Source organism: Marinibaculum pumilum (assembly GCF_042646425.1).
Lineage (GTDB): Bacteria > Pseudomonadota > Alphaproteobacteria > Ferrovibrionales > Ferrovibrionaceae > Marinibaculum > Marinibaculum pumilum.
Genome location: NZ_JBHRTR010000034.1, coordinates 151,870 through 209,043, shown reverse-complemented (window position 1 = coordinate 209,043; position 57,174 = coordinate 151,870). Strand labels below are relative to the sequence as shown.

The window sequence follows — 57,174 nt, the reverse complement described above, 5'->3', positions numbered from 1 at the left end:
CGGCATGCCGCCATAGACCGGCAGCAGCAGCAGCCCGCCGACATCCAGGAACGAAGCCCGGTCGATCAGGCGTGCCGTCACCTCTTCCGGCGTGCCCCAGACCTGCAGGTCCGCCAGGAAGCCGTTGAACTTCTCCAGCCCGTGCTTGGCGATGTTGCGCGACAGCCCGCCGTAATACTCGTAGCCCTCGATCTCGGCGAACTTCGCATTGTCGAACTCGTAGTTCACCACGGTGGAGCGGGCATAGGCCTGCAGGTAGGTCTCGCGCATCCGCTGCGCCTCGGCTGCGTCTTCGTGGCAGGCGACGAACATCGCCAGGATCGGCTTCGGCGCCTCCTCCCCGTTCACCTCGCGATAAGTGTCGCGATAGCCGTCCAGGTCCGCCTTGACCGTGTCCCAGGGCTTCTGCGCGATCACCATCAGGCCGATCCCCAGCCGCGCCATCAGGGTGACGGAGTCCGGCGAGATTGCGGAGGCGTAGGTCCGGCCGCGGAAGCTGGCATAGGGCGCGGGCCGGATCGGCATCCGCGGCTGCTTGTAGAAGGCGCCGTCATATTCCATGACGCCGCTTTCCAGCCCCGCCACGATCGCCTCGGTATATTCGGTGAAGCGGCGCCGGCTCTCGCCCATCTCGGCGCGGAAGCCGTCGAACTCCAGCCGGCCCAGGCCGCGGCCGATGCCCAGGATCGCCCGGCCTTCCGACAGCTGGTCCAGCAGCGCGAAATTCTCCGCCACCCGCATCGGGTCGTGCCAGGGCAGCACGGTGACCATACTGCCCAGCCGGATGCGGCTCGTCCGGCCGGCCACCCAGGACAGGAACTGGGTGACGTTCGGCGTCATCATGTAGTCGGTGAAGTGATGCTCCGGCGTCCAGATGGAATCGTAGCCCAGCGGTTCCGCCTCGGCGGCGAGCTGCAGTTCCTCGCGATAGACGTCGGTGTCGCTGCGCCCCGCGATCAGGTTCTGGAATGTGAGTCCCAGGCCGACATGCATGCCTTGTCCCTCCCCGAGGCGGGCCTGCCATGCGCCCGCTTTATTTTCTACAGACTATTAGATTTCAAAGCGACCGGCAACGCAGCAAGCGATACTTCCAGACCATTCCTGCGTCGCATTGACACTAAAATCGAACGAAGATTATAAAAATGCAAACGCCGGCAAAACGGCGAAGCCGAGGGAGGCGCTCCATGTCCCAGTCCGAAGGAAGTGCAGACACCGTCGCAGCCGCACCACGACCGAGCCTGGCGGAACGACGAAAGCTGCTCGCCGCGCGGCACCCGCGCTGGCAGCAGGAGACCCTGGACCGCAGCATCGCCCGCACGGCGGCGGCGTTCCCGGACCGCGCCTACGTCATCGGCGACGACGCGACCCTGAGCTATGCGGAGGTGCAGGCACAGGCGGAGGCCTATGCGAAGGGCCTGCGCGCGCGGGGTGTCGGCCAGGGCGACCGGGTCGCGCTGGTGATGGCGAACTATCCCGCCTTCGTGCCGCTGGCACTGGCGGTCTGGCGCCTCGGCGCGGCGCTGATCCCGGTGAACTACGCCTTCCGGGCCAAAGAACTCGGCTATGTCCTGGAACAGTCGCACTGCAAGGTGCTGATCACCATGGCCGCGTTCCGGGGCCTGGACTACCTGGCCATGCTGGACGAACTGGCGCCCGGCTGGGAACGCGATGCCCATGCCCGCTTCCCCGGCCTGGACGCGGTGATCCGCTTCGGCGGCGACCGGGCCGGGGTCGCGACGGTGGACGAGCTGCTGGCGGAGGGCCGGGCGGATGCGGCGCCGCTGGCGGAGAATCCCGCCGGGCCCGACGATCCGGCTGTGGTGATGTACACCTCCGGCACCACCGGCCTGCCGAAAGGCGTGCTGCAAAGCCACGACAACCTGCTGCGCTGCAGCTACGCCTCCGCCCTGCACCGCGGCTTCGAGGATGGCAGGCGGGTGATCTTCGCGCTGCCGCTCTACCACGCCTTCGGCCTGGTGATGGGCGTCCTGTCGGTGATCTGGGTCGGCGGCGCCGTCGTGCCGCAACTCGCCTTCGACCCGCTGGAGACCCTGAAGGCGGTCGAGCGCCACCGGGTGCATGACGCGATGTTCGTGCCGACCATGGCGATGGCGGTGATCGAGCATCCGGAGGTCGGGCGCTACGACCTCTCCTCCCTCTATGCCTGCCTGTCCGGCGCCGCCGCGACACCGGCCTGGGTCTGGCGGCGCATGGCCGAGGGGCTGGGCCTGACCGAGCTGATCACCGGCTACGGCATGACGGAGCTGTCCGCCGCCACCTGCCTGACGGATCCGGACGGCCCGCTCGACTTCATGGAGCAGGTCGTCGGCCGGGTGGTCGATGGCGGCGTCGCCGGCATCGCCGAACTGGGCGGCCTGGTCGCAGAGTACCGAACCTGCGACCCCTTTACCGGCGCGCTGCTGCCCGACGGCGAGGAGGGCGAGCTGATCTGCCGCAGCCCGCTGGCCACCAGCGGCTATTTCGCGCTGCCGGAGCGCACCGCGGAACTGTTCCTGGCCGACGGCTGGCTGCGCTCCGGCGATCTGGGCCGGGTGCGCGCCGACGGCTTCGTGCAGGTCACCGGCCGGTCGAAGGAGCTCTACAAGACCGGCGGCGAGCTGGTGGCGCCGAAGGAGGTGGAGGAGGTGCTGCTCGCCCACGAAGGGGTCGCCCAGGCCTATGTGATCGGCCTGCCGGACGACCGCTGGGGCGAGATCGGCGCCGCCTGGATCGTGCCGTCGGGCAAGAGGCCGGTCAGCGAGGCGGACCTGATCGAATGGAGCCAGGCGCGGCTGGCGAAGTTCAAATGGCCCCGCCACGTGCTGTTCACGACCGCCGAGGAATTGCCGAAGACGCCCACCGGCAAGGTGCAGAAGTTCGAGCTGATCCGCCAGGCGCAGGCGCGGCTCGGCCGCGACGCGGCGTAGCGGGCGCCGAAGCTCGGGAAACCGGGAGGGCCGGCGATGCGGAATGACCGGCCCCCAGAAGAAGCGGAAGCAGGAGGAGACCGGCCTGGGAGGCATCGGGTTCTTGGAACATTGCATGCTGAAGGACTGTGTCGTGAAGGACATGTTGATAAAAGACCCGGCTGCCGTGACCGGAAGCGCGGAGGCCCGGCGATGAAGGGCTGGCTGGTGCGGGAGAAGGGCCATCCCTCGACGGCACTCGCGCTGGAAGACGGCCTGCCGTCACCCGAACCGGGCCCGGGCGAGGCGCTGGTGCGGGTCCGCGCCGGCACGGTCAATTTCGCCGACATCCTGCTCTGCCAGGGGATCTACCAGGACCGGCCGCCCCTGCCCTTCACCCCCGGGCTGGAGACAGCCGGCGTGGTCGAGGCGGTCGGCCCCGGCGTCACGCTGGCGATCGGCGACCATGCCGCGGGCATGTCGGCGCTGCCGGCCGGCGGCTATGCGGAACTGGCGCTGATCCGGGCCAATTCCGCTCTGGTCTTTCCGCCGGAGATCCCCTTCCCGCAGGTCACCCTGCTCTACACCACCTACCAGACGGCCCATGTCGGCCTGCATCATTCCGGGCGGCTCGCCGCCGGCGACTGGCTGCTGGTGCTGGGCGGCGCCGGCGGCGTCGGCTCCGCGGCGATCCAGCTGGGGCGCGCGGCCGGGGCGAAGGTGATCGCCACCGCCGGGTCGCCGGAAAAGATCGCATTCTGCCGCCAGATGGGCGCGGACGTGGTGATCGACCATCGCAACGAGGATCTTGCCGCACGTCTGGCCGAGATCACGGACGGTCATGGCGTCGACGTCGCCTTCGACCCCGTCGGCGGTGCCGCCGCGGACATCGTCCGCCGGCGCATGGCCTGGGAGGGCCGCTACCTGGTGATCGGCTTCGCCGACGGCGAGATCCCCAGCTTTCCGGCGAACCACATCCTGGTGAAGAACTATTCGGTGATCGGCGTGCACTGGTCGCAATACTCCCGGCACATGCCCGAGGTCATTGCCGACGCGCACAAGGATCTGCTGCGGCTCTATGCCGAAGGCGCGATCCGCCCGGCGCTCAACCGGACCCTCGGCCTGGCGGAGATCCCCGACGCGCTCGCCGCGCTGGAGGACCGAAAGGTGGCGGGGCGCCTGGTGCTGGTGCCGTAGCCCCAAGTGGCAGGCGGCGGGCGGCGAGCGTCCACAAACAATAACCGGGGCGCCCGCCCCCGCAGAGCGAGACAGAGGGAGGTCGGCGATGCGCCACGAGCGACAGGTGGAACTGCTGAAACGGCTGCAGGGCTTCGACCGGCGCCAGCCTGGGCCGGTGGCGCCGGCCAGCATGCGCAACCCGGCCGCCGCCTATACCGACCCGGCCCGCTACGAGCGCGAGCGCGAGCGGCTGTTCCGCCGTCGGCCGGTGCTGGTCTGCCTGAGCGGCGACCTGGCCGCGCCGGGCGACTATGTCACCGCCGAGCCGGGCGGCGTGCCGATCGTCGTGCTGCGCGCCCGGGACGGGGCCTTGCGCGGCTTCGTCAATGCCTGCCGGCACCGCGCCGCGCCGCTGCTGGCCGGACGGGGCGCCGGCATGCAGACGATCCAGTGCGGCTATCACGCCTGGACCTACGACCAGGACGGCGCGCTGATTGCCCGGCCGGGCACCGGCACCGCCTTCGACGACGTGCCGATGCGCGACTGCAGCCTGCACCGGGTGGCGGTGGCGGAGGCCTACGGCATGGTCTTCGCCCGCCTGGTCGGCGAGGACGCGATCGACGTCGACGACGCCCTGCAGGGCGCGCAGACGGAGCTGTCGGACTACGGCCTGGGCGGCTACAGCCATTTCGAGACCCGCAGCCATGTCTGGAACTGCAACTGGAAACTGATCCTCGACACCTTTACCGAGGCCTATCACATCCCCTGGCTGCACAAGGACACGATCGCCCCGGACTTCGTCTTCCGGCACATGATCAACGACCGGTTCGGGCTGAACCCGCGCACCATCGGCCTGCGCAAGACCGTCTATGCGGAGTTCGACAAGCCGGCGGAAGCGGACTGGACCCTGCTGCCGCATGCCACGATCCAGTATTTCATCCTGCCCAACGCGCTGCTGGTGCATCAGCTGGACCATGTCCAGATGTGGCGGGTGGAACCGCTGTCGGTCGACCGCACCCGGGTGCATACCAGCCTCTACGCCCCCACCCCGCCGGAGACGGAGAAGGCCCGCAACCGATGGAGCCGCAGCCTGGACATCCTGCTCAACGTGACCGGGACGGAGGATTTCCCGACCATGGAGCGGATCCATGCCAATCTCGCCTCCGGCCTGGTGCCGGAGGTGGTCTATGGCGCCATGGAAACGGGCCTGATCGACCTGCACCAGTGCATCGACCGGCTGCTGGCCGAGGACTGACGGCAGCAGAGCCGGGATCGGACCGGACATGGACCTCGGACTGACGGGCGCGCGGGTCGCGGTGACCGGCGGCGCCTCGCATATCGGGCGGGCGATCGTGCTGGCCCTGGCGGCCGAGGGCGCCGGTCTCGCCATCCTCGACAGGGACGCGGCGCAGGCCGAACGCACGGCGGCCGAGGCGATGGACCGTGGCGCTGCCATGGCCGCGGTCATTCCCGCCGACCTTGCCGACCATGCGGCCGCCGCGACCGCCTGCGCCACCGCGCTGGAGCGGCTGGGCGGGATCGACGTCCTGGTGGCCAATGTCGGTTGGAACCGCCCGGCCTTCTTCCTGGACACGCCGCCGGAAGACTGGGACCAGCTGCTGCACGTGAACCTGACAGCCTGCATGTCGGCCGTGCGCGCGGTGCTGCCGGAAATGGTCGATCAGGGCCATGGCGCGATCATCGCCACCGCCTCCACCGCCGCCTTCGGCGAACCGCGGCAGGGTGTCTATGCCGCCGCCAAGGCCGGCGTCGTCGCCTTCATCCGGACGATCGCGCAGGAATATGGCCGCCACGGCGTCCGCGCCAACCTGGTGGCACCGGGCCTGACATTGCCCGAGGAGCCGGACACGATGGGCGCCAACTCCCTGTGGCAGGACCGGGCGGCGATCATGAACGACGCGCAGGTCGACTATGTCGCCCGCAAGACCCCGCTGCGCCGGCTGACAAAGGCGGAGGATATCGCCAATGCGGTGCTGTTCCTCGCCTCCGACCGCGCCGCCCGTCAGGTCACCGGGCAGCTGATCACCGTCTCCGGCGGTTTCGCCATGCGCTAGGCGCTGCGGCCGGCCGGGTCAGTACGGCGGGGCCTGCCGTTCGCGCTGCGCCTTTGCGGCCTCGGTCCACCAGGCCAGGTCGTCGGCGAACCGCTCGAACGCCCGCTCCAGGGCCGCCCCGGCATCCCCGGTCGGCGCGCCCTCTTTGTCCAGAGTCTTCGCGATCGGGCCGACGGCAAGGGTCGAGGAGATCACCGCCAAGCCCATTTCCGACAGGATGCCGTGCCAGACGGTGGCAGACCGCACGCCGGACAGGCGGCCGGCGGAATAGCTGGCGATGGCGGCAGGCCGCCAGAACCATTCCTCCAGGTAGTGGTCGGTCAGGTTCTTCAGGCCCGGCTGCGGGCCCCAGTTGTATTCGCCGGTGACGAAGACGAAGGCATCGGCGCCGCGGATCTTCGCGGCCAGCCGCTCCATCGCCGCCGGCGCCTCGCCGGCCGCGTATTCCTTGTACATACGGTCGAGCATCGGCAGGTCGACGGCCTTCGCGTCGACCAGTTCCGCCGCCGCGCCGCGGGCCGCCATCCCCTTCACGATGAAGTCCGCCAGCCGGATCCCCATCCGGTCGCGGCGGTAGGAGCCGTAGAAGACCAGGATGCTGTCGCTCATTGTCGCCGCTCCGTTGCGTCGGATGCCCGCCTGCCGGGCCGTTCCATCATGCCCCAGACCGCGCCCAGGCAGGCCAGCACCAGCAGGCCGGTCAGCAGGAAGACCGGCGGGAAGCTGCCGGTCGCCGCCAGGATCGAGGTACAGAGCGCCAGGCCCAGGGTGCCGCCCATCATCTGCACCGTCAGGTTGACCCCGCTGGCCTGCCCCTGATGGTCCGGCGGCACCGCGCTCATCAGCGCCCGCCGGCTTGGCACCGCGATCACCGGCAGCACGGCGCCCCAGAGCAGCAGCGCGGCAACGATCAGCGGCAGGCTGTCCAGCGCGGTGGCCAGGCCGACCAGCAGCAGCGCGACGCCGTTCGCGGCCAGACCGATCGTCGCCGGCAGGCGCGATCCCAGCCGGTCGGCGGCGCGGCCGGCCAGCAGCGAGGTGACCAGGCTGGGCAGCACCGCGGCCAGGATCGGCAGGCCGGCATCGACCGGCGACAGGCCCAGCACCTGCTGCAGGTAGAGCGGCACGAAGATGAAGACGGTGATCTTGTCGAACTGGAACATGAAGAAGACGATCACGCCGCCGGCGAAGGTCGGGATCCGCAGCAGGTCGACATGCAGCAGCGGCTGCCGGCGGCGCACCTCGAGCCAGAGGAAGGCCGCCAGGCTTGCCGCGCCGGCAGCGAGAAGCAGCAATACGGGCAGGGAGCCCCAGCCCCAGGATCCGCTTTCCATCAAGCCGAGGGTCAGTGCGGTGAGGCCCGCCAGCAGCAAGGCCAGGCCCGGCCAGTCGATTCGCGGGCCGGCCCCCTGCCCTCCGCCGCCGGCAGGCTTCGGACCGGTCGCTGCGACCAGCGGCCAGGCGACCAGGAAGGCCGCCAGGATCGCCGCCAGCAGCGGCAGGTTCAGCCAGAAGATCCAGCGCCAGGACAGATGCTCCGCCAGCGCCCCGCCCAGCAGCGGGCCGGAGGCCATGAACAGCCCGCCGACGGTGGTCTGCAGGCCCAGCGCGGCGCCGCGCCGGTCCGGCGGGAAGATCGCGGTCAGGACGGCGAAGCCGGCCGGGAACAGGATCGCCGCGCCGCAGCCCTGCAGCGCCCGCGCGGCGATCAGCATGGTGCCGTCCGCCGCGAGCGCCGCCGCCAGCGAGCCGCCGGCGAACAGGGCCAGCCCGGCCAGGAAGGACGGGCCGCGGCCGACCAGGTCCGCCACCCGTCCCGCCAGGGCGACGAAGCAGGTAAAGGTCAACAGGTAGGCATTGACGACCCAGTGCGCGGCGGTCGGGGTGAAGCCCAGCTCCGCCTGGATCCGCGGCAGGGCGACGCCGACTACCGTCTCGTCCAGGACCACGAGACCCAGCACCAGGCTCATCGCGGCGAGGGCCCAGCGGGCCTGTCCCACCGGGTCGCTCACACCACCCGCCCCGTCCCTGACTTCATCACACCGACCTCCCCGGCAACAGGATCCCATGTCGTGCGGTGGATCGCGGGCAGCAGAGTAGCCGGGGATATCCCGGCCGGACCATGAACGGCCGCGGCGCTACCACAGGCGGCGGCGCGCGAAGGTCTGGCCGGAGCCCGACTTCAGATAGCGTTCAAATGCCAGGGCCTTTTCTTGCGTGTCAAAGGCCAGATAGGTAACGAGCCGCCATGGACGGTACTTCGCCGTATGCGGCGACCGCCCTGCGTTGTGGGAATCCATGCGCCGCTTAAGGTCGGCTGTTTGGCCGACATAGCTTTGATCCGGATGGCTCACGCTTCGGAGTAGATAGACATAGTGCATCCGCTGCCCGTCCAAGGTGACCCTGACGAACAGTGTTGCCACGGCAGCCCCCCTTCGCCAAGGCTTCGGGCGGCACTCCTTCGCCCCCAGAGGCAGCCTCTCTGGCCGGTTCCGGGTGGCCTGCCACCCGAAGCCCGGAGGGCGAAACCCATCCGAGAGTGATTTTGCGGCAGCCCCCCTTCGCCAAGGCTTCGGGCGGCACTCCTTCGCCCAAGGTCCGGTTCCGGGTGGCCTGCCACCCGAAGCCCGGAGGGCGAAGGGTGGTGGGCCCGGCAGGGCTCGAACCTGCAACCAGACCGTTATGAGCGGCCGGCTCTAACCAATTGAGCTACAGGCCCGCAATGGCCGGCGCTGGGCGCGCCGGCGCGGGAGGGAAGCGGCGAGGATAGCGCAGCGGGGTCAGTTGTCGAGGAAGGAGCGCAGCTTCCGCGAGCGGCTGGGATGCTTCAGCTTGCGCAGCGCCTTCGCCTCGATCTGGCGGATGCGCTCGCGGGTGACGGAGAACTGCTGGCCGACCTCCTCCAGGGTGTGATCGGTGTTCATGCCGATGCCGAAGCGCATCCGCAGCACCCGCTCCTCGCGCGGGGTCAGGGTCGCCAGCACCCGGGTCGTCGTCTCCCGCAGGTTGGAGTTGATCGCGGCGTCCAGCGGCAGGACGGCGTTCTTGTCCTCGATGAAGTCGCCCAGATGGCTGTCTTCCTCGTCGCCGATCGGCGTCTCCAGGCTGATCGGCTCCTTGGCGATCTTCATCACCTTGCGCACCTTCTCCAGCGGCATGCCGAGCTTCGCGGCAAGCTCCTCCGGGGTCGGCTCGCGGCCGATCTCGTGCAGCATCTGGCGGCCGGTGCGGACCAGCTTGTTGATCGTCTCGATCATATGCACCGGGATGCGGATGGTGCGCGCCTGGTCGGCGATCGAGCGGGTGATCGCCTGCCGGATCCACCAGGTGGCGTAGGTGGAGAACTTGTAGCCGCGGCGATACTCGAACTTATCCACCGCCTTCATCAGGCCGATATTGCCCTCCTGGATCAGGTCCAGGAACTGCAGGCCGCGGTTGGTGTATTTCTTCGCGATGGAGATCACCAGGCGGAGGTTGGCCTCCACCATCTCCTTCTTGGCGACGGCGGCTTCCTTCTCGCCCTCCTTCACCAGCTGGCAGATCCGCTTGAACTCGGTGATCGGCTGGCCGACCTCGGTGGCGACCGCACCGATCCGCTCGCGGATCAGCAGCGCCTCGTCGCGGCCGTCGGCGGAGAACTTCGCCCAGCCCTTCGCCTTCGACTGGCCCATCCGTTCCAGCCAGTCCGGCGACAGTTCCTGGCCCAGATAGTTCTTCAGGAAGTCGTCGCGCTCGACCTTGTGCTTCTCCGCCAGCCGCAGGAGCTGGCCTTCATGGCCCAGCAGCTCCTTGTGGACGGCGTAGAGATCCTCCATCAGCCCCTCGATCCGGGCATTGTTGAGGAGGATGCCGGTCATCAGCTGGCGCTGCTCGCCCTGCAGCTTCTGATAGCGCTTGTCGGCGCTCATGCTGACAGCCTCGCCCGCCATGGCGGCATTCAGACGGGCATCCTGGGCGCGGCGCATCTTCTTGTTCTGCTTGGCCAGCTCGTCGAGGATATCCAGGACCCGCGGCTTCAGCTGGGCTTCCATGGCGGCGAGCGACAGGTTGTTCTCGTAATCGTCGTCGTCGCTGTCGCTGTCGTCGTCGCTTTCCTCTTCCTCGCCCCGCGCTGCGGCACCGTTGCCGCCGGACGCGGCGGTGCCGCCGGCGGCGCCGTTGCCGCCCGCGCCGGTGCTGCCGGCGCCGTTGCCACCCGAAGCGCCGGCGCTGCTGTCGCTGTCGCCGCTGTCATCGGCGTTCAACACCGCCATCGTGGCTTCCAGGTCGATGAAGTCGCGCAGCAGCATGCGGCCGTCGACCAGCGCGTCGCGCCATTCCAGGATCGCCTTGATGGTCAGCGGGCTTTCGCATATCGCGCCGATCATCTTCTCGCGGCCGGCCTCGATCCGCTTCGCGATGGCGATCTCGCCCTCGCGGGACAGCAGCTCCACCGAGCCCATCTCCCGCAGGTACATGCGGACCGGATCGTCCGTGCGGTCGAGTTCCGGCGCGGCCTGGGTGGTGGTCGCGGCCTGCTCGGTCTCCGCCTGCTCGCCCTGGCTGTCGTCGGACTGCTCTTCCTGCTCGTCCGCCTCGACCACGGTGATGCCCATCTCCGACAGGAGGGTCATCGTGTCCTCGATCTGCTCGGAGGACATCTGGTCGGGGGGCAGGACCGCATTCAGTTCGTCATAGGTGACGAAGCCGCGCTCCTTGGCGCGGGCCAGCATCTTCTTGACCGCAGCCTGCGAGGCGTCGATCAGCGGTCCGTCGGCATTCTCTTCGGACTTGTCGCTGCTTTCGACGGCTTCGGCTGTCTCTTGCTTGGCCATGCGGACCGACCCTTCCTCATTTGTCACCCGCCGGGGCGCTGACTGCCCGGCCGACCCGGTCGTACTCGGCGACCCGGTCCGATCTGTTACCCGGCTGCCGCCGGTCGGCGCATCCGGGGGATGCGCTCCTGGCGCGCCGCTACCGGCAAGGCAGACATCCTGGCCGGCATGCCGGCGGTACCGCCATCGATGCCTTCATCGGCCGGCGGCCGGCCCCTGCCTTCCCCGCACGGGACGCCCAGGCGTCTATGATCTTTGCCTACAATATGTGTCATCCCCCCGGCGGACACATGCAGCACGGTCCCGGCCGGCTGTCTTCAGCTGGCAACGTGCCGGTTTCCGATCGCGTCACGACCCGGCGCCAGCCGGCCGCCGCAGCGCGGCGACCTGTTCGGGCACGGCCCGCGCCGCCGAGCGCGACGACAGGCGCGCCAGAATCTCCTGCCAGTCCCTCTCGACATCGTGCCTTTCAGCATCGCTCGAGACTCCCGGTCCCCAGATCTTCATCTCGTCGAGTCGGCAGAGAACGGCGTTGTGACCTGCTGCGCTCAGGTGGGCGCGCAGCGCCCCAGAGTCAAGCACCGCATCAGGCGCCGCCTGCCGGCTTGTCGCATCTATGAGGGCTGACTTCAAGCTGTCAAGTTCCCTGTCGCTGAACTCCGCGGCCGCCAGCCGCTCGAGGTCGCGCAGGACAAGCTCCGGATGCGCCAGGCCGAGCGCCAGCAACCGTGCCTCCGGCCGGGCCCGATTCGCCGCGGCCATCGGGATCTGCGGCAGGCCGACACCGCCGCGGCCTGCCGGCAGCCCTGCCCCCTTGCCGCCGCGGCGACCGCCACCGCGCTGGCTGCGTCGCGCCGCCCGCTCCTCGCGGATCCGTTCCCAGATCGCGTCGCGCAGGCTGCGCTGCAGCACCTGGTCGCCGATCCGGCCGACCATCGACAGCGCCGCCTCGTCGCGCCGGGCCGCATCCTCGGGCGTCTGGGGCGGATGCTCGCTGCAGGTCAGCCGCCAGATCATCTCGCTGCTGCCCAGGGCGCGGTCCAGCAGCCGCTCCATCGCCTCCCGCCCTTCGGCCGCGATCAGGTCGTCGGGATCCTGTCCTTCCGGCAGCGCCACGAAGCCCAGGGTGCGCTGTGGCGTCATCAGCGGCAGCGCGCGCTCCAGCGCACGGGCGGCAGCGCGCTCGCCGGCCGCATCGCCGTCGAAACAGAGCAGCGGGTTCGGCGCGGAGCGCCACAGGAGCTGCATCTGCTCCTCGGTCAGGGCGGTGCCCAGCGGCGCCACCGCTTCCGGGAAGCCGGCCTGGGCCAGGGCAATGACATCCATATAGCCTTCGACCACGATCACCCGACCGCCCTCGCCCGCCGCCTGGCGGGCATTGGCGAAGTTGTAGAGGGTGGCGCCCTTGTGAAAGAGCGACGTCTCCGGCGAGTTCAGGTACTTGGCCCGTGCCTCCCCCAGCGCCCGGCCGCCGAACGCGATCGGCCGGCCGCGCCGGTCGCCGATCGGGAAGATCAGCCGGTTGCGGAAGCGGTCGTAGGGGGCGCTGCCATCCTCCGGCCGGATCAGCAGCCCCGCCTCCACCAGCAGCGATTCCGGCAGGTCGCGGGCGATCAGCGCGTCCCGCAGGGCGGTGCGGCTGTCGGGCGCCAGGCCCAGGCGGAACCGCGCCGCCGTCTCCGGGGTCACGCCGCGGCGCTCCAGATAGGCACGCGCCGCGGTACCGCCGCCACCCTGCAGCTGGGCGGTGAACCAGCTGGCAGCCGCCTCCACCGCCTCCTGCAGGCCGGCCCGCTTCCGCTCCGCCCGGGCGGCGCCCGGGTCGGGTGTCGGCATGCGCAGCCCCGCCTCGGCGGCCAGCCGCTCGACCGCCTCGGGGAAGGACAGGTTCTCCGTCGCCATCACGAAGTCGACCGCGCTGCCATGCGCGCCGCAGCCGAAGCAGTGGTAGAAGCCCTTCTGCTCGTTGACTGTGAAGGATGGCGACTTCTCGGTATGGAAGGGGCAGAGGCCGGTATGCTCGCGGCCACGCTTCACCAGGCGCACCCGGCGGCCGATCAGGTCGGGCAGGGAAACCCGGTCCTTCAGGGTCTGCAGAAACGCCGCGTCGATCATGGCGGGCAGGCCTCGGCTGCGCGCCCGGCCAGGGCGGGAACACCCGGTCGGGGCGGCGGGGGAACGCTACGGCGGTGGCACCGGCCTCGCGGAAACCGGATCAGGTCATGATGCCCGCGCGGACAGCGGCGGCCAAGCGCGCCGGCCCGCTAGGTCAGCAGGCCCTTCACGACGCAGGCAGCCCGGCCGAAATCCATGCGGCCGGCATAGCGTTCCTTCATCGCGGACATCATCCGGCCCATATCCTTGATGCCGTTGGCGCCAAGCTCGTTCATGACCGACTCGGAGGCCTCCCGGATCTCAGCCTCGCTCATCGGCTCCGGCAGGAAGGCGCGCACGATCGCCATCTCCTCCTGCTCACGCTCGACGAGGTCGATCCGGCCGGCCTCCTCGTACATCCTGATCGAGTCCTGACGCTGACGGACCATCTTCTGAAGCATCGCCTGGATCTCCTCCTCGGAGATCGCCGGCTTGCCCTCGCCGCGCGCGGCGATGTCCCGGTCCTTCAGGGCTGCCAGGATCAGCCTGAGCGTGTCCACCTTGCACGACTGCTTGGCGCGCATCGCGTCCTTAAGCGCGTCACGGAGGCTTTCACGAAGCATTCTGTCACCTTCTCCAGTGCCAAAGCGGCCGGCCGTATAGCGGACCTTCGCAGGCCCGGCAATGCGCACGATTGCACATTTCTGTCGCGGTTCCGACGCAATAAATCTAAGCCTTTGATTCCCCGGACCGTTCACCGTCATGCGGCTTGACGGCCGGTTGCCTTTTGCTATGGTCCCGGCCGTTTCGGCCGCCGGGCCGACTGTATCCGTTCACCTTCGCAGCGCAGGTTCGTCGCCGATTGCCGCCGGTCGGCCGCAGTCCGATGACACGCGCCGCGCCCGGACGGCGCCCCGATCCGGCAGGCCCAGTCTTCATAACCCGGTCTTCACAACCGGTGCGCCCCGCGCCATTGCCGGCCGCATCGCGACACGATGACCGGCCGCCGGCGCGAGCGCGCCGGCCCGACCCGTCCGGGTCGACGGCCACAGCCAAGCGGGAACGGTGCTGCCGCGGCATCGGGACGGCCTGCGCTCCGGCCGGGACCGGGCGCCGCCACGCCAAACGCCACAGGAACCATCAGATGCCAGTCCAGCCCACCGCCACCAAGACCAGGGAACCGGATGGCATCCTGGTCCTTGCCGATGGCACGGTCTTTCGCGGCTACGGCGTCGGCGCCGAGGGCGAAGCCGTCGGCGAGATCGTCTTCAACACCGCCATGACCGGCTATCAGGAGATCCTCACGGACCCCTCCTATGCGGGACAGATCATCACCTTCACCTTCCCGCATATCGGCAATGTGGGGACGAACGAAGAGGATATCGAGACCGCCACCCCGGCGGCGCGCGGCCTTGTGATCCGCGCCGACATCACCGAGCCGGCGAACTACCGCGCCAGCCGCCATCTGGATGCCTGGCTGCGAAGCTACAACCTGGTCGGCATCAGCGGCCTGGACACCCGCGCCCTGACCCGGCGGATCCGCGACGCCGGCGCACCCAACGGCGTCATCGCCCATCGCGCCGACGGCGCCTTCGACGTCGAGGCGCTGCGCCGCAAGGCGGCGGACTGGCCGGGCCTGGTCGGCATGGACCTGGCGAAGGAGGTCACCTGCCGGCAGTCCTATGGCTGGGAGGAAGGCGTCTGGCGCCCCGGCCAGCCGAACGGACAGGGCTATGGCGGCCGCCCGCAGACGGATGCGCCCGCCTTCCGGGTCGTCGCCATGGATTTCGGCATCAAGCGCAACATCCTGCGCAACCTGACCAACCTGAACTGCGCGGTGACGGTGGTGCCGGCCGATGCCTCGGCGGAGGATATCCTGCGCCACGAGCCGGACGGGGTGTTCCTGTCCAACGGCCCGGGCGATCCGGAGGCCACCGGGGCCTACGCCATCCCCACCCTGAAGGCGCTGCTGGACAAGCCCGACCTGCCGCTGTTCGGCATCTGCCTGGGCCACCAGATGCTGGCGCTCGCGCTGGGCGCCCGGACGGCCAAGATGCATCACGGCCATCACGGCGCGAACCATCCGGTGAAGGACCTGCTCACCGGCCGGGTGGAAATCACCAGCCAGAACCACGGCTTCGTGGTGGACGAGAAGAGCCTGCCGGCGGGGATCGTGCCCAGCCATGTCTCGCTGTTCGACGGCAGCAACGAGGGGCTGCGGGTGGAGGGCCGGCCGGTCTTCTCCGTGCAGTACCACCCCGAAGCATCCCCGGGTCCGCGGGACAGCCACTACCTGTTCGAGCGTTTCGTCGACGCGATGAGCGAAAGAAAGAAGAAGGGCGGAGCCTGAGCCGATGCCGCGTCGTACCGATATCAAGTCGATCATGGTGATCGGCGCAGGCCCGATCGTCATCGGCCAGGCCTGCGAGTTCGATTATTCCGGCACCCAGGCCTGCAAGGCGCTGCGGGAGGAGGGCTACCGGATCATCCTGGTGAACTCCAACCCGGCGACGATCATGACCGACCCGGAGATCGCCGACGCCACCTATATCGAGCCGATCACGCCGGAGATCGTCACCCGCATCCTGGAGAAGGAGCGCCCCGACGCGCTGCTGCCGACGATGGGCGGGCAGACCGCGCTGAACACCGCGATGGCGCTGCACAATGACGGCGTGCTGCAGCGGCTGGGGGTGGAACTGATCGGCGCCAGCAAGGCGGCGATCGAGATGGCGGAGGACCGCGACCTGTTCCGCCAGGCGATGGAGCGGATCGGCCTCGCCATGCCGCGCGCCACCATCGTCCATTCGATGGAGGAGGCGCGCGAGGCGCTGGACTTCGTCGGCCTGCCGGCGGTGATCCGGCCGTCCTACACCCTGGGCGGCACCGGCGGCGGCATCGCCTATAACCGCGAGGAATTCGACGCCACCGTCGCCCGCGGCCTGGAAGCCTCCCCCGTCAACGAGGTGCTCCTGGACCAGTCCGTGCTGGGCTGGAAGGAGTACGAGATGGAGGTGGTGCGCGACAAAAACGACAACTGCATCATCATCTGCTCGATCGAGAACGTGGACCCGATGGGCGTCCATACCGGCGATTCCGTGACGGTCGCCCCGGCGCTGACCCTGACCGACAAGGAATACCAGGTGATGCGCGACGCCTCGATCGCGGTGCTGCGCGAGATCGGGGTGGAGACCGGCGGCTCCAACGTGCAGTTCGCGGTGAACCCGGAAGACGGCCAGCTGGTGGTCATCGAGATGAACCCGCGGGTGTCGCGCTCCTCCGCCCTGGCGTCGAAGGCGACCGGCTTCCCGATCGCCAAGGTCGCCGCCCGGCTGGCGGTCGGCTACACCCTGGACGAGCTGCAGAACGACATCACCGGGGTCACGCCGGCCTCCTTCGAGCCGACGATCGACTATGTCGTCACCAAGATCCCGCGCTTCACCTTCGAGAAGTTTCCCGGCGCCGAGCCGCTGCTGACCACCGCGATGAAGTCGGTGGGCGAGGCGATGTCGATCGGCCGCACCTTCGCTGAGAGCCTGCAGAAGGCGCTGCGGTCGATGGAGACCGGCCTGTCCGGCCTCGACGAGGTCGAGATCCCCGGCGTGGTGAACGCCGACCCTGCGGCGCCGCTGACCGATGACGACCGCGAGGCGGTGATCGCCGCCCTGGCGCGGCCGACCCCGGACCGCATCCTCACCATCGCGCAGGCCCTGCGCCTGGGCCTGCCGGAGGACCAGGTGGCGGCGGCCTGCAAGTACGAGCCCTGGTTCATCCGCCAGATCGCCGCGATCGTGGAGGTGGAGACCGGGCTGCGCGCCGACGGCCTGCCGACCGAGCCGGGGGCGCTGCGCGCGATCAAGGCGATGGGCTTTTCCGACGCCCGCCTGGCGAAACTGACCGGTTCCGACGAAGCACGGATTGCCGCCGACCGCCGGGCGCTGGGCGTGCGGCCGGTGTTCAAGCGCATCGACACCTGCGCCGCGGAGTTCGCGTCCGACACCCCTTATCTCTATTCCTGCTACGAGAACGCGATCTCCGGCCCGCCGGAATCGGAGGCGGAGGTCAGCGACCGCAGGAAGATCATCATCCTGGGCGGCGGCCCGAACCGGATCGGCCAGGGCATCGAGTTCGACTATTGCTGTGTCCATGCCGTCTATGCGCTGCGCGATGCCGGCTATGAGACGATCATGGTCAACTGCAATCCGGAGACCGTCTCCACAGACTACGACACCTCCGACCGGCTGTATTTCGAGCCGCTGACCCTGGAGGATGTGCTGGAGATCGTCGCCGAGGAGCAGAAGGCCGGCACCCTGCTGGGCCTGATCGTGCAGTTCGGCGGCCAGACGCCGCTGAAGATCGCGCGCGGCCTGGCGGAGGCCGGCGTGCCGATCCTGGGCACCAGCCCGGATGCCATCGACCTGGCGGAGGACCGCGAGCGATTCCAGCGCCTGCTGGCGGAACTGGACCTGAAGCAGCCGCCGAACGGCATCGCGCGCTCGCAGGAAGAGGCCTACCGGGTGGCGGAGCGGATCGGCTATCCGCTGGTGATCCGGCCGTCCTACGTGCTGGGCGGCCGCGCCATGGAGATCGTCCGCGACCCCGCCCATCTGGAGCGCTACATGACCCAGGCGGTGCTGGTCTCCGGCACCTCGCCGGTGCTGCTGGACGGCTATCTCTCCGACGCCATCGAGGTCGATGTCGACTGCCTGGCCGACGGTACCGACACCATCGTCGCCGGCGTGATGGAGCATATCGAGGAGGCGGGCATCCATTCCGGCGACAGCGCCTGCTCCCTGCCGCCCTATTCGCTGCCCGAGCATGTCGTCGCCGGCATCGTCGAGCAGTCCGAGGCGCTGGCGAAGGCGCTGCAGGTCTGCGGCCTGATGAACGTGCAGTACGCGGTGCAGGGCGAGGATATCTACATCCTGGAGGTCAATCCCCGGGCCTCCCGCACGGTACCGTTCGTGGCGAAGGCGGTCGGCCAGCCGATCGCCAAGATCGCCGCCCGCGTGATGGCCGGCGAGCGGCTGACCGAGCTGGCGCCGGACATCCGCAAGCCCGACCATGTGGCGGTGAAGGAGGCAGTCTTCCCCTTCGCCCGCTTTCCCGGGGTCGACATCATCCTGGGGCCGGAGATGAAGTCGACCGGCGAGGTGATGGGCCTGGACCGCGACTTCGCACGGGCCTTCGCCAAGGCACAGCTGGCGGCCGGCACGATCCTGCCGCGGGCCCCGGAAGGCGGCGGCCGGCCGCGCAAGGTCTTCATCTCGGTGAAGGACGCCGACAAGCGGGCGATCGCCGACTCGGCCGCAACCTTGGTGGAGCTTGGCTTCGCGGTGGTCGCCACCGGCGGCACGGCACGCTTCCTGCGCCAGCAGGGCCTGCAGATCGAGCAGGTCAACAAGGTGATGGAGGGACGCCCCCATATCGTCGACCTGATGAAGAACGAGGATGTGGTGCTGGTGATCAACACCTCCGAGGGTGCGCAGGCGATCGCGGACAGCTTCACCCTGCGCCGCACGGCGCTGATGAACCGCATTCCCTACTTCACCACGGTGGCGGGTGCACGGGCCGCGGTGCAGGCCATTGCGGCGACCAACGAGAGCCAGCTTGAAGTCAACCCGCTGCAATCCTATTTTTGAAGCTTCGTGAGCGGCGCTTCCGCGCCGTAACCTGTGTTCAGCCGGGAGCACGTGCGGACGGCGGGGGAAACCCTTCCGGACGGTCGGGCACCGGCGGCCGTCCCCGGCTCGGCCTTCCGGGTCGTTCCCCCGAAGCCTTTGCAGCATGCCGGACCCATGGCCCGGACAGCCTGTATCAGCCGGCGCCGGTACGATTTGTCTACGCAGTTGGTGGACCGATGGAAAAGATCCCGATGACCGCGAGCGGGTACGAGCGGCTACAGAGCGAATTGAAGACCCTGAAGTCGGTCGAGCGACCGGCCGTGATCCAGGCGATCTCCGAGGCCCGCGAACATGGCGACCTGTCGGAGAATGCCGAGTATCACGCCGCCAAGGAGCGGCAGGGCTGGATCGAGACGCGGGTCGTGGAGCTTGAGGACAAGCTCGCCCGTGCCGACGTCATCGACGTCAGCGTGCTGTCCGGCGATTCCGTGAAGTTCGGCGCCACCGTGCTGCTGGCGGACGAGGATACCGACGAGGAGAGCGAGTACCAGATCGTCGGCGCCGACGAGTCCGACATCAAGTCGGGCCGGCTGTCGATCACCGCGCCCCTGGCCCGTGCCCTGATCGGCAAGACCGTCGGCGATTCCGTCGAGGTGAACACCCCCGGCGGGACCAAGGCCTACGAGATCGTCTCGGTCAGCTACAGGTAGCGGGCCGACGGTCAGCATTGCCGTCGCCCTCGGGCTAGCCCCTACGCGATTCACATATCTCTTCTCTTCGACGCGCCTCCCTGCTGCCGTCGCCCTCGGGCTTGACCCGAGGGGCATGACGGGACAGGGACGCTGCGCAACTTCGCCGTCTTGCCACGATCCTCGGCTCGGGGGCCGAGGATGACGGCAATAAGGTAGGACCGCAGGGCTGATCTGGTTCCGCTGACGAGATGTGTGAATGCCGAGGGGCCTGACCCGAGCGCCGCGACCGGGACCGTGCCGCCGCGCGCCTTCGCCGTACCGTTACGGTCCTTGGGTCAGGCCCAAGAACGACGGCGGCAGTGAGGGCGCGTCGACGAATGTGCGGTAACGACGGCGAAGCTGTCCGGTCCCGGCCGCCTGCCCTCACGCCCCTTCCGCGTCGTCCTCCGGCATCGGCACGCCGGGATCGGCCTTGCTGGTGCGGATCGCCAGCGAGGTGCGGACATGCGCCACGTTCGGCGCCGCGGTCAGGGACTTGGTCAGGAAGGTCTGGTAGGCGTCCCAGTCCTCGGCCACGATCTTCAGGATGAAGTCGACCTCGCCGGCGAGCATGTAGCATTCCCGCACCAGCGGCCAACCGGCGACCCGCTTCTCGAACGCCACCAGGTCCTGTTCCGCCTGGCTGGTCAGGCCGACCATGGCGAACACGGTAACGCCATAGCCCAGCATCTCCGCGTTCAGGTCAGCATGATAGCCGCGGATGAAGCCGGCCTCCTCCAGCGCCCGCACCCGGCGCAGGCAGGGCGGCGCGGAGATGCCGACCCGGCGAGCCAGTTCGACATTGGTCATCCGCCCGTCCGCCTGCAGATGGGCCAGGATCTGCCTGTCGATATCGTCAAGCTTCACGCGCTGCATGGATCGTCCTGAAGCTCCCTGCCGCTGCACCGCCGCCCGGCAACTGTGAAATATAATTTCGCCTTTGAATAATATTATGTCGCGGGATGGTCCAGGGAAATGATGATTGCATCCGAGGCGAGGTGTGGCATCGGCCAGGGCATCGCTTGGATACCGGAGGCTGGATGATCGGCATGGGCATTGCAGTCGGGCGGGTGATCGCCGGTCTGGTGATCACGGCCGGCCTGGCGGCGGCCCTCCCCGCAATCGCGCAGGACGCAATCACGCAGGACACCGGCGCGCGGGATGCCGGCAACCCGGATGCGCGGATCGCGGCCTGCCCGGCCTGGCGTCCCCTGCCGATGACGCCCACGGATCCTGAACTGTGCCGCCGGCTGGGGGTGACGGCGCGCCGCCCCGGCGACCTGCCGCCGCTGGAGGCGCAGGAGGCGATCGCAGGCTTCATCCGCAATTTCTGCCACCGCGACACGGATGCCGGTTGGGTGCGCGACAAGACAGTGCGATACCGGTCCCTTCTTCACCACCCTGGACGGCCTGTCGTGGACCAGCCACGACCTCAGCACCCATGCGCCGGTGGTGATCTGGTACTCGCCGGAAGCGGCGGAATGGGTGCGCGGCCATCGCGGCATGGCAGAAGAGGAATCGGACATCCCCTCGCCGCCGGTTCCCGACGGCGCCATGCTGGTGAAGGAGATGTATCCCGCGCCGGCCGTGCGCTGCGCCGGCAACGACCCGCTTCACCTGATGCCGCTCGGCGGTAGCGCATTGATGGTGCGCGACAACTCCGCGGTGCAAGACGGCTGGTACTGGGGCTGGTTCGGCTGGGACGGCTGGTCGCCCGACTACCCGGCCGACCAGGCCACCAACCCGCCGCAGAACATGGGCTTCGGGCCGTACTGCCTGAACTGCCACGCTTCGGCCCGTGACAACATGACCTTTGCGGCCCGCCGCAACATGCAGGGCGAGAAGGGGCGGCTGCAGAGCTACCTGATCCAGTATGTCGAGGCGTCGCAGCAGCAGGTCCCGGACGTCCGCCATGCCCTGCCCGCCCTGCCGAAGGAGCGCGAGTAGCGCCTGGGCATGCCGCACACGGGCTATTCCGGTGCCTTCCTCGATGCCTTCCCGCACAGCCTGCTGGGCGGTGCGGCGCCGGGCTGGGACAATGTGCCCCGCATGCCGTCCAGCAGCTACGACAATGTCTGGATGCCGGCCGGCCCACCGGACGGCCATGGCCAGTTCCTGACCTCCACGCAGTGCCTGGGCTGCCATTCCGGCGGCGCCACCTGGCGGCAATACGCCATGACCCTGCCGTCGGGAGAGGGATCGCGCTTCATCGACATCTCCCCCTACGGCACCTGGGTTTCCTCCCCCATGGGCCTGGCCGGGCGCGACCCGTTCTTCTTCGCCCAGCTGGCCAGCGAAACGCAGAGCTTCCACCCGGAAGAGGCGGCGCTGGTGGCAGACACCTGCCTGGGCTGCCACGGGGTGATGGGACAGCGCCAGCATGCCATCGACCGGATGCTGCGGGGCGAGGATTGCGGCAGCTTCGGCCGCCACCTTGTGGACGCCGCCCCCTGGCCTGCCGACAACCCGCTGGCCGCGATGGCGGAAGCCCAGGCGGACGCCCCGCGCAATGCCTGCGTGCAGGCGCGGCGGGCGCAGCTCAATCCCGGCATGACCGGCTTCGCCGCCACCTTCACCGGCAGCTTCCTGCTGGGCCCGGCCGACCGCCTGGCCGGCCCCTACGCGGCGCCGAAGACCTGGCCGATGCAGAAGGCGCTGGGCATCACCCCGGTGCACGACCCCAATATCCGGGAATCCGAGGTCTGCGGCACCTGCCACACCATCCACCTGCCGGTGCTGCATGAAGGCAGGACCCTGGCGCATGTCTACGAGCAGACGACCTATGCGGAATGGGCGTTCAGCGGCTACCGCACCGGCACCTCGCCCGACGGGCCGCTGCCGGAAGGGGCCGGGCCGCGCGCCCGGAGCTGCCAGGGCTGCCACATGCCGGACACCGACGAGGCGGGGCGGAAGCTGCGGACCAAGATCGCCAGCATCCAGGAATATTCCTCCTACCCCGCGACCGCCTTCATTGCCGCGCCGGAGGAGATCGACCTGCCGGCGCGCGACGGCTTCGCGAAGCACAGCCTGGTCGGCGTCAACCTGTTCCTGACCACCCTCGCGCAGCAGTTCCCGGAGATCCTGGGCCTGCGCAGCTTCGACACCACGGTCGGCGACCATGCCATCGCGCCGCTGCTGGTGACGGAGAAGGCGATGCTGCAGCAGGCGGCGGACGCCACGTCGAAGGTCACGGTCGCGCCGCCGACGGTACAGGACGGCCGCCTGCGGACGGAGGTGCAGGTCAGCAACCTGGCGGGCCACAGCCTGCCTTCCGGCGTCGGCTTCCGCCGCGCCTTCCTGTCCTTCGAGGTCCTGGACCAGAACGGCGCGCTGCTCTGGGCCTCGGGCCGGACGGATGCCGCCGGGCGGCTGGTCGATGCCGCCGACCGCCCGCTGGAGGGCGAGGTCTGGTGGACCGACGATCGCAGCGCCCGGACCCAACCGGAGGCGCGCCTGCACCAGCCGCATTTCCAGAGCATCGACCGCCAGGACCAGGCCCAGGTCTACCAGGACCTGTCGGCCGCGCCGCCCCGGACCGCGGGTCAGCAGGGCGCCGCACCGCAATGCGGCGAGGGGGTGGTGCCGGCCGGGCCGCTGACCACCAGCTTCCTGTCGCTCTGCGCCACGGTGAAGGACAACCGCCTGCCGCCGCACGGCCTGCTTCCGAAAGCGCAGCGGGCCGCCATCGCCGCGGCTTTGGGCGCCGGTCCCGACCTGGCGGCCGCGCTGGACCCCGTCGGGGTGGGCGACGATCCCGACTACGGCGACGGCCAGGGCCGCGACCGGATCGTCTATGACGTGCCGATGTCGGCCCTGGCGGGCGTGCCGGCGACGGTCCGGGCGCGGCTGTACTACCAGGCGACCCCGTCCTACTACCTGCAGGACCGGTTCTGTACCGCCACGGGCGCCGACCGCGACCGGCTCTATTTCCTGGCCGGCCATGCCAACCTGGACGGCACCGCCATCGAGGATTGGAAGCTGGCGATCGGCGACAGCGGCAGGGTGACGGTGCCGCGCTGACGGGCAGGCCGCCGCGGCCCGAGGCCCGCGGCGCCTTGCCCATGGACACCCGCGGCGCCGGGTGTTACGCCGGAATCGATCCGGCCGGACGGCCGCCCCTTTCCCAATCTTCGGCGACCCGCGCGATGACCCTCGCCATCGAGACCTACAGCAACCCCAACCTCCGCCAGGGCTGGCGCCCCGGCAACAATTTCGGCGGCAGCACCCTGTTCAAGGCTCTGGGCCATCCGAAGACGGCGGCGGCGGGACGCGCCCTGGTGGCGCAGCTGCGCGGCCTGGGGTGCATCGCGGTCTACGATCCGGAGCCGCAGCCGGCCGCGGCCCATGTCGACGCCTTCTTCGACCTGGCGTCATGCGACATTGCCGGCGTCTTCGTGCAGCGGCTGGAAGATGTCGGCGACCGCCGGCTGGGCCATGCGGCACGGCCGGTGACCGACCTGGCGGCCGCCGGCGTCGACGGCATCCTGGTCACCGCGTTCGACGCGGCGGCGCATGAACGCCAGCTGCGCGCCCTGGTGGGCGAGGATCTGCCGATCCTCACCCTGGACGGGATGCGGCTGCCCGATGCCTGGCTGAGCAACGACCGGCGCTATCTGGACCCGCTCAACTTCGCGACCAATTTCGCCCTGATCCGCGACGAGGGCGGCCGATTCACCCGCCTGACCGGTGCCAACTACTGGGGCCTGTACGGCGCCGGCAATGCCGCGCTGTGGTGCGCCGCCTTCGACGCCGACGGCAGCTGCCTGGCGGAATGGGAGGAGGCCCTGCCTGCCCCGGGCGCCGCCTTCACCCTGGACAGCCGGGAGATCCGGTCCCGCTTCGGGCTTCCGCCCTTCACCGGCAGCCTGTTCCTGCATGCCCTGCGGGTGGCGGGCCACGACGTGGTGAAATACGCGCTGGACGTGATGAGCGCCGATGGCAGCCAGCTCAGCTGCACCCACGACGCCAATGCCTGGCCGGCGGACCTCTATGCCGGGGTGCCGGCGCCCGAGGATGGCGAGCGCCTGACCCTGCTGGTGCAGAACAGCCATCCGGTGGCGATCCCACCCGGCGCGGTCGGCGCCAGCCTGATGGGCAGCGACGCGGTGGCCTGGCACCCGGCCGGGGTGCCGCCCTTCGGCACGGCCGAGCTGGACCTCGGCGCCCTGCTGCCGGAGGCCCGCTATCCGCAGCAGATCGAGATCCATGCCGGCCGCTACTTCGTCCGCCCGCGCTACGAGACGGTGACCGGCAATGCGCGGGTGCGCATCGCCCATGCCAATGTGGAGCGCACCGACCTGGAGGACGATCCCGACCTGCCGGGGCTCGCCCCCGTGATGGGCAAGGGCTTCATCCTGCCGCTGCCGGTGCTGCCGCATGCCGCCTTCGCCTCCAGCCTGCTGCCGACGCCGATGGCGACCTGCCAGGCCGACCTGCCGGTGACGGCGGCGCTGCACGCGCCGGACGGGCGGGTGCTTGACGAACGCTTCCTGGGCCGGATCCCGCGCGACAGCTCCGCCACGGTGGAGGCCGGTGCCTGGCTGGCGGAGCTGGCCGATGGCGCAGACACCGCATGGGGCCATGTGGAGTTCCGCTACGACTTCCGCGACGGCGGCGCCGGCGACGGCTGGCTGCATGCGCTCGGCCGCTATACCCAGGCGGACAGCGGCCATGCGGCGGAGACCATCTTCGGCGCGCATATCTACAACACGGTCGCGGTCTATCGCGACGAGCCGCAGAGCTACAGCCACCGGCCGCCGGGGCTGACCACCCGGCTGTTCCTGCGGCTGGGGCCGGCGCCGATGCGCACCCTCTGCCACCTGATCTATCCGGCCTCCACCCCCTGGCACCCGCTGTCGCGCACGCAGCTGACCCTGGTCGACGGCGGCGGCAGGCACATGGCCAGCCACGAGGTGCGGATCGCCTGCAACGGCTCACTGTTCTGGTATGTGGACGAGGTCTTCACCGCGCAGGAACTGGCGGCCGCCGGGCCCGCCGCCTGGGTGCAGGTGCGCGATGCGACCTGCCGCCTGTTCGGTTTCCATGGCCTGCAGAACGGCGATACCAGCTTCTGCCTGGACCATATGTTCGGCTTCTGAGGCGCCTCAGCCCAGGGCGTCGCGTACCGGCCCGTCGAGCAGCAGGATCCAGCCCGCCGTCAGCAGGGTGGAGACGATGCCGATCGGCAGCACCGCCAGGGTGAAGCGGCTGAAGCCGATCGACGGGCCGCGCAGCCGCTCCGCCATCTGCAGCACGATCACGTTGCTGGCGGCGGAGATGATGAAGACATTCCCCGCCAGGGTGGACACGGCCGCCAGCATCATCAGGTTGGCGGTGGAGAAGCCCGTCAGCAGCTTCAGGTACATGTCGACCAGGGGCACGTTGGAGAAGACCTGGGAGCCGGCGAAGGCGATCGCCGCGGTCACCGGCGGCTCCGTCATCCGGTCGCGCAGGTCGCCCAGCAGCGCCTGCAGCGATCCCGACTGCACCAGCGCCCCGGTGACCACGAACATCGCCACGAAGAAGACCAGGGTCGCCCAGTCCAGGTGCAGGAAGGTCTGCCGCCGCCCCCGCCCGAACAGGAACACCGGCAGGCAGGCGATCGCGGCGGCATAGCCCAGCGGGAAGCCGTAGTCGGGCGCGATGGCGGAGGCCAGGCTCTCCCCCACCACCAGCACCGCCAGCAGCACCACCGCGAGCACCGGCGGCCAGATCCGGCCGCCCTCCCCCGCCGCCAGGGCCGCGGGGCCCGACGGCGGCTCCGCCGCCGCGTCGGAATCAGGCGGCGTCAGACCGCGCGACAGCCACCAGACGGCGATCGCCAGCGAGACGATGGTCGGCACCAGCAGCCAGAGCAGGAAGGTCAGCACCGGAGCCGGCACCTGCCCGCTGGCGGCGATCAGCAGGTTCTGCGGATTGCCGATCGGCGTCGTCATGCTGCCAACCGTCACCGTCACGCAGAGGGCGATCAGGAACACCCTTGCATCGGTCCGGGTCTGGTGCGCCAGGACGAAGGCGATCGGCGTGCCGATGATCGCCGCCGCATCGTTGGTGACCACGGCGGAAAGCAGCGCGAAGATCAGGACGAAGGCCGCCATCGATGCGGTGGGCGAGCGCAGCAGTGCAAGCCGTTCCGCGATCCGCTGCGAGACGCCGCTGGTGAACAGCGCATGGCCGATCGCGAACACGCCGAACAGGTACAGGATGATGTTCCAGTCGATCGCGTCGAAGGCGTCGCGCGGCGAGATCTGGCCGGTGGCCAGCATCGCCACGGCCCCCAGGGCCATGACATGCCAGATGCGGATTGCCGGCGGCAGCCATTCGCGGACCGCGATGACGGCGAAGATTGCCAGCGATATCGCCAGGGCGACGGACATTGCCGAAGGCCCGCCTCAGGCCGCCGAGGACCGACCGTTCTGCCGGTCCTTCCCCAAGCCTTTCAGGGCATGTTCCGCCGTTTCCGGCATCGCGACGGCGAAGATCGCGGCACCCGCCAGCGCCACGGCAGCAAGGAAATAGAATGCCGTATCGTAGGAGGCGAGCTGCACGATCTCCTCCGCGATCAGGTTGGAGAGCGAGGCGCCGATCCCCACCAGGGTCGCCAGCGCCCCCTGTGCGACATTGAAATGGCCGCTGCCCTTGGTGGCGTCGGACACGATCAGCAGGAAGAGCACCGCAAAGATGCCGTTGGCGACCCCGTCCAGCGCCTGGATCGCCACCAGAAGCTCGGGCTGGTCGGTGGTGGTGTAGAGCAGGGCGCGCACCGGCAGGATCGCGAAGGCGGCCAGGAACAGCGGCTTGCGTCCCCAGCGGTCGGCGGTCCTCCCGCACAGCACGGCCATGCCGATCATGACGAACTGCGCGGCGATGATGCAGGCGGAGGTGAAGGCGATGCCGGTGCCGGTATCGCTGCCCGCCGACAGATTCTGGCTGACCAGCGGCAGCATCGCCGCATTGGCGAAATGGAACAGGAAGATCGACACCGCGAAGACCAGCAGGCGGCGGTCGCCGATAACGGTCCGGAAGCCGCCCGGGCTCTTGCGCTGCTCCGCGGCCGGTCCCGCCGCTACACCGCCGCGGGCCAGGTTGTCGTCGATCTGCGACGGCCGGATGCAGAGCACCGAGACGATCATGCCGATCGCCATCAGCGCGATCAGGAAGAACACGCCGTCGACGAAGCCCCAGAGGGCGAGGCCTGCCGCAATGCCGGCCGCGATGACGTTGCCGGCATGGTTCCAGGCCTGGTTGGCGCCGGTCTGCCGGGTGAACATCTCGCGCCCCACAACACCCAGGGTGATCGCCGCGATCAGCGGGCCGAGGAACGCCAGTGCCGCGCCCATCGTGCCCTGGGCGGCGAAGATCACGGTAGTGTTGTCGCTCAGCGGCAGCACCAGGGCGGCCAGGCCGACGGCCGACACGCAGGCCACCATCAAGGTCCGCTTGTGCCGGGTCCAGTCGATCAACGCCCCGGCCGGGGTCTGCATGATGACGGTCACGATGGTGCCCAGCGCCAGCGCGAAACCGATGTTCTGAGGCTCCCAGTGCAGCTGCGCGAGCAGGTAGATGGCGAGATAGGGACCGAAGCCGGCGGTGACGTCGCCGGCGAAGAAGTTCACCCCGAGCAGCGGCCTGTTCAGGCGTTCCGACATGGGATCTCCCACAGGTTGCGCAGCCGCCCATTTGAGCGACGGTCCTAAGGTACCGCGGACGGCCTGTCGACCCCGTGCCGTTGCACTGAATCCGCTGGCGCAGTTGTGTTAGTATACGAACGAAATGGTCAGGCTGGGCCGAGCCGGCCGGAACGGATCGCGGGGGATGAAGATGGCGGACAAGACCAAGCTGCTGGTGCGAAATATCGGGCTGATGCTCTCTGGCCGGCTGGAACAGCCGATCCTGGACGCCGACTGCATCCTGGCCGTCGACGGCAGGATCGCCGCGATCGGGCGGGAGAAGGACGTCGATGCCGAAGGCGCCGGCACCATCGTCGACGCCAAGGGCATCGCGCTGGCGCCCGGCCTGATCGACAGTCATGTGCATCCGGTGATCGGCGACTATACCCCGCGGCAGCAGCAGCTCAGCTGGATCGATTCCTGCCTGCATGGCGGCGTCACCACGATGATCTCCGCCGGCGAGGTGCACCTGCCCGGCCGGCCGAAGGACATTGTCGGGCTGAAGGCGCTCGCGATCGCCTCGCAGCGCTGGTACGAGAATTTCCGCCCCTCCGGCGTGAAGGTGCATGCCGGCGCTCCGGTGATCGAGCAGGGCATGGTGGAAAGCGACTTCAAGGAACTGGCCGAGGCCGGCGTGACCCTTCTGGGGGAGATCGGACTGGGCTCGGTGAAGGCCGGCGACACCGCCAAGGAGATGGTCGCCTGGGCGCGCAAGCACGGCATCCGCTCCACCATCCATACCGGCGGGCCGTCGATCCCGGGCTCCGGCCTGATCGACAAGGACGTCGTGCTGGAGGCCGATGCCGACATCATCGGCCATATCAACGGCGGCCATACCGCGCTGCCCGACGACCAGATCGTCTGCCTCTGCGAGCAGTGCAGCCGCGGCATCGAGCTGGTCCATAACGGCAACGAGCGGTCCGCGCTGCTGGCCCTGCGCACGGCGAAGGAGCTGAACCAGCTCGAACGCGTGATCCTGGGCACCGACGGCCCCGCCGGTTCAGGCGTGCAGCCGCTGGGCATCCTGCGGATGATCGCGCTGCTTTCCTCCCTGGGCGAGGTGAAGGCGGAGACCGCGTTCTGCTTCGCCACCGGCAACACCGCCCGCATGCGCGACCTGGACTGCGGGCTCCTGGAGGTCGGCAAGTCGGCCGACTTCGTGCTGCTGGACACCGCCCAGCACGCACCCGGAAAGACGATGCTGGAGTCCATCGAGCAGGGGAACCTGCCCGGCGTCGGCATGACGGTGATCGACGGCGTCATCCGCAGCGAGCGCAGCCGCAACACGCCGCCGGCGACCACCCTTCCGGAGATCGTTTCCGCCCCCTAGGCCATTCCCAGGTTTGTTGGAAAGCCGTCGTTCTCGGGCTTGACCCGAGAACCCATTCCGCCAACCGCTCTGAAGCCGCAAGGCTGGCGGAATGGATCCCGGCTCAAGGCCGGGATGACGATGGTGGTCGCGTCACCGCTTCCACCCAGGTTGGGAACGCTCTAGCAGATCCGCCCGGGACGGGCGGCTGCCGGACCTTCAGGGCGCGGCGACCCGGCACATGCGGCGCACAGCCGCCGCCTCCGGCAGCACGGGCAGGCTGTCAGGTTCGGTGCCGTCCTCGAAGGTCTGCACCGCCAGCAGGCGGGTCACGGCGCCGTCCGTGGCGTAGGGCATGACCACCCGCCAGGTCGCCAGGGTCAGGCCGTCCTGCGGCCGGCGGTACCGGTCCTCCAGATGGATCGGCCGCCGGTCGGCGACAGCCTGCCGGTAGTGGGCCTCGATCATGCGGCCATAGTCGGTTTCGCCGTACAGGTCGCGCACGGTCAGGCCGCGCAGGTTCCGCCCCGCCAGCTGCTGCAGATCCTCGCCGACCACGCGGTAGACGAAGCTGTCGCCAGCCGGCTCCAGGAGCATGATGTTGGGCACCAGCGCCGGGACGAGGAACGGTTTGATGGCACTCACGGACGGACAGCCGCCGTCGCTGCCGCCGCTGAACCAGGCCTTCAGGAGCGGCTGCACCAGGTCCGGCTGGACCTCGCCGATCGCGACTTCTTCGAGGCTCATGTCTTGCTGTCTGTTGCGGAATGCACTTCTGCCCGGCGTCGTGCACCTTGCGCCGGCTGCCAGGACAGGGTCGGGCGCGAGCCGCAATCTGCGCGATTGCGACGGCCGGATCGATACGCCGTTCAGCGTAGAACAGCCCCATCCGGCCCGGTGCCGGCTGTCTTCTCACTCTCCGCCTGCGGCGCCCTGACCCGGAACACGGTCCGCGACAGCAGCTGCGGCTCCAGGATCGTCACGCCGCCGACCGGTTCCAGCCCTTCCGCGACCTGATAGGCCAGGAGACGGGTGACCCTCCCACCATCGGCATAGGGCATCACGATGCGCCGCGCGGAAAGGGTCAGCCCGTCCTCCGGGCGACGGAAATCGTGCACCGAATAGAGCGGTGCCCGATCGGCAATGGTCCGGCGGAACTGCTCCTCGATCAGGCGCGCATAGTCGGTATCGCCCATGAATTCCTGCACGGACTTGCCGCGCAGGTCCTGCCCGACCAGCTGCCGGATCGCATCCCCGATCAGACGGTAGATGAACCTATCGCCATCGACCTCCAGGAGGATAGCATTGGGCAGCAGGGTCGGTGCCAGGAACGGGTCGAGAGCGGCTGCCGGGGGATAGTCGCGCGCGCCCTTCTGACGGTACCAGGCCGCGAGCAGGGTCTGGAAGGAAGCTGGATGTATCTCGGCGATGCCGATCTCTTCGATGTTCATGCACTGACCGTCTTGGCGGCGCCGCATCCCGCCATCTACTCCGAAGACGCACGGCCGGACCGGTGACCGGCGCACGCGACAGCCGGCGGATCGCCGCCGCCACGGCGATTCTGTCCCATCTTGCGGGCAAGATCGATACCCCGTTCAGCGTACAATTGTGGGATGGCAGCCTGGTGCCGCTCGGCCCCTCCGCCGACGGCCGCTACCGGATCGTGATCGACGATCCGGGCACCCTGGGCGCGCTGCTGCGGCGGCCGAGCATGGAGACCCTGGCGCGGCTCTACGCCACTGGCCGGATCGATTTCCGCGGCGCCGACCTGATCACCCTGATCGAGGCGGCGCGCGCGAAGAAGGTGCGGCTGAAGCTGCGCGACCTGCGCGCCTTCTGGCTGCTGCGGCGCGCCCTGCCGCTGCTGACGGCGCCGGCGCCGGCGGCACGGCCCGACCACAGCTTCGCCGGCGACGAGACCGGCCGCGACCTGTCGCGGCGCGACGAGAAGGCCTTCATCCAGTTCCACTACGATGCCGGCAACGACTTCTACGCCCTCTTCCTCGACCCGGAGATGCAGTATTCCTGCGGCTATTTCACCGCCTGGGAGAACGACATCGCGCAGGCGCAGGCCGACAAGCTGGACATGATCTGCCGCAAGCTGCGGCTCCAGCCGGGCGAGCGTTTCCTTGACATCGGCTGCGGCTGGGGCGGCCTGCTCTGCCATGCCGCCCAAAACTACGGGGTGCAGGCGCATGGCGTCACCCTGTCGCAGGCGCAGGCCGATTTCGCGCGCGCCAAGGTGGCGCGGCTGGGCCTGGCCGACCGGGTGACCATCGAGCTGAAGCCCTACGAGGCGCTGGAGGGCGAATATGACAAGATCGCCTCCATCGGCATGTACGAGCATGTCGGCATTGCCAACTACCCGGCCTATTTCGGCAAGCTGAACGGCCTCCTGCGCGACCGCGGCCTGCTGCTGAACCACGGCATCACCCGCCGCGCCAAGGCGAGCGCGCGCCGCTTCCGGAAGATCCGGCCGGAGAACCGGCTGATCCGCAAGTACATCTTCCCCGGCTCCGAGCTCGACCATATCGGCCATACCCTGGAATCGATGGAGGCCCGCGGCTTCGAGGTCCACGACGTGGAGGGCTGGCGGGAGCATTACGCCATGACCCTGCGCCACTGGCACAAGCGCCTGGGCGAGAACGAGGAAGCGGCCGTCGCCCTGGTGGGACGGGAGAAGTACCGCATGTGGATCGCCTACCTGGCCGGCGTCGCCATCGGCTTCCAGGATGGCAGCTTGCGGATCTACCAGGTGGTCGCCAGCAAGCACCGCGCGAAGGGCGGCCAGGGCCTGCCGCCGACCCGGGCGGACCTGTACCGGTAGAGGGCGCAGTTTCCACACCGCTCGTCACCGTCGGGCTTGTCGCCCTGGGCTCCGATTGGGCATGGCTGATTTCGGACAAGAGTTGCGAGAAAACGCCGGCTCGAAGGGGGGGCTCCAACCGTCGTCACTGCCGGACTTGTTCCGGCAGTCCATCGCTCGGCCAGCCTCGATCGTGCAGGCAAGCCCCCCAGGCCGTTGGGCAGCGGAACCATGGACCCGCGGATCAAGTCCGCGGGTGACGATTTCGAAAAACGAAGGAGACCGATGCCGCGTCATTGGCGACACCGAAAGCCGGCCCCCTACTCCGACAGCTTCTCCAGCAGGGCGCAGAGCTGGCGGCGTTCCGCGGGCGAGAGCGGTGCCAGGGTCTTCTCGGTGATCTCGCGGCCGGCCGTGTGCAGGGCCGACACCATGGCCTCCGCCTCCGGCGCCAGGCTCAGCAGGGTGCGGCGGCGGTCCTCAGGGTCGGTGGTGGCTGTCACCAGGCCGCGGGCCTTGAGCCGGTCGACCACACCCTTGATGGTGGCGACGTCCACGGCGATCAGGCGGCCCAGGAAGTTCTGCGAGCAGGGACCGGCTTCCGCCAGCTTCACCAGGGCGGAGAACTGGGTCGGCGTCAGACCGAGCGGAATGGTCTGGGCGAAAATGGCCGTGTGCCGTTGATGCGCCTTGCGCAGCAGGAAGCCGACCTGGAGGTCGAGGCGGTAGCCCGGCCCATCGTCGGCCTCCGGCGGCGGGCGCCGCGGCAGCGCCGCTGCAGGCTCAGAGGGCAAGGTATTTCTGCCGCACCTCGGGATGCGCCTCCAGGTCGTCGAAGGTGCCTTCGTACATCACATGGCCCTTCTCGATGATATAGGCGCGGTCGCAGACCAGCTTCGCGAAATGCAGGTTCTGTTCGGACACCAGGACCGACAGGCCCTCCCGCTTCAGGGTGGTGATCGCCTTCGCCATCTGCTCCACGATCACCGGCGCGATCCCCTCCGACGGCTCGTCCAGCAGCACCAGCCGCGGATTGCCCATCAGGGTGCGGGCGATGGTCAGCATCTGCTGTTCGCCGCCGCTCATCTGCCGGCCCAGGTTCTGCGCCCGCTCCCGCAGGTTGGGGAACAGCTCGAACAGCTTCTCCGTGGTCCATTGCGGCGCGCCGTCGCGCGCCCGCTGCCGGCCGACCTCCAGATTTTCCATGATCGTCAGGTCGCCGAAGATCCGCCGTTCCTCCGGCACATAGCCCAGGCCGGAGCGGGCGATCCGGTGCGGCGGCGCGCGGGAGATATCGCGGCCCTCGAAATGCACGCTGCCACTGTCGCAGCGGACCAGGCGCATGATCGACTTGATGGTCGTCGACTTGCCCGCGCCGTTGCGCCCCAGCAGCGCCACCACCTCGCCCGGCCGCACGTTCAGGGAGACGTCGTAGAGGATATGCGCGCGGCCGTAGAAGGCGTTGATACCCCGGACCTCAAGCATGTTCCCGCCCCCAGGCATGGTCCCCGGCTCAGACATGCTCCGCCTCCCCCGCGCCATGCCCGAAGGTCGTGCCGCCGCCCAGATAGACCTCCTGGACATGCGGGTCTGCGCGAACTTCCTCCGCCGTGCCCTGCGCGATCAGCTGGCCGCGGGCCAGCACCATCACCCGGTGGGAATGGGCAAAGACGACATCGACATCATGCTCGGTGAACAGCACGCTGACCCCCTGGTCGCGGACGATCCCCGCCGTCAGCTTCATCAGCTCGATCCGCTCCTGCGGCGCCATGCCGGCGGTGGGTTCGTCCATCAGCAGCAGCCGCGGCTCGTTCGCCAGCGCAATCGCCAGCTCCATCCGCTTCAGGTCGCCATAGGCCAGGATGCTGGCGGCGCGGTCGGCCTGCTCCGCCATGCCCACCGTCTCCAGCAGTTCCAGCGCCCGGTCGCGGTACAGCGCGCGGGCCAGCCGCGTCGGGTTGAAGATGCGGCGGTTGTGGGAGATCAGCGCCATCTGCACATTCTCCGCCACCGTCATCGACGGATAGGTGGCGGTGATCTGGAAAGTGCGCCCGACCCCCAGGCGCCAGATCTCCCGCGGCCGCAGCCCGACCAGTTCCCGCCGCTCGCCGTCGGCGCCACGGAAGGCGATCGAGCCGCGGTTCGGCGACAGCTGGCCGCTGATCATGTTGAAGCAGGTGGTCTTGCCGGCGCCGTTCGGGCCGATCATCGCCAGCAGCTCGCCCGGCGCGAGGGCGAAGGAGACGTCGCGCACCGCATCGACGCCGCCGAACGACTTGGAAAGGTTGCTGACCTCCAGTACCGCCTCGGTCATGCCCGTTCCTCCCGTCCGCGCAGGCCGAGGCGCATGGCCAGCCGTTCCAGCCCGCCGGCAATACCCTCCGGCGCGATCACCACCACGGCGATGATCGCCAGGCCCAGGCACAGACGCCAATATTCGAACCGCGACAGCCAGTCCTCCAGCAGGGTGAAGGCACCGGCGCCGACGAACGGTCCGGACAGGTTCTGCACGCCGCCGAAGAACACCATGATGATGGCATCGAAGGAACGCGCGATCTCCAGCTCGGTGGGAAAGGCGCTGCCCTTGGAGAAGACGAACAGCGTGCCGGCCAGGCCGGCCATCACGCCGGCGAAGGTGAAGGCCGCCCAGCGGACATGGCGGGCGTTGATGCCGGTGGCCTCCGCCCGCAGCTCCGAATCCCTGGTGCCGCGCAATGCATAGCCGAAGGGCGAATGGGTGACATGGCGCAGCAGGATGATGCCGCCCGCCCCCAGCACCAGGACCAGATAGTAGTAGACGAAGGTGGAGGAGGCCCAGTCCGACGGCCAGATGTTCAGCAGGCCGTCATCGCCGCGGGTCACCTCCGTCCACTGGAAGGCGATCGACCAGAGCAGTTGCGAGAAGGCCAGGGTCAGCATCGCGAAATAGACGCCGGTCAGGCGAATGCAGAACCAGCCGATGATGATCGCCAGCAGGCCCGCCAGAAGCGGCGCCAGCAAGAGCGCGAGTTCCATCGGCGCCTGGGCATAGGTGACCAGCAGCGCGCCGGCATAGACGCCGCCGCCGTAGAAGGCGGCATGGCCGAAGGAGACAAGGCCGCCGGTCGACAGGATGAAATGCAGGCTGGCGGCGAACAGGCTGAGCACGACGATGTCGATCATCAGCACCAGCAGGTAGCGGTCGCCGAGAAACGGCAGCACCGCCAGGGCCACCAGCAGCAGGCCCCAGAGCAGCTTGCCCGTGGTGCCGGCCGGGCGGATCGGCCGTTGCGGCGAACCCTGCTGGCCATGCTCCCCCGGCCGCTCCTCGCGCCCGAACAGGCCGTAGGGCCGGGTGATCAGGACGATCGCCATCACCACGAACATCAGGACAAGGGTGCTGGAAGGCAGGTAGCGCACGCCGAACACGTTCACGACCGAGATGATCGCCGCGGCGACGAAGGCGCCCTTGAGGCTGCCCATGCCGCCGATCACGACCACGACGAAGATCGCCGCCAGGATGTTGAAGTCCATCAGCAGGTCTGCGCCGCCCTTCGGCAGCTGCAGCGCGCCGCCCAGGCCCGCCAGCGCGGAACCCAGCATGAAGATGCCGGTGAACAGCCAGGACTGGTTGACCCCCAGCGCGCCGACCATCTCCCGGTCCTGGGTTGCCGCGCGCACCAGCACGCCGATCCGGGTGCGCTGCATCAGCAGACCCAGGCCGACCAGGACCAGCAGCGCGACCACGATCAGCGCCACGTCATATTCGGTGACGATGCCGTCGCCGATGCGGATGATCCCCTTCAGGCCCGGCGCACGCGGGCCCAGCAGGTCCTCCGGCCCGAACACCATCAGCGCCAGGTCCTGGATCACCAGGATCACGCCGAAGGTCGCGACCAGCTGGAACAGCTCCGGCGCGCGATACACCGGGCGCAGCACCAGGATCTCGATCACCAGGCCGACGATCGCGACGCCGATCGCGGCGACGAGGACGGAGAACCAGAAGCCGAAGATGCCGTCGAAACCGGCATTCTCCATCGCCAGGACGATGAAATAGGCGAAATAGGCGCCGAGCATGTAGAGCGACCCGTGAGCGAAATTCACCACGCGGGTCACGCCGAAGATCAGCGACAGGCCGGCCGCCACCAGGAACAGCGCCGCGGCATTGCCCAGTCCCCCCAGGATCTGGGCGATGAAGAACCCCATACCGCAATCACCTCCGCGATGGGCCGTCCGGGCAGGGCGGCCGGCCCCGGGTTGCGCCCGCCCCTCGCGCCGGGCTGCGGCCCGGTGCGACGCGGCAGGCTGCCCTCCCCCGCGGCCGCCAGGGCCGCGGGGGAAGACGGATCAGACGGAACGGAGGCTCACTCCGCCGGGCGGCGCTGCTTCACCACCTCGTCCGACGGCAGGTAGTCGGCGCCGTCGAAATACTCCCAATCGACCATGATGCCGCTGCCGTCGACGAGCTTCGTCTTGCCGACCCAGGCGCCCATCGTCGACTGGTTGTCGATCTCGCGGAAGGTGATCGGGCCCATCGGGCTGTCGAAGGTCAGGCCTTCCATCGCCTGGCGCAGGGCCTCGGTGTCGGTGGAGCCGGCCTTTTCCAGCGCCGCCTGCACCGCCAGCATGGTGTTGTAGCCGACGATCGAACCGATCCGCGGATCCTCGCCCCAGCGCTCCTGGTACGCCTTGACGAAGGCGTCATGCGCCGGGTCCTTGATGTCGTACCAGGGATAGCCGGTCACCAGCCAGCCTTCCGGCGCCTCGTCCTTCAGCGGCAGCAGGTAGTCCGGCTCGCCGGTCAGCAGGCTGACCACGGTCTTGTCCTCGAACAGGCCGCGGATCGTGCCCTCGCGCACGAACTTGGCCAGGTCGGGGCCGAAGGTGACGTTGAAGATGCCGTCGACATTGGCGGCGTTCAGCGCCTGCACCTCGGCGGTGGCGTCGATCTTGAACAGGCCCGGCCACTGCTCGGCGACGAACTCCACCTCCGGGTTCGCCTCCTTCAGCAGCTGCTTGAAGGACGCGACCGCCTCCTTGCCGTAGGCATAGTTCGGCGCGATCGTCGCCCAGCGCTTGGCGCCGCTCTTCGCGGCGATATCGGCCAGCATGGCCGACTGCATGTACGTCGAGGCCCGCAGCCGGAAGGTGTAGGGATTGCCGCTTTCCCAGACCATGGAATCGGCCAGCGGCTCGGAGGCCAGGAACAGCTTCTTCTTCTGGTCGGCATAGGACGCGACCGCCAGGCCGACATGGGACAGGAAGCCGCCGGTCAGCATCACCACGTTCTCGCGGTCGAACAGCTCCTCGGCGATCTTCACCGCCTCGCCCGGATCGCCCTTGTCGTCGCGGGTGATGAACTCGATCGGCCGGCCGCCAAGCACGCCGCCGGCAGCGTTGATCTGCTCCACCGCCAGTTCGGCACCGTAGCGCGCCGGCACCGCGAAGGCCGCCATCCGCGAATAGCTGTTGAAATCGCCGATCTTGACCGGGTCGGCGGCCTGTGCGCCCGGCGCGAACGCCGTCACCGCGGCGAATGCGGCGGCGGCCACCCCGGTCGCCAGTTTCGTCATCATCCCCATTCTTCCATCTCCCGTTCTGGACTTCGGTCCGTCGGACCCCGTCACGACATGCTGACCTGTCGCCTCTCTGCAGGGCCTGCCATCGGCAGGCCCCGGCAACGCCGGTGCACCGGCGTTCCCCCGCTTTCCACCCGCCGTCTGCGCGGCGGTTGAATCCTATCGCAGGCCGTCCTCGCCCTTGATCTCGTCGACCGTCAGGCCGCCGACCCGCGGCAGCGGCCGGCCGGAATCGGTGACCGCGATCGCGACCATGATCTCGTTCGCCCGCGGCGCATCGTTCAGGCAGACCTCCATCCCGTCGAAATGCGACCGGACATAGGCGGCGTGCTTGTGGCCCAGCGGGATATCCAGGCGTTGGCCCGGCCCGCCGATCTTCTTCGACGAGGGCACCAGGGCGGCGCCCTTCTCCACCTCCGCGCGCAGCGGCTTGCCCATGCGCGGATGCAGGATCGCGGCGGCATGCTCCAGCTCGCCGTTCTCGCCGACCATTGCAGCCTTACCGTAGCTTTCCGCCTGGCCCGGCGCGATGCCCAGTGCCTCGACGCAGCGGCGGCCCAGCAGGCCGCCCAGCTCCTCGCCGATCTGCATCAGCAACTCCAGGTCGTCGACATACTTGCCGGCGAAAGGATTGGCGATCACCGCCACCGCGGCCGCCTTGCGGGTCGGCGGCACGATCTCCCGCCCCATCTCTCGATGGGTTTCCTCCACCAGCACGGCAATCTTGCGGATCTCGGCCTTCATCGCAGCCCGTCCTCCCCCTTCACCTCGGATGCCTTCAGCCCGCCGACCCGGGCATGGATGCGCTGGCCGGTGGTCATCACCAGGATCAGCGCCATCTCGTCCGCCCGCGGCGCGTCGGCCATGCTGACCTCCATCGCGTCGAAATGGCTGCGCACATAGGACGCGTTGATATGCGTCACCGGCACGTCGAGCCTTGTGCCCGGGGCGCCGACCTTCTTCGTCGAAGGCACGATCGCGGCGGCATTGCCCAGCGCCTCGCGCATGGCGTAGCCGCCCGGCACGTGCCACAGCGCGCCATGCTCCAGTTCCCCCGCGGTGCCGACGATGGCGCCCTTGCCATAGCCCTCGACCGCCTTCGGGTCACCGCCCAGCCGGTCGATCAGGAGCTTCGCCATCTGCAGACCCAGCGGCTTCAGGTCCTCCATGAAGCCGGCGATCTCTTCGACATAGCGGCCGGCGAAGGGGTTCGCGATCACCGACACCGCGGCGGCGCGGCGCAGCGGCACCTCCGCCGGCGGGCCGCCTTCGTGGAAGATCTCCTCCACCACCGACAGGGTCTTGCGGATCACGACATCGGGCATCGTCAGGTCTTCTCCTTGGTCGCCGGCGGCGCAGCACCGGTACGGTCCTTCCAGCGGAAATGGCTTTCGTCGGTGGGCCAGGGCACGTCGTCGCGGCCGCGCAGGCGGCGACCCGCCTGGCCCTGCACTGCATCGATCGGCTGCACCGCGCTCATATGGCCGCCCAGCTGCTCGTAATCGGCCAGCCGCATGGTGAACTCGATCGGCGCCACCAGCGCCGGCGTCGGCACATAGCCGAAGGACTGCGACGGCATCAGCGAGACGTCGACCATCACCGTGATACCGCCGCCCGGCCAGACATAGACCGGCACGCCGCCGCAGGAGACATGGGTCAAGGCATCCTTCACCGACCGGGTCAGCCGCACCGGGTTCTCCGTCACCCCGGCGCGCAGCGAACCGCCCGCCCCGCCCATGAAGAGGACGGAACAGAGCGCCGGCTCGCAGTTCTCGGCGATGCGGTCGACGGATTCGTGCAGCGCCTCCGGCAGCTCGGCAGGCTGCGGCTTCAGCTCGCCGTCCAGGACATAGTAGCCGTACTGGTCGCCGGTGGTGGAGACCATCAGCATGGTCAGGCCCGGCTTCGCGACCTTCGGATCGAACGGCTCCAGGATCGACAGCGGGTCGGTGATGTCGGTGCCGCCCCAGCCGGTGCCTGGCTCCGCCACCTGGAAATAGCGCCCGGGCGTGGAGCGGCGGCCGCGGATCTTGATCCCTGTCGGCTGAACGTCCAGCAGCTTGCCGGCCTGATGCTCCGACAGGATGCCGGTGATGTGGTCGTCGACCACCACCACCTCGTCCACATGGCCGTACCATTGCTTGGCGAACATGCCGATGGTGGCGGAGCCGCAGCCGACCCGCATGCGTTCCTCAAGGGCGCCGTTGATCACCGGCGGCTTGGCGGCCTGCACCACCAGGTTCGCGCCGCCGTCGACCTGCATCTCCACCGCCTCGCCGTTGCACAGCTTCAGCATGGCGTCGCAGGTGACCCGGCCCTCCTTCTTGCTGCCGCCGGTCAGGTGCTTCACCCCGCCCAGCGCCATCATCTGCGAGCCGTATTCGCCGGTGGTGACATGGCCGACCACTTCGCCGGCGACCCGCACCGGCTCGCATTCGCGGCCGATATGGCGGTCGGTGTCGATCTTCACCTTCACGCCGCAATAGCTGAAGATCCCCTCGGTCACCACGGTGACCATGTCGACGCCTTCGACCTGCTGCGAGACGATGAAGGGCGCGGGCTTGTAGTCGGGATAGGTGGTGCCGGCACCGACGGCGGTGACGAAGGAGCGGTTCGCCTGGACGATGTCGCCGTCCCAGGTCTCCCCCTCCTGCGACAGGAAGGGCACCACCTTGCCGCCCTCGGAGACGGTGTTCTCGATGATGGTGAAGGGGTCGACCCGCACCAGGTCGCCGCCCTCGTTGGCATAGCGGTCGCAGGCGCCGGTCTTGCCGTCGGCGATGTAGCACATCACCGGGCAGGCATCGCAGCGGATGCGCCCGTCGACCACGCTCGATGTCTGCTGCTTGACCATGGCGGGCCCTCCTCAGCCCTGCGTCGCGCCGGCCGCCAGCGCCTGCAGCGCGGCCAGCACCCGGTCCGGGGTCGCCGGCAGGCGGCGGATCGAGATCCCGGCGGCATCGCGGATCGCGTTCAGCACCGCCGGCGCCGTGGGAATCAGCGCATGCTCGCCCAGACCCTTGGCGCCATAGGGCCCGTTCGGGTCCGGCACCTCGACGATGTGGGTGAGGATCGGCGGCACGTCGCCGATCGTCGGGATCAGGTAGTCGTGCAGGTTCTCGGTGCGGCCCGGCAGGTATTCCTCCATCAGCGCCAGGCCGATGCCCTGCGCGACGCCACCCTGCACCTGCCCCTCCACCAGCACCGGGTTGACCGCCCGGCCGACATCGTGCGCCGCCTCGATCCGGAGCAGGCGCACCGTGCCGAGGCCCAGGTCGACCTCCGCCTGCACCATGTGGGCGGCATAGCCGAACTGGGCATAGGGGCTGCCCTGCCCGTTGCCGTCCAGCGCCACCGTCGGCGGGTCGTAGACGCCTTCGGCGGCAAAGACATAGCCGTCGGCATCGACCGGCAGGCCGGCCAGGTCGAGCGCCCGCCGCGTGCCGCCGTCGACCAGCGCCAGCCGGCCGTCCGTCAGCGCGATGCCGGCATCCTCCGCCACATTGCCGTGGCGCAGCAGCAGGGCGCGCAGCGCCTCGCCCGCCCGCTTCGCCGCATTGCCGGAAACGAAGGTCTGTCGCGAGGCCGAGGTCTTGCCGGCGTCCGGCGTCGCGTCAGTATCGCCGCCGACCCGGGTGACCATTTCCACCGGCACGCCCAGCGCATCGGCGAAGATCTGCGAGATCACCGTGTTCGACCCCTGGCCGATATCCACCGCACCCTGGTGCAGCACGATGCGGCCGTCCGCGCGGATGCCGGCCTTGATGGTCGACGGGTTCGGCAGCGAGGTATTGCCGCAGCCGTACCAGCCGCTGGCCAGGCCGACGCCGCGCCGCAGCGGGCTGCCGCTGCGTTCCGCTTCCGCGTTGAATTCGGCACAAGCCTCACGCGCCGCGGCCCAGCCGGGACGCAGCGCCTCCAGGCAGTCGGCGATGCCGACCCCGCTGTCGAACACCTGGCCGCAGACGGTGGGCTCGCCGTCGCGCAGGGCGTTGCGCAGGCGGAATTCCAGCCGGTCGATGCCCAGCCGGTCGGCCAGTTCGTCGAACAGGCTTTCCTGCGCGATCGCCGATTGCGGCACGCCGAAGCCACGGAAGGCGCCGGACGGCATGCGGTGGGTATGGATCGCGCGGGTGCGTGCCCGATAATCATCGACCCGGTAGGGGCCGGAGGCATGGACCGGCACCCGGTTCGCCACCGTCGGGCCCCAGGAGGCATAGGCGCCGGTGTTGAAGTCGCCGTCGAAGGCCAGGCCGCAGAGCCGGCCATCGGCATCGGCGCCGATCCGCAGGTCGATGCGCGCGGGGTGGCGCTTGGTGGTCGACTGCATCGATTCGATGCGGCTGTAGGTGCCGCGCACCGGCCGGCCCAGCTTCCAGGCGGCCAATGCCAGATAGGGGTGCAGCGACAGGTCGAGCTTGGAGCCGAAGCCGCCGCCCACCGCGGTCGGCACGATGCGCACCGCATCGCCGGGCAGGCCCATCACCGCGGCGACGCTGTCGCGGTTCATGTAGGGCGCCTGGGTGCAGACATGCAGTTCCAGCCGGTCGCCCACCCGGCGGGCGAAGCCGGCCTCCGGCTCGATATAGGCATGCTCGATGAAGCCGGTCTCGAAGCGGCCCTCGACCGTGACGGCGGCCCGCGCCAGCGCCGCATCGGCATCGCCGCGCTGCACGAAGCCGCGGCACAGGATGTTGTCGGGCTTACCGGCCTGCACCGGCGCGGCGCCGTCGGCGACCGCCTCGGCCGGGTCGCGAAGCGCCGGCAGCTCCTCCCAGGCGACCGGCAGGCTGTCCAGGTCCAGCGCAGCGATCGCCGCCGGGTCGCCGACCACTGCGGCGACCGCCTCGCCGCGGAAGCGCGCGACACCGTCGGCGAACACCGGCTGGTCCTCGAAGCCCTGGATCACGCCGAAGGCGTTGCGGCCCGGGATGTCCGCCACGGTCAGCACCAGCGCGACCCCGGGCTGCGCCGCGGCCCAGCCCTCCAGGTCGCCGAAACGGAAGGCGGCATGGTCATGGGGGGAGCGCAGGACCCGCAGGGCCAGCGCATCCGGCGGCGCGACATCGTCGCCGAAGCCCGCCGTGCCGGCCACCCGCTCGGCGCCGTCGACCCGCACCAGCTTGCGGCCGACCGCCGGTCCGGCCTGCGGGGCGGCCTCGGCCTCCGCCAGGCCGGCGCCGGCGGCGACGACCGCGTCGATGATCTTGCGATAGCCAGTGCAGCGGCAGAGCACGCCGCCCAGCGCCTCCTGCACTGCGCCGGCATCCGGCGCCGGACAGGCGCGCAGCAACGCGGTGGCGGCGACCATCATCCCGGGTGTGCAGATCCCGCATTGCGCGGCGCCATGCTGCAGGAAGGCGTCGGCGAGCGCCTGCGCCTGCGCGTCGTGCCGCGCCAGTCCGGAGAGGGTCTCCACCCGGCGGCCGGCGGCCTGGTTGACCGGCATCATGCAGGCGCAGACCGCGGCGCCATCCACCAGGACCGTGCAGGCACCGCAATCGCCGGCATTGCAGCCGACTTTCACGTCGCGCGCGCCCAGCCGCTCACGCAGGGCCTGCGACAGCCGCTCCGCCGGTGGCGCCGCCACGGTGACGGGCTGCCCGTTCAGGTCGAAGGTGATCGATCCTCCCGCGCCTGCGGGGCCCGGCCGGTTGTCGACGGCAGCGGCAAGGTCGGCGGGCGGAGCGGTCATGCCGGCATCTCCAACAGGGTCGCGCATTCGGCCAGGGCGCGCCGCACCAGCTCCAGCGCAGCGTGCCGGCGATAGTCGGCCGTGCCGCGGACATCGCCGATCGGGTCGAGCGGCGCCAGATGCGTGGCCTCCACCATCGCCGCCAGCTCAGAGGCCCGCGCCGGCTGGCCGCGCAGCGCCGCCTCCAGCGCCGGCAGGCGGCGCGCGACGGGCGAACAGGAACCGACCGCCACGCGGGCCTCGCCGATCCGGCCGCCGGCATCGGGGACGAGGGTGACGGCAACCATCGCGATGGAGATCACGAGGTAGCGGCGCGCGCCCAGTTTGCCGAAAGCGGATCGCGCAGCCGCTCCCGGGTCGGGCAGGAACAGGCCGGTCACCATTTCGTCGGCGGCGAGCGCTGTGCGGCGCGGGCCCAGGATGAAGTCGCCGAGCGGCAGGCGCCGGCTGCCCGACAGGGCGGCGATCTCGACCTCCGCATCCAGGGCGAGCAGCGGCGGCACGCCGTCGGCGGCCGGCGAGGCGTTGCAGATATTGCCGACGATGGTGGCGGCGTTCTGGATCTGGACCGAGCCGACCTCGCGCGCGGCAGCCTTCAGGCCGTCGAACAGCGGCGGCAGGTCCTGCTTCAGAAGGTCGGTCCAGGTGGCCAGTGCACCGATGCGCCAGCCGGCGGCGGGCTGCGCGCAGGCGGCAATGCCGCGCAGCGACGCAATCCGGTGCAGATCGATCATGTCGTCCTGCAGCGGGCGGTCGCGCAGGGCGGGATAGACATCCGTGCCCCCGGCAACCAGCCGGAACCGGCCGGAGGCGAGCGCCGAGAGCCCCTCCTCGACCGTGTCGGGCGACAGGTAGCTTGCCATCGACCGTCTCCCAAGATCGTTTGTGTACGAATAAAATCACGGGTCCCGGAGACGGTCAAGCAAGCGCTTCTCCACGCGGGAATTGCCCCCGTCCGCCCCGACTTGCATCCGCATATGCGGCGCCTAGATCAAACCGAACCGGGCGCCGGCTGCCTGCCCGTCCGATCGCTTCCTTGCCCCGCCAGCACGGCACCTGTAAGTAGCGAAGGCTGGAGGCATGCACCATTCGCATGGCTCTGCTGCCGCGACGGCCGGACTGCCGGCCCGGCGCAGCGGCGGGCGCGACAGCGGGGCGGGCCGCCAGCCCGCATCCACGTCCGTGATTTCGGGAGCAGTTCGAGATGAGCGAGACAGAGAAGCCGACCCACCGGACCAAGGTGCTGATCCTGGGCTCCGGGCCTGCCGGGCTCACGGCGGCGATCTATGCCGCCCGCGCGGCGATGGAGCCGCTGCTGGTGCACGGACTGCAGCCGGGCGGCCAGCTCACCATCACCACCGACGTGGAGAACTATCCCGGTTTCGCCGACGTGATCCAGGGTCCCTGGCTGATGGAGCAGATGGAGGCGCAGGCGAAGCATGTCGGCACGCGGATCGTCCATGACGTGATCGTCGACGTGGACCTGACGAGCCGGCCGTTCCGCGCGACCGGCGATTCGGGCGAGGTCTATCTGGGCGATACGCTGGTGATCGCCACCGGTGCACAGGCGAAATGGCTGGGGCTGGAGGGCGAGACCACCTTCCAGGGCTTCGGCGTCTCCGCCTGCGCCACCTGCGACGGCTTCTTCTACCGCGGCCGCGAGGTCGCGGTGGTCGGCGGCGGCAACACCGCGGTGGAAGAGGCGCTGTACCTGACCAACCATGCCAGCAAGGTCGCCCTGATCCACCGCCGCGACCAGCTGCGGGCGGAGAAGATCCTGCAGGACCGGCTGTTCCGGAACCCGAAGGTGGAGGTGATCTGGGACCATGTGGTGGAGGAGATCCTGGGCGACAGCCAGCCGCCCGGCGTGACCGGCCTGCGCCTGCGCAACACGCAGACCGGCGCGGAACGGGCGTTGAAGACCGACGGCCTGTTCGTGGCCATCGGCCACAAGCCGAACACCGGGCTGTTCGAGGGCAAGCTGGAGATGGATGACGAGGGCTATATCGTCACCGCCGCCGATTCCACCGCCACCAGCATTCCCGGCGTATTCGCCTGCGGCGACGTGCAGGACAAGATCTACCGCCAGGCGGTGACCGCCGCCGGCACAGGCTGCATGGCCGCCCTGCAGGCAGAGAAGTTCGTCGCTGCCGAGGAAGACGCCCAGATCGCGGCCGAATGACCGCATCCGACACCGGACTGGAGTCCCGCCGCAGCGCCGCGGCGATCCGCTCCCGCTGCACGATCCCGGGCTGTCCCCTGCCGGGGCTGACCGGGACCTGCCATCTCTGACGGGGAGGCCATGCCACTGGACTGGGACAAGCTCCGCATCTTCCACACCGTCGCCGAAGCCCGCAGCTTCACCCGCGCCGGCACCCTTCTGAACCTCAGCCAGTCGGCCGTGAGCCGGCAGATCTCCGCGCTGGAGGAGAGCCTCAACACGCCGCTCTTCCACCGCCATGCGCGCGGCCTGATCCTGACCGAGCATGGCGAGTTCCTGTACAACACCGTGCACGAGGTGTTCGGCAAGCTGTCGATGGCGGAGGCGATCCTGCAGGACGCCCGCGACAGCCCGCAGGGGGTGCTGAAGGTTACGGCGACCGTCGCCTTCGGCTCGTTCTGGCTGGCGGCGCGGATCCGCAACTTCGTGGAAGCCTATCCGCAGATCAACGTGCGCGTGCTGCTGGACGACCGGGAACTCGACCTGGGCATGCGCGAGGCCGATGTCGCGGTGCGCCTGCACAAGCCGAAGCAGCCCGACCTGGTGCAGCGCCGGCTGATGTCGGTGCATATCCATGCCTGCGCGTCGCGCGACTATGTCGCCGCGCACGGCATGCCGCGCACCATCGACGATCTCGACCGGCACCGGCTGATCATCTACGGCGACAATGCGCCGGAGACCCTGTCGGGGGTGAACTGGCTGGCCGATCTGGGGCGCCCGCCGGGCCGCCCGCGGGAGGCCGTGCTGCGGATCAACAACATCTACGGGCTGGTGCAGGCGGTCTCCAGCGGGCTGGGCATCGCCGGCATCCCGGACTACATCTCCCGCGATCGGCCGGACATCGTGCGCGTCCTGCCGGAAATCGACGGCCCGACCTTTGAGACCTACTTCGTCTATCCGGAGGAGCTCCGGAACAGCAAGAAGATCCAGGTCTTCCGCGACTTCCTGATCGGTGCGGTGACGGATACGGAATTCTAGGGCCGGGCGCCAAGCCGGACAGAGGCCGCGCTGCAGTTCACCGATCGGCCAGCTGCGCGAGATGAAGGGCAAGCTTCGCCAGCGTCTGCCCGCCATATTCCACCGCGCCGAAGCCGATCGCCCCTTCCCGGCGCGCCCTGGACGGGTGCATCTGCCGCAATGTGAGCACCGTCTTGCCGTCGCCCTGCGCGTCGAACGTGACGAGCATCCTGAAGCGTCCAGGGTCGCTGTCCCGATCGGCACCGTGCTCGACCTCGATGAGGCCCGGCGCCTGCAGGCGGAGAAACACCATCCGGTTGTCGTAGCGCGTGCCGTCGGGGGCAGTCATGTCGAACCGCCAGACGCCACCGGGGCGCAGGTCGATCTCCTTGGTTTCGATCGCCATGCCGTCGGGCCCGAACCACATCTGGATCTGCTCCGGATCCGTCCACGCGGCATAGACGAGGTGGCGCGGCGCATCGATCACCCGGCTGATGACGATCTCACGGTCGAGGGGCCAGTCCCGCCAGGGGGACGGGGGGGTATTCATCGGATCGTTCATTGTCTCAACTCTCGGTCTTCATGCGTTCGACATGGGCTTCCATACGATCGAGGCGCGCCTCCCAGGCCGAAACATGCTCGCGTATCCAGGCTTCGGCCGCCTGCAGGGCTTGCGGCTCCACCTTGCAGGTACGGACGCGGCCGATCTTCTCGGACCGGACGAGCCCGCTCTGCTCCAGGACATGCACATGCTTCAGCAGCGACGGGAGGGCCAGGTCGAACGGCGCGGACAGCTCGGTCACGGACTGAGGTCCCTCGCAGAGGCGAGCGACGATCGCCCGCCTGGTCGGGTCGGCGAGCGCGGAGAATGCGCGGTCCAGATCGATTGAAAACTTAGCCATTCCGGAAAGTATATACGGCGCGCGCCCGGTCAGTCGATGGAAAACTTTCCGATATGGCTAACTTTACCTTCACCCTGCGAGCCCAACCGACGTTGTGCGCCGGCGGGCGGCCTGGGCGAGCCTGCTGCATCGCACACCCCTGCCCCGCGTAACGTGACGCTTTCGTGTCTGGAGACATGCGTCAGTCGCATATCAGATCTACGTCGTTGGGCATTTTCCGCCGAATCCCGATGCTTATATTCCCGATCAGGTGATGCTGCGCTGCAGCGTCACCCAGCCCGGTCCCATCCGGGCTGTCGGTGTCTTCGGACGCCGACTTTACGTCTCCCAGACGTGAAGCCTCCCTGTTAGACTTGCCGGCCCTTTTGGGGCCGGCTTTTTTTTGCCTTGCCTGCACCTGTGCCGCCTGCCCCGCAGCGAGGACGTCGGGTCGTGTCCGCCGTCACAGCCGCGGCGCTGCCGGGAACCGTCCTCCGCTCACCTCCGTTCTTGTTTCCGTAACGTCCTGCGCCCCCACCGGGCCGCCGGGACGAACAAGAAAAAGGAGAGGACCCATGCGACGCTCACTTGCAGCCACCGCCCTTGCCGGCCTGCTGCTCGCCAGTCCGGCCGCCATCGCCGGCTCCGCCGATGCGGGTGCCGGCGCCAATATCGGAGTCGGAATCAACGCCGGCGCCTCGGCCGGCAGCAGTTCCACAACCACCGGCGGCAGTGCCGGTGCCGGCGGTTCAGCAAGTGTCGGGGTGGGTGCCGGGGCAGGCGCCGGAGGCTCCGCCGGCGGCAAAGCGACCGGCGATGCCGTGTCCGGTGCCACCAGCGCGGCGACCGGCACCGTCCAGAGCGGGCTGGATACCATGCAGTCCACCGGAACCTCGGTCCTGAACACCGCCTCCGGCGCCGCGGGCGGCCTGAGCGGCTCCGCCGGCGGTAGTGCCGCGGTCGGTGCCGGCGGCAGCGCAGGCGCCAGCGCCAACTGAACCGGAAGACGCCCAAGCTGTCGATGCCGGTGACATTGTCCACCCGGGTCTTCGGGAAAAAGCCCTGATCGCCAAACCAAAAGCGATCTCCCGGAGGCCCGGATGGACAGAACGAAGGCCATGCCGGACAGGCGGATCGCGCTTGGCGTGTCCACCGACCGCGCCGGCAGACCCTGCCGGGTTGCGATCCTGCGCCGGAGCGAAAGCCGCTCATTCTGCCGTGTCTCCGGAACTGTCCGCACAATGCGGTGTTCCCGATGCCCTGTCTCGCGTCGGAAGCGGCCGGTCGCAGACGGCGATCCGAGGAGAATCCCGATGCGACGCGCCCTTGCAAATGCCGCCCTGGCCACACCCGCCATTGCTGTCTGGCTGCTTGCCGCCCCGCTGGGCTCCACTGCCTGGGCCGAGGACATGCCGGTCGTGAAGTCAGGCGTGGACAATCTCTCCTCCGCCCGTCGGGCTCCGAGGGGCATGTCGGCGGATGCCGGGCCGGAGACGCTCCCCTTCGCCGGCGATGTCCCGCCTGGCAATCTCGACACCATGAAAAGCACCGGAACGTCGGTGTTGACCACCGCGGCGGCCGATCCGGATTCTACGGCCATCCGCGTGCCGATGGCGGAGTAACCGGCCCGAGATCCGCACGCCGTCCCGAAGCGCGCCTTCGATCGTTCCGCAGCTCGACCGACCCTGCCGCTATCCGGCGCCGAGGCGGCCGGACAGAAGGCGGGGAATCTCGTCCAGTCCTGCGACGACCAGGGCGCCGGCCGCGGCAAGGCGGTGCCGGCGCCGTTCGGCGTCGTGGCCGTCCGGCGGCACCAGGGCGAAGGTCGGCATGCCGGCGGCGAGGCCGGCCTGCACCCCGGGATCGGAATCCTCGACCACGAAGCAGCGCTCCGCCGCTGCTCCCATCTCCGATGCGGCCAGAAGGAACAGATCCGGCGCCGGCTTCCCGCGTGCCACCTGGGTCGCGGAGAAGCAGCGCAGGAAATGCTCAGCCAGGCCGGTGGCCCGCAGGCTGAGGTCGATCTTTTCCGGTTCGCTGGACGAGGCCACGACCTTCGGCAGGTTCAGCGAAGCCAGCATCTCCGCCGCGCCGGACACGGGCAGCAGGTCGCGGCGCAGGGCGTCGAAGGTCGCCGCCTGCAGGCGGTCGTGGAAATCCGCCGGCAGGCGCACGCCGAAGTCGCGCTGCACCAGGGCATAGCAGTCCGGCATGCGCAGGCCGGTGAACAGCCGCGCCGCCTCCGCAGCGCCCATCGGCACGCCGCAGGCGGTCAGGTGCTCCGCGAACAGGCGGTTTGCCAGCGGCTCGGAATCCACCAGGGTGCCGTCGAGGTCGAAAATGCCCAGTGCGAAGGGCGCATCGGGTAGGCGATCGGTCATGGCGGCGGGTATCCGGCTGAGGGGCGCCTGCGGGGCGGAGAGGAGCCGTGTCCTACCACCCCTCACGCGACCCGCGCCACCGCAGGTCTATGGCCGTGCCGGCCGCTGCTACACGAACGGAGTCCGGGCTACATGAACAGCTTCTGGTCCTGCATGCCGGCATAGAGGCCGGCGACATATTCCTCGTAGCCGTTGTAGATCAGGGTCGGCACCCGCTCGCCCGAGCCCAGCAGCCGTTCGCTCGCCTGGCTCCAGCGCGGATGCGGCACGGCGGGGTTCACGTTCGCCCAGAAGCCGTATTCGGACGGGCCGATCGCCTCCCAGAAGGTCTCCGGCCGTTCGTCGGTGAAGGTGAACTTCACGATCGACTTGATGTTCTTGAAGCCGTACTTCCAGGGCACGATCAGGCGCAGCGGCGCGCCGTTCTGCGGCGGCAGCGGCTTGCCGAAGACACCGGTGACGATGAACGCGAGCTCGTTCGTCGCCTCCGCCATCGTCAGCCCCTCCGTATAGGGCCAGGGATACCAGAACTCCCGCTGTCCGGGTGCAACCTCCGGATTCATGAAGGTCTGCATCTTCAGGTACCTGGCCGATCCCAGCGGCCGCGCCATGTCGACCAGCGCCTTCAGCGGGAAGCCGGTCCAGGGCACGGTCATCGCCCAGGCCTCCACGCAGCGGAAGCGATAGAGCCGTTCCTCGAGCGGCATCTTCCGCACCAGGTCGTCGAACTCGGTCTCGATCTCCTGCTCGACCATGCCGTCGATCTTCACCGTCCAGGGCCGGATCGGCAGCTCCTGCGCGGCCTGCCAGATGTTCTTGTGGGAGCCGAACTCGTAGAAATTGTTGTAGGTGGTGACATCCTCCACCGGGGTCACCGCCCGGTTCACCGTGTAGGCCGGGTTCCGCGGCGCCGGATAGAGGCTGGCGGTGGGATCGGCAGCCGCCGCCGTCTCTGCCGCCAGGACCCGGCCGAGTGGTCCGCCGGCGGCGCCGGCCATCAAGCCGGCCATGCCGGCGAAGCCCATCGCCTTGAGGATGGTGCGGCGTCCGGCGAACACGGATTCCGCTACCGCCTCCCGCTCCGGGATCTCCCAGCCGCGCCTGCGCTTGATCAGCATGTCTGCCCTCGCCGGTTTCGATTGCCTGCTTTCACATGGGGCCAGCGTGAAAGGCGGTCAGCGATCCGGCCAATCAAGCCTGCGTGTATCAAGGCGCCGTGATGCCTGGCCCGCACTGCGCGGCGGCCGGGTCAGCCGCGCTCGGGATCCTGCGCTGCGCGCAGGCTGGCGCGGTAGGCCAGGGCCAGCGCCAGGCAGGCCGCAATGCCCGCCAATACCAGAAGCGGGTCATCGGCACGGAATGGTGCGCCAATCACCTTCATCGCCACGCTGAAGGCCACCGCCAGGCACAGATTGCCCTGCAGCTGCGCCGCGGCGCCCGGCACCGCGGGATCGGGCGGTGCCGACCAGAAGGGCTGCCGCCGGCGGTTGATGAGGCGATCCAGCACAAGGTCCCGGACAGCGCCCAGGACCACCCCCAGCGCCAGCGAGAGCAGCAACACGGCGATCACGAGCCCAAGGCCCAGTTCCGTGCCGAACGACCAGGCAATCAGCCCGGCAAAATATTCGGAAACGTAGCCGAGCCCGAGGAATGCCACGAAGCCCGGCACCAGAATGGCCAGGATGTTGCCCCAGCCTGTCGGCAATCTCATCCGCCCCTCCCTGTCGCCCCGTTCGCCGCGTGCCGTACAGCCGGTCCGGCGATGAACCGGGGGACGCGCAACGACCGGCAGCTACAGGATAGCAGGACCGGACGGGCAAGATGCCGTGACGATGCCGAAGACGGGAAGAAACGGGATGGCCGGGCCACGGGTGGCGCCGGCGCAGCGTCAGGCGCCGTCGCGATACGGCTTCAGTGCGGCATAGGCGGTGCGATGCACCGGGGTGTCGACGCCGTGGCGTTCCCCCAGGCGCATCACGGCGCCGGTCAGCCCCTCCAGCTCCAGCCGGCGGCCCGCCTCCAGGTCGTGGCACATCGACGCCTTCATATGCGGCGGCAGCGCCTGCATGCCGGAGACGCAGCGCTCCGCGATCTCGTCGTCCAGGTCGACCGCGGCAGCGCGGCCGACATCGACGGCCTCCTGCACCGCGGCGGCGAACAGCGCCAGCATGTCGGCATCCTCGCGGATCACCCCGGCTGGCTGCCGGCTCAGCGCTGTGACGGTCGCGAAGGGCGCCAGCAGGACGAACTTCTCCCACAGGGCGCGGTTCATGTCCTCGCGGTAGACGGCGCTGAAACCGGCGGCCTTGCCGGCAGCGACGAAGGCCTGCAGCCGCTCCGCCTGGCCGCCCGCCTGCCCGTCCGCCTGGGGCCCGACGACCAGGGTGCAGCTGGTGTTGTGGTGCGCAATCACCCCCGGCTCCGCGACCGTGGCGGAGATATAGGCGATCCCGGCCGCCACCCGGTCGGCGCCCAGCACGTCGGAGAGCCGCTCCTCGGAATCGACGCCGTTCTGGAACGGGATCACCAGCGCGTCCTTCGACAGCGCCGGGCGCAGTGCCGCGGCGGCCTCGTCCAGGTCGTAGAGCTTGACGCAGAGCATGACCAGGTCGATCGGCGCCAGGTCCATCGGCCGCTCGCTGACCGTCACCTTCTCCAGGTGCAGGTCGCCGAGCTGGCTCTTCAGCTGCAGGCCCTGCGCCGCCATCGCCGCGCCATGGGCGCCGCGGGCGATGAACACGACGTCATTGCCCGCGGCCGCCAGGCGGGCGCCGAAATAGCCGCCGACCCCGCCGGCCCCGTAGACCGCGATCCGCATGTCCGGCCCCCCTTCGATCGTCAGCGCAGCTTGCCGCAGAACTCCTGGATGCGGGTGCAGGCCTCGCGCAGGGTCTCCGTGCTGGTGGCATAGGAGATCCGGAAATGCGGCGCCAGGCCGAACGCCTCGCCGTGCACCACGGCGACCACCGCCTCCTCCAGCAGGGCGGAGGCGAAGTCCAGGTCGCTCTCGATCTTCCGGCCGCCGGGCGAGGTCTTGCCGATCGTGCCCGCGCAGGACGGATAGACGTAGAACGCGCCCTCCGGCTTCGGGCAGGTGATGCCGTCGGCCTCGTTCAGCATGTTCACCACCAGATCGCGCCGCTCCTTGAAGATGCGGTTATGCGCCGGGATGAAGTCCTGGTCGCCGGTCAGCGCCGCCACCGCGGCGGCCTGGCTGATCGAGCAGGGGTTGGAGGTCGACTGCGACTGCAGTTTGCCCATCGCCTTGATCAGGGGCGCCGGGCCGCCGGCATAGCCGATCCGCCAGCCGGTCATGCAATAGGCCTTGCTGACCCCGTTCAGGGTCAGGGTGCGGTCGTACAGTTCCGGCTCCACCTGTGCAGGGGTGGCGAAGACGAAATTGTCGTAGACCAGATGCTCGTACATGTCGTCGGTCATCACCCAGACATGCGGGTGACGCTTCAGCACCTCGGTCAGGCCGCGCAGCTCATCCGCGGTATAGGCAGCGCCGGACGGGTTGGACGGCGAGTTCAGGATCAGCCACTTCGTCTTCGGGGTGATCGCGGCCTCCAGGTCGGCAGGCTTCAGCTTGAAGTTCTGCTCGATCCCGGCGGGGACGAAGACCGGCGTGCCGCCGGCGAAATGCACGATGTCCGGATAGCTGACCCAGTACGGGGTGGGGATGATGACCTCGTCGCCCGGGTCGACCGTCACCAGGAAGGCGTTGAAGATGCACTGCTTGCCGCCGCCGGAGACGGAAATCTGCTCCGCGGTGTAGGTCAGGCCGTTCTCGCGCTTGAACTTGTCGACGATCGCCGCCTTCAGCGCCGGCGTCCCGTCGACGTTGGTATAGCGGGTGTCGCCGGAGTCGATCGCCGCCTTCGCCGCCTCGCGAATCGATTCCGGGGTGTCGAAGTCCGGCTCGCCCGCGCCCAGCCCGATCACGTCTTTCCCCGCGGCCTTCAGCTCACGGGCCTTCTGGGTGACGGCCAGAGTGGCAGAGGGCTGGATGCGGCCGATGGCGGCGGAAAAGAAGGTCATGGCAGGTCTCCTGGAAATGCGGGCGGAAGCTACGCCCAGGTCGCGCGCCGCGCAATATCCCAGGCGGCGGCTTCTGCCGTGCGGCCGTGCTGCGACCAAATGGCAACGCCTGCGCGGGCGTGGCCCGCGACGCACCCCGACCCGCGGCAGGGGCCGCATTGTCGCCGCATTCGCCGACCAGATTCCCGGTGTCCGCGCCGACGGCCCGCTTGCGGCTTGTCGGCCGGGGCCGCCATGACGGAAACTTGGCGGCCTGAATCCGAAACGGAGCCTCAATCCAGCCGATGCGCCCTGCCCTGGTCCTTTTCGCAGCGGCGATCGCCCTCTTCCTTCTGGTCAAGGGCGTGCCCTACGTCATCGTCCGCGCGGAAGCGCTGGCGACCAGCATCGTCTTCTCGCAGGCCTGGGACCATGCGCGTGGCGGTGTGGGCGCCCTGGGACCGCGCGGCAGCCGACCGGCGGCCGCGGCGGAACTGCCGGAAACGCCGGAAGACGGGGCGACGCCCGACAGCTGGCAGCTCACCGCAGCACGGCCCGTGGCGCGGCTCTCCGCGCCACGCCTTGGCAGCACGGCGGTAATCGTCGGCGAGGAACGGCACGGCCCTGGCGGCATCATCGACTTTCTGCTGGTCGCCCCGTCGGTCTCCTTCCACCACGAACTGGTGCCGCCGCCCGATGCGGTGGCATCCGCCGGTGGCGGTGCACCCGAACGGCTGATGGCGCCATCCGATACTCCGGCGGACGGCGATCCTCTGGCCGACAGCGCCGCGGCCCCGCCTCATGCCCCGATGCATGCCCCGATCCATTCCCGGGGGGTCAGCGACACGGTGATCATCGACAGGGCCGGCCGCTCTCTGCGCTTCCTGCCCGACCTGCGGCCCGGCGACGAACTGGAACTGGAAGGGGTGGACGGTCAGGTCTATGTGTACAAGGTGACGGGCAGCCGGGTGGCGCTGTCGCTGAAGGCCGACGAGCTGGTCAATCCGGACCTGATCGACGGCCGCCCGGAACTGACCCTCGTCGCACCCTATCCGCTGAACGACCTGACACCCTCCGCCTTCCGCTATGTGGTCCGTGCCGATCTCGTCGATCTCGCCCAGCGCTGACATGTCCGCCGTCCGGCCGCCAGAGAGGCAGCCGGGGCGGCAGCCCGAGCGGCAGCCATGAAGGGACTCCCCAGCGACCGGGCGATCCCGGATCCCGACAGCTTCATCTCGCAATACCCGGTCTTCGCGCCGCACCGGCCGGAACGGCCGGAGAAGAGCGAGGGCGGCATCGCCTTCGCCCTGCAGTCCGACTACCAGCCCGCCGGCGACCAGCCGCAGGCGATCGCGGAACTGCAGGACGGGCTGGCGAACGGCGAGCGCGACCAGGTGCTGCTGGGGGTCACCGGGTCGGGCAAGACCTTCACCATGGCGCATGTGGTGGCCAAGCTCGGCCGCCCGGCGCTGGTGCTGGCGCCGAACAAGACCCTGGCGGCGCAGCTGTACGGCGAGATGAAGTCCTTCTTCCCCGACAATGCGGTGGAATACTTCGTCTCCTACTACGACTACTACCAGCCGGAAGCCTACGTCCCCCGCACCGACACCTATATCGAGAAGGATTCGTCGATCAACGAGCAGATCGACCGGATGCGCCATTCCGCCACCCGGGCGCTGCTGGAGCGCGACGACGTGATCATCGTCGCCTCGGTCTCCTGCATCTACGGCATCGGCTCGGTGGAGACCTATTCGGAGATGACCCTGCCGCTGAAGGCGGGGCAGCGGCTGTCGCGCGACGACCTGCTGCGCCGGCTGGTGGAGATCCAGTACCGCCGCAACGAGGCGAACTTCGTGCGCGGCAATTTCCGCGCCAAGGGCGACACGATCGAGGTCTTCCCCTCCCACCTGGAGGACCGCGCCTGGCGGCTCTCCCTGTTCGGCGACGAGCTGGAGAGCATCGTGGAGTTCGACCCGCTGACCGGCCAGAAGACCGGCGACGCGAAGGAGATCCGCCTCTACGCCAACAGCCACTATGTCACGCCGAAGCCGACCCTGTTGCAGGCGATGAACCAGATCAAGCGGGACCTGAAGATCCGGCTGGAGGAGCTGACCGGCCAGGGCCGCCTCTTGGAGGCGCAGCGGCTGGAGCAGCGCACCACCTTCGACCTGGAGATGATGGCGGCGACAGGCTCCTGCGCCGGGATCGAGAACTATTCCCGCTACCTGACCGGCCGGCCCCCCGGCGCGCCGCCGCCGACCCTGTTCGAATACCTGCCGGACGAGGCGATCCTGATCGTCGACGAGAGCCATGTGACCGTGCCGCAGATCGGCGGCATGTTCCGCGGCGACTTCCGGCGCAAGGCGACCCTGGCGGAATACGGCTTCCGCCTGCCCTCCTGCATCGACAACCGCCCTCTGCGCTTCCAGGAATGGGACGCGATGCGGCCGCAGACGGTCTATGTCTCCGCCACCCCCGGCGACTGGGAGCTGGAGCAGACCGGCGGCGTGTTCGTGGAGCAGGTGATCCGCCCCACCGGCCTGATCGACCCGGTCTGCGACATCCGCCCGGTGGAGAACCAGGTCGACGACCTGCTGGCGGAATGCAAGGCGGTCGCCGCGAAGGGCTTCCGCACCCTGGTCACCACCCTGACCAAGAAGATGGCGGAGGACCTGACCGAATATCTGGGCGAGAACGGCGTGCGGGTGCGCTACCTGCATTCCGACATCGACACCCTGGAGCGGATCGAGATCATCCGCGACCTGCGGCTCGGCAGCTTCGACGTGCTGGTCGGCATCAACCTGCTGCGCGAGGGGCTGGACATCCCGGAATGCGCGCTGGTGGCGATCCTGGACGCCGACAAGGAGGGCTTCCTGCGCTCCGAGCGCTCCTTGATCCAGACCATCGGCCGCGCCGCCCGCAACGTGGAGGGGCGGGTGATCCTCTATGCCGACACGGTGACCGGCAGCCTGCAGCAGGCGCTGAACGAGACCGAGCGCCGGCGCGAGAAGCAGCTCGCCTACAACCTCGAGCACGGCATCACGCCGGCCAGCGTGAAGAAGGCGATCGGCGACATCCTGCATTCGGTCTACGAGACCGACCACTACACCGTCGATACCGGCGACGACGAGGTCAGCCACCTGGTCGGCCACAACCTGGAGGCCCATCTGGCCGACATGGAGAGCCGGATGAAGGACGCGGCGGCGAACCTGGAATTCGAGGAGGCCGCCCGCCTGCGCGACGAGATCAAGCGCCTG

Annotated in this window: 47 protein-coding genes and 1 tRNA gene (1 of these 48 only partly in view); 18 read left to right on the top strand and 30 right to left on the bottom strand. The window is 69.3% G+C overall.

From position 1 onward, the window contains the following. Window positions 1-993: the 5' portion of an LLM class flavin-dependent oxidoreductase gene (locus ACFOGJ_RS20840; RefSeq protein WP_379904166.1), read on the bottom strand. Its footprint begins 132 nt before the window's first position; only the first 993 of its 1,125 coding nucleotides appear in the window; its start codon is at window positions 991-993; the stop codon falls past the left edge of the window. A gap of 191 nt (window positions 994-1,184) precedes the next feature. Here ACFOGJ_RS20840 and ACFOGJ_RS20835 point away from each other — a divergent pair, with 191 nt between their 5' ends. From ACFOGJ_RS20835 to ACFOGJ_RS20820, 4 genes are all read left to right on the top strand, one after another. Next, entirely contained in the window at window positions 1,185-2,927 is a 1,743-nt protein-coding gene (locus ACFOGJ_RS20835; protein ID WP_379904164.1) for a class I adenylate-forming enzyme family protein, read from the top strand. A gap of 192 nt (window positions 2,928-3,119) precedes the next feature. Then, window positions 3,120-4,103, top strand: coding sequence for an NADPH:quinone oxidoreductase family protein (locus ACFOGJ_RS20830; RefSeq protein WP_379904162.1), 984 nt, complete (start codon window positions 3,120-3,122; stop codon window positions 4,101-4,103). A gap of 88 nt (window positions 4,104-4,191) precedes the next feature. Beyond that, the gene (locus tag ACFOGJ_RS20825; RefSeq protein WP_379904160.1) at window positions 4,192-5,340 is read left to right on the top strand and encodes an aromatic ring-hydroxylating oxygenase subunit alpha; all 1,149 of its coding nucleotides are present in this window, start codon (window positions 4,192-4,194) and stop codon (window positions 5,338-5,340) included. 28 nt (window positions 5,341-5,368) lie between these two features. Beyond that, a complete protein-coding gene (locus ACFOGJ_RS20820; RefSeq protein ID WP_379904158.1) occupies window positions 5,369-6,160 on the top strand; it encodes an SDR family NAD(P)-dependent oxidoreductase in 792 nt (263 codons plus the stop codon). An 18-nt stretch (window positions 6,161-6,178) separates the two neighbouring features. Here ACFOGJ_RS20820 and ACFOGJ_RS20815 read toward each other — a convergent pair whose 3' ends face one another. The 7 genes from ACFOGJ_RS20815 to ACFOGJ_RS20785 form a co-directional block, all read right to left on the bottom strand. Then, complete coding sequence (locus ACFOGJ_RS20815; protein WP_379904156.1) at window positions 6,179-6,769, bottom strand: NADPH-dependent FMN reductase; 591 nt, start codon at window positions 6,767-6,769, stop codon at window positions 6,179-6,181. Beyond that, the gene (locus ACFOGJ_RS20810; protein ID WP_379904154.1) at window positions 6,766-8,172 is read right to left on the bottom strand and encodes an MFS transporter; all 1,407 of its coding nucleotides are present in this window, start codon (window positions 8,170-8,172) and stop codon (window positions 6,766-6,768) included. Before ACFOGJ_RS20810 ends, ACFOGJ_RS20815 begins: the two co-directional genes overlap by 4 nt. A 126-nt stretch (window positions 8,173-8,298) precedes the next feature. Continuing rightward, window positions 8,299-8,583 carry a GIY-YIG nuclease family protein gene (locus tag ACFOGJ_RS20805; protein ID WP_379904152.1) on the bottom strand — a complete coding sequence of 95 codons (285 nt, stop codon included), beginning with the start codon at window positions 8,581-8,583 and terminating at the stop codon, window positions 8,299-8,301. A gap of 219 nt (window positions 8,584-8,802) precedes the next feature. Continuing rightward, a tRNA-Ile gene (locus ACFOGJ_RS20800) sits at window positions 8,803-8,879 on the bottom strand. Between the two features lie 61 nt (window positions 8,880-8,940). Next, entirely contained in the window at window positions 8,941-10,974 is a 2,034-nt protein-coding gene (gene rpoD / locus ACFOGJ_RS20795) for an RNA polymerase sigma factor RpoD (protein WP_379904151.1), read from the bottom strand. Window positions 10,975-11,322: 348 nt separating this feature from the next. Then, window positions 11,323-13,089, bottom strand: coding sequence for a DNA primase (gene dnaG / locus ACFOGJ_RS20790; protein ID WP_379904149.1), 1,767 nt, complete (start codon window positions 13,087-13,089; stop codon window positions 11,323-11,325). A gap of 149 nt (window positions 13,090-13,238) precedes the next feature. Then, window positions 13,239-13,760, bottom strand: coding sequence for a GatB/YqeY domain-containing protein (locus ACFOGJ_RS20785; RefSeq protein ID WP_379904147.1), 522 nt, complete (start codon window positions 13,758-13,760; stop codon window positions 13,239-13,241). 452 nt (window positions 13,761-14,212) lie between these two features. Between ACFOGJ_RS20785 and carA the strand changes: the two genes are divergently transcribed. The 3 genes from carA to greA all read left to right on the top strand — a co-directional run bounded on the left by carA (window position 14,213) and on the right by greA (window position 19,399). Continuing rightward, complete coding sequence (carA, locus tag ACFOGJ_RS20780) at window positions 14,213-15,418, top strand: glutamine-hydrolyzing carbamoyl-phosphate synthase small subunit (protein ID WP_379904145.1); 1,206 nt, start codon at window positions 14,213-14,215, stop codon at window positions 15,416-15,418. A gap of 4 nt (window positions 15,419-15,422) precedes the next feature. Then, complete coding sequence (carB, locus tag ACFOGJ_RS20775) at window positions 15,423-18,707, top strand: carbamoyl-phosphate synthase large subunit (RefSeq protein ID WP_379904143.1); 3,285 nt, start codon at window positions 15,423-15,425, stop codon at window positions 18,705-18,707. Between the two features lie 218 nt (window positions 18,708-18,925). After that, window positions 18,926-19,399, top strand: a complete 474-nt coding sequence (greA, locus tag ACFOGJ_RS20770; RefSeq protein ID WP_379904141.1) for a transcription elongation factor GreA — start codon at window positions 18,926-18,928, stop codon at window positions 19,397-19,399. A 405-nt stretch (window positions 19,400-19,804) separates the two neighbouring features. On the opposite strand, the gene ACFOGJ_RS20765 is transcribed toward greA, so the two are convergent. Then, complete coding sequence (locus tag ACFOGJ_RS20765) at window positions 19,805-20,296, bottom strand: Lrp/AsnC family transcriptional regulator (protein WP_379904139.1); 492 nt, start codon at window positions 20,294-20,296, stop codon at window positions 19,805-19,807. Between the two features lie 471 nt (window positions 20,297-20,767). Between ACFOGJ_RS20765 and ACFOGJ_RS20760 the strand changes: the two genes are divergently transcribed. The 3 genes from ACFOGJ_RS20760 (at window position 20,768) to ACFOGJ_RS20750 (ending at window position 25,518) form a co-directional block, all read left to right on the top strand. Further along, window positions 20,768-21,367, top strand: a complete 600-nt coding sequence (locus ACFOGJ_RS20760; RefSeq protein WP_379904137.1) for a cytochrome P460 family protein — start codon at window positions 20,768-20,770, stop codon at window positions 21,365-21,367. 9 nt (window positions 21,368-21,376) lie between these two features. Further along, a complete protein-coding gene (locus tag ACFOGJ_RS20755; protein WP_379904135.1) occupies window positions 21,377-23,440 on the top strand; it encodes a hypothetical protein in 2,064 nt (687 codons plus the stop codon). Between the two features lie 125 nt (window positions 23,441-23,565). Next, the gene (locus ACFOGJ_RS20750) at window positions 23,566-25,518 is read left to right on the top strand and encodes a hypothetical protein (RefSeq protein WP_379904133.1); all 1,953 of its coding nucleotides are present in this window, start codon (window positions 23,566-23,568) and stop codon (window positions 25,516-25,518) included. Window positions 25,519-25,524: 6 nt separating this feature from the next. On the opposite strand, the gene ACFOGJ_RS20745 is transcribed toward ACFOGJ_RS20750, so the two are convergent. Next, window positions 25,525-26,796 carry an SLC13 family permease gene (locus tag ACFOGJ_RS20745; protein ID WP_379904131.1) on the bottom strand — a complete coding sequence of 424 codons (1,272 nt, stop codon included), beginning with the start codon at window positions 26,794-26,796 and terminating at the stop codon, window positions 25,525-25,527. Window positions 26,797-26,811: 15 nt separating this feature from the next. Beyond that, on the bottom strand, window positions 26,812-28,068 hold the full coding sequence (locus tag ACFOGJ_RS20740; protein WP_379904129.1) for an MFS transporter: 1,257 nt from the start codon (window positions 28,066-28,068) through the stop codon (window positions 26,812-26,814). A gap of 166 nt (window positions 28,069-28,234) precedes the next feature. Here ACFOGJ_RS20740 and ACFOGJ_RS20735 point away from each other — a divergent pair, with 166 nt between their 5' ends. Further along, window positions 28,235-29,419 (top strand): amidohydrolase family protein, encoded by a 1,185-nt coding sequence (locus ACFOGJ_RS20735; protein WP_379904127.1) that lies wholly within the window; start codon window positions 28,235-28,237, stop codon window positions 29,417-29,419. Between the two features lie 198 nt (window positions 29,420-29,617). On the opposite strand, the gene ACFOGJ_RS20730 is transcribed toward ACFOGJ_RS20735, so the two are convergent. Together ACFOGJ_RS20730 and ACFOGJ_RS20725 are read right to left on the bottom strand one after the other, a co-directional pair. After that, window positions 29,618-30,145: a PAS domain-containing protein gene (locus tag ACFOGJ_RS20730; protein WP_379904125.1), complete on the bottom strand. Its 528-nt coding sequence runs from the start codon at window positions 30,143-30,145 to the stop codon at window positions 29,618-29,620. 122 nt (window positions 30,146-30,267) lie between these two features. After that, window positions 30,268-30,849, bottom strand: a complete 582-nt coding sequence (locus tag ACFOGJ_RS20725; protein ID WP_379904123.1) for a PAS domain-containing protein — start codon at window positions 30,847-30,849, stop codon at window positions 30,268-30,270. 62 nt (window positions 30,850-30,911) lie between these two features. Between ACFOGJ_RS20725 and ACFOGJ_RS20720 the strand changes: the two genes are divergently transcribed. Beyond that, a complete protein-coding gene (locus tag ACFOGJ_RS20720; RefSeq protein ID WP_379904121.1) occupies window positions 30,912-32,225 on the top strand; it encodes a class I SAM-dependent methyltransferase in 1,314 nt (437 codons plus the stop codon). A 299-nt stretch (window positions 32,226-32,524) separates the two neighbouring features. Here the strand turns inward: ACFOGJ_RS20720 and ACFOGJ_RS20715 are convergent, their stop codons facing one another. From ACFOGJ_RS20715 to ACFOGJ_RS20670, 10 genes are all read right to left on the bottom strand, one after another. After that, window positions 32,525-32,998 (bottom strand): MarR family winged helix-turn-helix transcriptional regulator, encoded by a 474-nt coding sequence (locus ACFOGJ_RS20715; protein ID WP_379904119.1) that lies wholly within the window; start codon window positions 32,996-32,998, stop codon window positions 32,525-32,527. Next, on the bottom strand, window positions 32,988-33,689 hold the full coding sequence (locus ACFOGJ_RS20710) for an ABC transporter ATP-binding protein (RefSeq protein ID WP_379904117.1): 702 nt from the start codon (window positions 33,687-33,689) through the stop codon (window positions 32,988-32,990). Before ACFOGJ_RS20710 ends, ACFOGJ_RS20715 begins: the two co-directional genes overlap by 11 nt. 28 nt (window positions 33,690-33,717) lie before the next feature. After that, window positions 33,718-34,518 carry an ABC transporter ATP-binding protein gene (locus tag ACFOGJ_RS20705; RefSeq protein ID WP_379904115.1) on the bottom strand — a complete coding sequence of 267 codons (801 nt, stop codon included), beginning with the start codon at window positions 34,516-34,518 and terminating at the stop codon, window positions 33,718-33,720. Continuing rightward, the gene (locus ACFOGJ_RS20700) at window positions 34,515-36,389 is read right to left on the bottom strand and encodes an ABC transporter permease (protein ID WP_379904113.1); all 1,875 of its coding nucleotides are present in this window, start codon (window positions 36,387-36,389) and stop codon (window positions 34,515-34,517) included. The genes ACFOGJ_RS20705 and ACFOGJ_RS20700 overlap by 4 nt, the downstream gene beginning before the upstream one ends. Window positions 36,390-36,547: 158 nt before the next feature. Beyond that, a complete protein-coding gene (locus ACFOGJ_RS20695) occupies window positions 36,548-37,759 on the bottom strand; it encodes an ABC transporter substrate-binding protein (RefSeq protein WP_379904111.1) in 1,212 nt (403 codons plus the stop codon). Between the two features lie 162 nt (window positions 37,760-37,921). Then, the gene (locus ACFOGJ_RS20690; protein WP_379904109.1) at window positions 37,922-38,506 is read right to left on the bottom strand and encodes an amino acid synthesis family protein; all 585 of its coding nucleotides are present in this window, start codon (window positions 38,504-38,506) and stop codon (window positions 37,922-37,924) included. After that, window positions 38,503-39,087 (bottom strand): amino acid synthesis family protein, encoded by a 585-nt coding sequence (locus ACFOGJ_RS20685; RefSeq protein WP_379904108.1) that lies wholly within the window; start codon window positions 39,085-39,087, stop codon window positions 38,503-38,505. The genes ACFOGJ_RS20690 and ACFOGJ_RS20685 overlap by 4 nt, the downstream gene beginning before the upstream one ends. A gap of 2 nt (window positions 39,088-39,089) precedes the next feature. Then, a complete protein-coding gene (locus ACFOGJ_RS20680; protein ID WP_379904106.1) occupies window positions 39,090-40,616 on the bottom strand; it encodes a 6-hydroxynicotinate reductase in 1,527 nt (508 codons plus the stop codon). 12 nt (window positions 40,617-40,628) lie between these two features. After that, entirely contained in the window at window positions 40,629-43,457 is a 2,829-nt protein-coding gene (locus tag ACFOGJ_RS20675; protein WP_379904104.1) for a molybdopterin-dependent oxidoreductase, read from the bottom strand. After that, window positions 43,454-44,320: an FAD binding domain-containing protein gene (locus ACFOGJ_RS20670; RefSeq protein WP_379904102.1), complete on the bottom strand. Its 867-nt coding sequence runs from the start codon at window positions 44,318-44,320 to the stop codon at window positions 43,454-43,456. The genes ACFOGJ_RS20675 and ACFOGJ_RS20670 overlap by 4 nt, the downstream gene beginning before the upstream one ends. 341 nt (window positions 44,321-44,661) lie before the next feature. Between ACFOGJ_RS20670 and trxB the strand changes: the two genes are divergently transcribed. Together trxB and ACFOGJ_RS20660 are read left to right on the top strand one after the other, a co-directional pair. Further along, window positions 44,662-45,639, top strand: a complete 978-nt coding sequence (gene trxB, locus ACFOGJ_RS20665) for a thioredoxin-disulfide reductase (RefSeq protein WP_379904100.1) — start codon at window positions 44,662-44,664, stop codon at window positions 45,637-45,639. 126 nt (window positions 45,640-45,765) lie between these two features. Beyond that, window positions 45,766-46,656: a LysR family transcriptional regulator gene (locus tag ACFOGJ_RS20660; RefSeq protein ID WP_379904625.1), complete on the top strand. Its 891-nt coding sequence runs from the start codon at window positions 45,766-45,768 to the stop codon at window positions 46,654-46,656. A gap of 37 nt (window positions 46,657-46,693) precedes the next feature. On the opposite strand, the gene ACFOGJ_RS20655 is transcribed toward ACFOGJ_RS20660, so the two are convergent. Next, window positions 46,694-47,197, bottom strand: coding sequence for an SRPBCC family protein (locus tag ACFOGJ_RS20655; RefSeq protein WP_379904098.1), 504 nt, complete (start codon window positions 47,195-47,197; stop codon window positions 46,694-46,696). A 4-nt stretch (window positions 47,198-47,201) separates the two neighbouring features. Further along, window positions 47,202-47,537, bottom strand: coding sequence for an ArsR/SmtB family transcription factor (locus ACFOGJ_RS20650; RefSeq protein WP_379904096.1), 336 nt, complete (start codon window positions 47,535-47,537; stop codon window positions 47,202-47,204). Between the two features lie 554 nt (window positions 47,538-48,091). Between ACFOGJ_RS20650 and ACFOGJ_RS20645 the strand changes: the two genes are divergently transcribed. Both ACFOGJ_RS20645 and ACFOGJ_RS20640 read left to right on the top strand, forming a co-directional pair. Next, a complete protein-coding gene (locus ACFOGJ_RS20645; RefSeq protein WP_379904094.1) occupies window positions 48,092-48,514 on the top strand; it encodes a hypothetical protein in 423 nt (140 codons plus the stop codon). Window positions 48,515-48,829: 315 nt separating this feature from the next. After that, the gene (locus ACFOGJ_RS20640) at window positions 48,830-49,138 is read left to right on the top strand and encodes a hypothetical protein (protein ID WP_379904092.1); all 309 of its coding nucleotides are present in this window, start codon (window positions 48,830-48,832) and stop codon (window positions 49,136-49,138) included. A gap of 69 nt (window positions 49,139-49,207) precedes the next feature. Here ACFOGJ_RS20640 and ACFOGJ_RS20635 read toward each other — a convergent pair whose 3' ends face one another. The 5 genes from ACFOGJ_RS20635 to ACFOGJ_RS20615 form a co-directional block, all read right to left on the bottom strand. Further along, a complete protein-coding gene (locus tag ACFOGJ_RS20635) occupies window positions 49,208-49,897 on the bottom strand; it encodes an HAD family hydrolase (RefSeq protein ID WP_379904090.1) in 690 nt (229 codons plus the stop codon). Window positions 49,898-50,025: 128 nt separating this feature from the next. Beyond that, a complete protein-coding gene (gene msrP, locus ACFOGJ_RS20630; RefSeq protein WP_379904088.1) occupies window positions 50,026-51,015 on the bottom strand; it encodes a protein-methionine-sulfoxide reductase catalytic subunit MsrP in 990 nt (329 codons plus the stop codon). A 131-nt stretch (window positions 51,016-51,146) separates the two neighbouring features. Then, window positions 51,147-51,608: a hypothetical protein gene (locus ACFOGJ_RS20625; RefSeq protein WP_379904086.1), complete on the bottom strand. Its 462-nt coding sequence runs from the start codon at window positions 51,606-51,608 to the stop codon at window positions 51,147-51,149. Window positions 51,609-51,785: 177 nt separating this feature from the next. Then, a complete protein-coding gene (locus ACFOGJ_RS20620; protein WP_379904084.1) occupies window positions 51,786-52,715 on the bottom strand; it encodes a ketopantoate reductase family protein in 930 nt (309 codons plus the stop codon). Window positions 52,716-52,735: 20 nt separating this feature from the next. Continuing rightward, entirely contained in the window at window positions 52,736-53,938 is a 1,203-nt protein-coding gene (locus tag ACFOGJ_RS20615; protein ID WP_379904083.1) for a pyridoxal phosphate-dependent aminotransferase, read from the bottom strand. A 284-nt stretch (window positions 53,939-54,222) separates the two neighbouring features. Between ACFOGJ_RS20615 and ACFOGJ_RS20610 the strand changes: the two genes are divergently transcribed. Next, entirely contained in the window at window positions 54,223-55,044 is an 822-nt protein-coding gene (locus ACFOGJ_RS20610; protein WP_379904081.1) for a sortase domain-containing protein, read from the top strand. Between the two features lie 57 nt (window positions 55,045-55,101). Next, the coding region (uvrB, locus tag ACFOGJ_RS20605) for an excinuclease ABC subunit UvrB (RefSeq protein WP_379904079.1) at window positions 55,102-57,174 on the top strand (2,073 nt) is incomplete at its 3' end.

What these genes read in the sequence shown, in the direction of transcription:
- ACFOGJ_RS20835 (WP_379904164.1), top strand. Translation starts at nt 1,185, where the DNA reads ATGTCCCAGTCCGAAGGAAGTGCAGACACCGTCGCAGCCGCACCACGA.
- ACFOGJ_RS20830 (WP_379904162.1), top strand. Translation starts at nt 3,120, where the DNA reads ATGAAGGGCTGGCTGGTGCGGGAGAAGGGCCATCCCTCGACGGCACTC.
- ACFOGJ_RS20825 (WP_379904160.1), top strand. Translation starts at nt 4,192, where the DNA reads ATGCGCCACGAGCGACAGGTGGAACTGCTGAAACGGCTGCAGGGCTTC.
- ACFOGJ_RS20820 (WP_379904158.1), top strand. Translation starts at nt 5,369, where the DNA reads ATGGACCTCGGACTGACGGGCGCGCGGGTCGCGGTGACCGGCGGCGCC.
- ACFOGJ_RS20815 (WP_379904156.1), bottom strand. Translation starts at nt 6,769, where the DNA reads ATGAGCGACAGCATCCTGGTCTTCTACGGCTCCTACCGCCGCGACCGG.
- rpoD (WP_379904151.1), bottom strand. Translation starts at nt 10,974, where the DNA reads ATGGCCAAGCAAGAGACAGCCGAAGCCGTCGAAAGCAGCGACAAGTCC.
- dnaG (WP_379904149.1), bottom strand. Translation starts at nt 13,089, where the DNA reads ATGATCGACGCGGCGTTTCTGCAGACCCTGAAGGACCGGGTTTCCCTG.
- carA (WP_379904145.1), top strand. Translation starts at nt 14,213, where the DNA reads ATGCCAGTCCAGCCCACCGCCACCAAGACCAGGGAACCGGATGGCATC.
- carB (WP_379904143.1), top strand. Translation starts at nt 15,423, where the DNA reads ATGCCGCGTCGTACCGATATCAAGTCGATCATGGTGATCGGCGCAGGC.
- greA (WP_379904141.1), top strand. Translation starts at nt 18,926, where the DNA reads ATGGAAAAGATCCCGATGACCGCGAGCGGGTACGAGCGGCTACAGAGC.
- ACFOGJ_RS20765 (WP_379904139.1), bottom strand. Translation starts at nt 20,296, where the DNA reads ATGCAGCGCGTGAAGCTTGACGATATCGACAGGCAGATCCTGGCCCAT.
- ACFOGJ_RS20760 (WP_379904137.1), top strand. Translation starts at nt 20,768, where the DNA reads ATGCCGGTTGGGTGCGCGACAAGACAGTGCGATACCGGTCCCTTCTTC.
- ACFOGJ_RS20755 (WP_379904135.1), top strand. Translation starts at nt 21,377, where the DNA reads ATGCCGCACACGGGCTATTCCGGTGCCTTCCTCGATGCCTTCCCGCAC.
- ACFOGJ_RS20750 (WP_379904133.1), top strand. Translation starts at nt 23,566, where the DNA reads ATGACCCTCGCCATCGAGACCTACAGCAACCCCAACCTCCGCCAGGGC.
- ACFOGJ_RS20745 (WP_379904131.1), bottom strand. Translation starts at nt 26,796, where the DNA reads ATGTCCGTCGCCCTGGCGATATCGCTGGCAATCTTCGCCGTCATCGCG.
- ACFOGJ_RS20740 (WP_379904129.1), bottom strand. Translation starts at nt 28,068, where the DNA reads ATGTCGGAACGCCTGAACAGGCCGCTGCTCGGGGTGAACTTCTTCGCC.
- ACFOGJ_RS20735 (WP_379904127.1), top strand. Translation starts at nt 28,235, where the DNA reads ATGAAGATGGCGGACAAGACCAAGCTGCTGGTGCGAAATATCGGGCTG.
- ACFOGJ_RS20730 (WP_379904125.1), bottom strand. Translation starts at nt 30,145, where the DNA reads ATGAGCCTCGAAGAAGTCGCGATCGGCGAGGTCCAGCCGGACCTGGTG.
- ACFOGJ_RS20725 (WP_379904123.1), bottom strand. Translation starts at nt 30,849, where the DNA reads ATGAACATCGAAGAGATCGGCATCGCCGAGATACATCCAGCTTCCTTC.
- ACFOGJ_RS20710 (WP_379904117.1), bottom strand. Translation starts at nt 33,689, where the DNA reads ATGCTTGAGGTCCGGGGTATCAACGCCTTCTACGGCCGCGCGCATATC.
- ACFOGJ_RS20705 (WP_379904115.1), bottom strand. Translation starts at nt 34,518, where the DNA reads ATGACCGAGGCGGTACTGGAGGTCAGCAACCTTTCCAAGTCGTTCGGC.
- ACFOGJ_RS20700 (WP_379904113.1), bottom strand. Translation starts at nt 36,389, where the DNA reads ATGGGGTTCTTCATCGCCCAGATCCTGGGGGGACTGGGCAATGCCGCG.
- ACFOGJ_RS20695 (WP_379904111.1), bottom strand. Translation starts at nt 37,759, where the DNA reads ATGATGACGAAACTGGCGACCGGGGTGGCCGCCGCCGCATTCGCCGCG.
- ACFOGJ_RS20690 (WP_379904109.1), bottom strand. Translation starts at nt 38,506, where the DNA reads ATGAAGGCCGAGATCCGCAAGATTGCCGTGCTGGTGGAGGAAACCCAT.
- ACFOGJ_RS20685 (WP_379904108.1), bottom strand. Translation starts at nt 39,087, where the DNA reads ATGCCCGATGTCGTGATCCGCAAGACCCTGTCGGTGGTGGAGGAGATC.
- ACFOGJ_RS20680 (WP_379904106.1), bottom strand. Translation starts at nt 40,616, where the DNA reads ATGGTCAAGCAGCAGACATCGAGCGTGGTCGACGGGCGCATCCGCTGC.
- ACFOGJ_RS20675 (WP_379904104.1), bottom strand. Translation starts at nt 43,457, where the DNA reads ATGACCGCTCCGCCCGCCGACCTTGCCGCTGCCGTCGACAACCGGCCG.
- ACFOGJ_RS20670 (WP_379904102.1), bottom strand. Translation starts at nt 44,320, where the DNA reads ATGGCAAGCTACCTGTCGCCCGACACGGTCGAGGAGGGGCTCTCGGCG.
- trxB (WP_379904100.1), top strand. Translation starts at nt 44,662, where the DNA reads ATGAGCGAGACAGAGAAGCCGACCCACCGGACCAAGGTGCTGATCCTG.
- ACFOGJ_RS20655 (WP_379904098.1), bottom strand. Translation starts at nt 47,197, where the DNA reads ATGAACGATCCGATGAATACCCCCCCGTCCCCCTGGCGGGACTGGCCC.
- ACFOGJ_RS20650 (WP_379904096.1), bottom strand. Translation starts at nt 47,537, where the DNA reads ATGGCTAAGTTTTCAATCGATCTGGACCGCGCATTCTCCGCGCTCGCC.
- ACFOGJ_RS20645 (WP_379904094.1), top strand. Translation starts at nt 48,092, where the DNA reads ATGCGACGCTCACTTGCAGCCACCGCCCTTGCCGGCCTGCTGCTCGCC.
- ACFOGJ_RS20640 (WP_379904092.1), top strand. Translation starts at nt 48,830, where the DNA reads ATGCGACGCGCCCTTGCAAATGCCGCCCTGGCCACACCCGCCATTGCT.
- ACFOGJ_RS20635 (WP_379904090.1), bottom strand. Translation starts at nt 49,897, where the DNA reads ATGACCGATCGCCTACCCGATGCGCCCTTCGCACTGGGCATTTTCGAC.
- msrP (WP_379904088.1), bottom strand. Translation starts at nt 51,015, where the DNA reads ATGCTGATCAAGCGCAGGCGCGGCTGGGAGATCCCGGAGCGGGAGGCG.
- ACFOGJ_RS20625 (WP_379904086.1), bottom strand. Translation starts at nt 51,608, where the DNA reads ATGAGATTGCCGACAGGCTGGGGCAACATCCTGGCCATTCTGGTGCCG.
- ACFOGJ_RS20620 (WP_379904084.1), bottom strand. Translation starts at nt 52,715, where the DNA reads ATGCGGATCGCGGTCTACGGGGCCGGCGGGGTCGGCGGCTATTTCGGC.
- ACFOGJ_RS20615 (WP_379904083.1), bottom strand. Translation starts at nt 53,938, where the DNA reads ATGACCTTCTTTTCCGCCGCCATCGGCCGCATCCAGCCCTCTGCCACT.
- ACFOGJ_RS20610 (WP_379904081.1), top strand. Translation starts at nt 54,223, where the DNA reads ATGCGCCCTGCCCTGGTCCTTTTCGCAGCGGCGATCGCCCTCTTCCTT.